This window comes from Variovorax sp. 01N425, from assembly GCF_056399465.1.
Window position 1 is genome coordinate 1 of sequence record NZ_JBFTRJ010000011.1, and the last position, 55,659, is coordinate 55,659.

The window sequence follows — 55,659 nt, forward strand, 5'->3', positions numbered from 1 at the left end:
GCCCTTTTTACGCCCGGCAGAAAGAAGTGGATCGTGGCGGCGTTGACCAACGCGGCTTCTCCGGACAGCCGCGCGGCGTGCTTTCGTCTGGACGCCGATGTGGTCGTCGACAAGGCAGCGCAAGTCAATGAGTTCCTCGCCTATTGCGCCGTCGAGCATTGACGGGCGCGCGGACGCCACCCAGTCCCGTGCGACAACTTTTCTGGGGGGGATGTGATCCCATATGCCCCCTAAGGCGAGAGGGGGAGTTCTCATTGGCGTGATGCCTGCAAGCGCAGATGGTTATTTGTATCTCTTCGTACAAGGGCGCACTCCGTCCGCCTACAACCAGTCGCCATGAGCGATGAACAATCCCTCTCCATCATGGAAGTGGAAAACTCAGATCAACATGGATTGGCGATCCAGGCTGCCGAATGGCGCCGACGAGCGCTCCGTGGTGATCGAGATGCCCGAGGCATCGCGCATACGCTCGAAGTAGAAGTCCGACGGCTCCGCGGCAGCGCTCCGGCCATCAATCACGAACTCGACACCCGCCCTCTCGCTGTTTGGGCCGCTGCACGGCCCTGGTGGAAGCGTTGGTAAGGCAGTCTAAGCGGCCATTGCACGACCTTGTTTTAGAAAGAAGGCGTCGCGTTGCGCGACCACGGGTGTTCGGCGGGTCGACCGCCAAGCTCTCGCCGGGAATCCGCAAGCCGACCGCTTCGACTTCATCGTGCTGAGCGAGCTGGGCTGCTTCCTCGGCCGCAATGACGTGCGCCTGCTGGCTGGCTGCTGCCAAGACACGCTGGAAGCCGGCGGCACCTTGGTGGCCCGCGACTGGTGGCCCGATTTCGCACAGCACAGACTCCCCACGCAGAAAGTACATTGCGCGCCGGCTTCGCTCGGCTTGGCACGCCTGGCGTCCACGAGGAAGACGATTTCGTGCTCCAGGTCTGGACACGCGATGGCCGCTCGGTGGCCGAACGCGAGGGCATCCGGTGACCGGCGTCGTCGTTTCCCGCGCGAAACAGTGCGCGCATCGGTGCGGTGCTCAAGGCCATCCGCCGATGAATTTCGCCGATCATGATAACGACATTGACCCGAGATCAAGGCGCCGGCGCTCAAAGATGCGAACTCGAGGGAAGGCCGGAAAGAACAGCGCGTTCATCAAAGCACCTCTTCCAAGTGCGCGCGACGCTTCGCACTTGCCTTTTCGCCGACTTTGTACATGGGCCGCGATTGCGAGTGAGGTCGGAAAAAGACGCTCACGCCGCGGGAAGCGTCCTCAGGTCTCCGACAGAGCGCGGAGAATTCTCAGGCGTTCCTGTGTGGCTCTCAGGACGGATTCAGAAGACCAGGGGGCGGTGCAGTGGCATGGTCGTCCATCTCAGTGCAGAGGGTTTCGTCCAGTACCGGCATCACCCCCTTCAGCAGCCTTGTCTCGACTGCAAGCACGACAGCGAGATGCAGTGTGCTTGGCAGGACACGTCCATTCAGATAGTCAAGGACCAACGTTTCGGCAGCAAACAAGGAAAGTGACATGGCGCGGGCCTATCGGACATCACGCCACAGTAGCGGTGGCCGCCGTCGAAGTCTGTTCGATACCGCGCCTATGCGCCACAACCCAGGGTCTGGTCCAAACACCGTCCGCACCTACTGCCCAGCGTTGCCTCGGAGCCGTCGGCGAAGACTAGGGGGCCATCCGTTTATGCCGAAGCACGCCTTGATCAAGGCGGGGGCTAAGTCGCAGCGAGCGCACATGTTCGGTATCGCACGGACAAGACGCAGGCGACCTTCTATAAATTGGGAGCTGAAGTGGTCTTGCGCACTTTGCCGGGCGCTTGAGCAAGCGCGCGTACATGCATGGCACCCTCCAATTTCGACCGAAAAGAACGGCTTCGTATGAACACGTTTTTCAATCCCAAGGCTTCGATCCTCGTTGTTCTCATGCTGGTGCTGCCAATGGCACAGGCAGCGACCATGACCAAGGCCGAGTACCGGGCCGGCAAGACCCGCATCAGCGCGGACGTCAAGGTCGGCAAGGCGGCGTGCGCCCCCTTGGCCGGCAACGCCAAGGACATCTGCATCGAAGAAGCAAAGGGCAAGGAGAAAGTTGCACGCGCAGAACTGGAGTACGGCTATACCGCCAAGTCCAGCGACCAGAACAAGATGCTGGTTGTGAAGGCAGAGGCGGCCTATGCAGTCGCCAGGGAAAAGTGCGATGACCAGTCGGGCAATGCCAAGGACGTGTGCGTCCAGGAGGCCAAGGCTCTCAAGTCCAAGGCGCTGGCCAACGCCAAAATGGGCAAGGAGATCGGCGAGGCCAAAGTCGATGCCAGCCAGGCGAAGCGGGATGCCGACTACAAGGTCGCTACCGAGAAGTGCGACAGCATGTCGGGTGACGCCAAGGCAAGTTGCATGGCCGCTGCCAGGACAAAGTTAGGGAAGATCTGAATCTGCGAGGTGCGCAAGGACTACTCATCGTGGAAGCCCGCAAGCTCAATGGTCTCTGGCCGACCACGGATGACTTACCGCGCCGCTGGCTCGAGGCGTCTGCTCCCAGCCTGTCCCTCCAGGATCAACCACTCCGGTTTTCATGCCCACGGCAGCGAACGATACAGCGCCAGCACTCTGCCCATGGCATCTTCGAACGCGGGGAGGTCACCTTACATCGGACCGCAGATCTTCGTAGCCCTTCCGAGCCATTTCCATCACTTGGACAGCCTCCATGGCCCTTGCGTCAGGAATGACGCCCTTGGAGGCACAGGAAGCCAACAAGATGTTGTGGATCTTGCTCAGATCCGCGGAAGAGATCGCCTCGCCCGATTCCAACAACAACCAGATGTCATAGACGTCCTGGCGCCGGTTTCGCCTTCGGATCGGCTGCTGAAGCAAGGAGCGCATCTTTTCAGCCAGCACATTGTGTAGCGTGTACGAGCGAATGGTGGCTCCCCCATCCAGCTCCAACATCTCCACGTCGAAGACGGCCTCGTTGAAGCTGTAGTCGATCTCGACCACTTGGGCGGATTTGCCGGCGTTCAGCCGGGCCATGGCGGTCGCATTGGTTTTGTCTGCGAATCCGATCTTCAACGCCAGGTTGTGGTGGGTGCGATTCTCCCCTTTGGGCTCGAGCCTGTGTGACTGTAAGCGGCACGCCGTACTGTAAGGCAGCCTCTCCTCTGCCGCGAGCAAGCCTTCGCGAATCTCCGACAGAACGGCCTCCACACTCTCGGGCGCGTACTTGTCGCTTGTGGAAAAATCCAGGTCCCGCGTATATCGCGAGCTGTCATAACGAATGGCCAGCAACAAGCCGCCTTTCATGACCATCTTGGCCTGCAGGTTCTGAGAATGGCCAATGCTGTCCAAGATCGTATGGACGGCCTCGCGGAAACCCTGCTGGCCATTGGGCGCATTCGTCACCCATGCGGCGATATCGACTTCGTTCACGGTGACTCCGGGACGGAATCCGGTGGCGCCAAAGACGGCACGTTCAACGACAACATCCATCTCTCCGAAAAGACCGGGGCGTACTCCTCCTGTGGATCCAGCTTGCGCGATCCGCCGCGCTGGACGCTCGATGCCCAGTCGTCGATGCGAGAGTCCTTCAATCCACACACTTCTTCCAACAGATAGCCCGCCCGGGCTTGCTCGATCGATTTGCCATGCCTCGACACCTCATCCACGATGAGGCTCAAGTACTTGGCGGCGTATTCACGGTAGGTATCCACGACATGCTGCATTCCTCCGCAATACTCGGGCTCCCGCAGCATGTCCAGAAAAGTACGGCCGACCATCGCCACGCGGATGGCTGGCGACTTGATGATCTTGAAGGCCCCTCGATGCGACCGGCGCATCAACTCGACCCTCATGCCATCGATCCGCTCGAACTTTTGGTACCGCAAGGTGGGCAATCCTGCAGAAAGATGGGCCTCCGCTCTCTTTTTTCGATCCTTGTCCATGCGGGCCGCAGCCTGCTCCTTCCACTCCTTGTCCGGGGGCGTAGAGAGGTAGAGGATTTTGGAGAACCGATCCGTGATGCCGTGGTATTCCATCGCGCTCAGATGGCTGACATAGGCAAAGGGATCGACAGCACAGGCGATCTCCATGGGCAACGGCTTGACGTGGCCGAAAAGATGAAAAACCGTTCCCGCCTTAAAATCCTTGCTGGGGGAGATGAGCCCGAAAGAGGCTAGGCGCTGAACGATCTCTGTATAAATCTCCGCCGATATCTCGACCTGCAATGCCGAAGCTTGGTCGGCGGCCAGCGAGCCCAGTTCATAGTCCGTGATGACCGGCCGCTCCCACTTGCCCAGCCACTCCTGAAGCAAGCGCGTCAAGACCGTTGCGGCGTGCGAAATCTGCTTGACCTTCATGGCAACATAAAATCTGCGTCCTTAGGACGCAGATTTTATGTTGCCAGCAGATCGGTGTCAAGCGGGAATGATGCGTCGCGATAACATGTATATAAAATACGTCCTAAGGACGTATTTTATATACATGTTCTTTCCTCGCAACCAAGAGAATCGCGCAACGGTTTCGCCTTGGCGTCGCGTCCGGTTTGAAGCGCTGCCCATGCAGCTGCTCGACCTTCAATGAGCCGAACAGCGTCTCGCTGCAGGCGTTGTCCAGCCATTGACGACTCGACTATGCTTCGCCCGCCGCGCATGCGGCGCCCCTCGTTCCGCCGCGCTCATCGACGGACGCCGGACCGACCCACCTTTTCGCAGAGAGAAAGAGTTCGCCCTATGTTCCGCACCCTGCTCAAGTCCAAGATCCACCGTGTCGCCGTCACCGACTGCGAACTGCACTACGAGGGCTCCTGCGCCATCGACGAAGACCTGCTCGATGCCGCCAACCTGGCGGAGAACGAGCAGGTGCACATCTGGAACATCAACAACGGCCAGCGCTTCGTCACTTACGCGATCCGCGGCGAGCGCGGCACCGGCATCATCTCGGTCAACGGCTCGGCCGCACGCCGGGCCTCAGTGGGCGACCTGATCATCATCGCGGCCTTCGGCCTGGTGCCCGAAGACCAGGTGGCCGGCTACAAGCCCAAGCTGGTGTTCGTGGACGAGGCCAACCGCATCAAGGAAGCGCGCGCACACATTCCGGTGCAGGCGGCTTCGGGCGAGGCCATCGCGGCGTAACAGAGCACGGCGTCCGAAGAAGAACCGAGAATTTCGGACATTTCATCTCCCGCTTCTCCGAAGACATCGACATCACGGTCTTTCGAGATGACCTGGTCAGGGCGTAGAGGCGGCAGACCTGGACGGGCTCAGCGTTAAAAGGCGCCGGGCTCGCCTCGACGCCATCCGCGATGCATGCCAAAGCTACATCGCAGGCCAGTTGACCGCCCCGTTCACCGAAGTCGCGGCCGCTGCGATTCCCGGAGGCCGACCCCGACGACAAGGACGGGCAAATCCTGCTGTTCTGGTATCCCGCGGTCACGGCGGCCGAAGGCGACTACATCCGCGCTGCCGTCAAGATCGAAGCTGCTGCCAAATCCGCCCTGGACCCACATATCGCCGCAACAGTAATGCCCTACGTAGCGGCCGATTTGCCCGATCTGAACCTCGCTGTTGGCAACGTCACCACGGTGCAGCCCGAGCGAACATTCTGGGACAAGGTCATCATCCTCCTCGGTCTGCGCCAATGGTACGACCGCCGCCAGGAACTGCGGCCCGAAGGCCAGCGGATATCGCGTCACTGTTACGACGTCCACCGGCTCGCGCAGGCAGTCGGAACACAAGCTTGGCAGAAGCTCGCCGCCGACTGCGCCACGCACGCCAGGCTGTTCTTCGGCAGCCCCGACTTGGGCCCGGATACCGCGGTTGCAGGCACATTCACGCTGACCCCAATGCGGCAATGCAAGACGCGCTCGTGCGGGACTACGCCGCGATGTCGGGCATGATCTTCGGCGACATCCCACCTCTGAATGCAGTGCTGGCCAGCGTTGCCGCCTCGCAGGAGGCAATCAACGCCGCAGTCCGCAGACCGTTGCAATCAGGGAAGCCAACCTGAAGCGTCGCTCAAATTGGATGCGGGTGGCCTCATCCAGCGGGTTCATGGAATGCACATGGAGCACCGCGACTTCGACGTTGTCGGCGCGCAGTTGCTCGGCCACCTCATTCGGACTTTGCGAGTGGACAGGTCGACCTCGACATCCGCTACGGATGCGCCTCCTCCACCGGTCCATCCCGAGCGATCGACTTACAGTGCATCCAGCGGGTAGATCGGACGCCGCACGCGCTCGAAGCGCAACTTCGAATAATCCGACGTCGTCACACCGACGCTGTCGCATTCGATCACGTCGGCCGCCAGGCTGCCGAAGCCGGCTCGCCAATGCACCCGGCTCTTCAAGACGAGGTACCTGACGCGATCCAGATCGATGCCGAGCGACATGAGGTACGCCAGGTCATGCGGCTCGGTCGCCACGGAAGTCACCACGACCTGGACGCCGCCGGCCTGAAGCACGACGGTCTTGCCTGCGCTGATCGCTACCCCAGCCATCATGGGACCGCGCAGCCGGAATGCGCCATCGTTGATGGTGCGAACGCGCGCCGAAAGGGTGAGCGGCGGGTTGGCATCACCGGTGGTGGTCAGCTCGCTCAGGCCACCGAGCGACAGCGTGACTTCGTTGCCGATGCCTGCTGCAATGGCCTCCTCCACCGCCTGCGGATCGCGAATGGCGTAGAACACCGCGTCCTGAAGGTCCTGGCGCAGCACCTCGGCCAGCACGCCTGTCGTGTCCATCGTGCCACCGGACGCGCTGTTGTCGCAGTGATCGAGCAGGACGACCACCCGCCCGGCGGCCGACTTGGCCTGTGCGACCGATTTCGCCAGGGGCTGTCCCTTGTACACGAAGGCCGAGCGGTTCTCCCAGGCCTGATCCAGCAATTCATCGCGCACTTGCCTGGCCTGTTCTTCATTCGCGTCCGTGCACACCACGGCCGACAGGCCGGCGTTGCGGATGTCCGCATGCGGAAAGCCGGTGAACACGGAGGCGGCGAGCACCGTCCCGGCTTGCTCGAGTTCGATACACCGCGCCTGCAGCGACCGGTTGGGCTGCGCATGCGTGCCCTGGCGCATGACGTGCGGCAGCATGGGCCGGTTGTCCCACGCGAGCACGGGACGAATTTCTCCACGAATCGTGCGCACCAGGAGTTCCGCGGCCCGCCGGCCCGCGGCGGCCATGTCGACGTGCGGATAGGTGTGGTAGCCGCTGAGAACCGTCAGGCGCGCGACCATCTCGGGATAGAGATTGGCGTGCATGTCGAACGCCGCACCGATCGGGACTGTCGGCTGCAGCTCGCGAAGCCGGCGCAGGAGTTCGCCTTCGCCATCTTCATGCGCGGGCGTGACCATTGCCCCATGCAGATCGAGCAGGATGCCGTCGAAGACCTTGCCACGGGCTGCGTCGAGGATCAGTCCGACGATCCGCTCGTAGGCTTCGGTGTCGACCAGCCCGCTCGGGCTCGCTTCGGCGACCACGGCCACCGTGATCTCGCAGCCTTCGCGATCGGTCACTTCAAGGAAGCCGCCCATTCCCGTGCCCGTGCCACGCCGGGCTGCCGCCGCGGCATCACCGACGAGTGGGGTGTCGCCGTCGCGGAAAAATCGCTGCAGCGGCGTTGGCGCGGGCGAGAAGGTGTTCGTTTCGTGCTTGAAACAAGCCAGGAGCAGGCGAAGGGGGGCTTTGTGGTTCATTGATTTCCTTGGAGTCGTCGATGGATGATTCGCAGCGGTCAGGCGTCCACCGCCTGAAGAACCGCATCCCACGCAAGGTCCGATGCGGCTTCGGCAAGCACGAAAGGGTCGACCGTTGCAGTTCCTGTTCCCGTGGAGAGCGCAAAGAGGATGTCGCCGTCGTGCGGCGTGTGGAACGGCTGGATGGCGCGAGCCATCGAGGAGTGGACCTGCCTGCCGAGTTGCCGCAGCAGCAACGAGGGCATGGGCTGGTCGATCACGAGCACGGTGAGCGTGGTGTTCTCGGTGGTGGCAACGGTGCCCACCGGTTCGGCGGGCGCGCCGGCTGCGGCCGGGGCGGTGGGCACAAGCACCTCGCGCGGATGATGGCGCACGCCCGTGCGCCGATGACGCAGGCCGCGCACCACTCGACCTTGGCGGTCGACGATCACGCCCAGCGCATTGACCACGGTGGCAATGAAAACGCGCGTTCCGCCGATCATCGCGAAGGCGGCGCCCTGTCCGCCGGGCTCGCGCTCGTAGTCCGGATAGGCCGCGAACTTGCCCACCGCGGCCGAGCGCCCCGCGCCGCGCGCGCCCTGCGGAAATGCCCCTGCCTGCGCCGACCGGTAGGCTGCCGCGCCGAGCGCCTTGTCCGGATAGATCGAATTGGTGCGCCCGCCGAAGTCATAGATGATGGCGCCGGAGACCAGCGCGATCTTTCCCCAGCCCACGGCACCGCCGCGCTCGGCCAGCATGCTCGATGCCACGCCGGTGGCCGCCTCCAGCCCGTACAGGGAGCCGCCCGCAAGGCTGACCGCATCCACGCGCGGGTAGCCGCCAAGGAGGCCCGGCGCGCCGCCGCGCACGTCGACCTCGCAGTCGGCGCCGCCCTTGACATGAAGGACCGTGCAACCGGTGGGCCCCTCCTCGTACTCCGCAATGCCGATCCTCAGTTGGGGAAAGTCAAAGGACAGCGTTCGGCCGTCCGACGGACCGTGCCACAGCCGCGGGACCAGGCCTTGCCTGGCATTCACATCGTTCTTCATCATTTCTCGATTCTTTCCTGTTCAGGCTGCAGCCTGCCAAAGGGCCTGGCTGTATGCGTGGTGCGGTTTCTCGTAGAAGCGTGCGGCATCGCCGATCTCGACCACTTCTCCCGAGCGCATCACCGCGATCCGGCTGCACACGTAGCGCGTGGCTGCCAGGTCGTGGGAGATGAAGAGGGCGGCAAAGCCGTGGCGCTGCTGCAGGTCACGAATCAGATTGAGGATCTGCACCTGCACGGAAACATCGAGCGCGCTGACCGCTTCATCGAACACCAGGAACCGGGGCTGCGTGATCAACGCCCGCGCGATCGCGACCCGCTGGCGCTGGCCACCGGAAAGCTCGTGCGGGAAGCGCTCGGCGAACCCTGGGTTGAGGCCCACCAGCGCGAGCGTCTGCACGACGCGGTCGCGGCGCTCCCGGGGCGTTCCCGCACCGCTCACCGCCAGCGGCTCCGCCACCGACACGCCGAGGCGCAGCCGGGGATTGAGCGCCCATTCCGGCTGCTGCAACACCACCGACATGCGGCCCGCGAGCAGGAGTTGCCGGGCTCGGCGCGAGGCCGGGACGACATCGCCGAGGAAACGCACCGCGCCCTGCGTGGGGGCCTGCAGCCCGAGCAGAAGCCGGCCCATCGTCGTTTTTCCGGAGCCGCTTTCTCCGACCAGGCCGAGCGTTTCACCGGCTCGGATGCACAGGCTCACATCGCGCACCGCGTCGACGCAGCGCCGGTTCCAGACCGGGCCCGCCGTGAACGTCACGCCCACGCTCTCGAGCGACACCACAGGCTCCGTCATGCGGCCTCCTTGAATTGAACCCGCTCGCCGGCGTGGTGGCATGCGACCGAACGCCCCTCGATCTCGCGCAGCTCGGGCCGCACGGAGCGGCAGTCGGCGTTGGCATGGCCGCAGCGGTCGGCAAAGGCGCAACGTTCACTGCGGCCGCCGAGCGCCGGCGGAGCGCCGGGAATCGATGCCAGGACCTCGCCGAGTCTTTCCCTGCCGGGCGCCACGGCAAGCAGCGCCTGCGTGTAGGGATGCGCAGGCCGTGCGAACACCACCGATGCCGGGCCGTACTCGACCACACGGCCCGCATACATGACGGCCACCGTGTCGCAATGGCGGGCCACGGCGCGCAGCTCATGGCTCAGCAGCACGACGCCGGTTCTCATCGAATCGCGCAGCGACACGAGCAGCGCAAAGATCTGCTCGCGCAGGGTCGCGTCCAGGGAGGCCGTCGGCTCGTCGGCCACCAGCAGCATCGGCCCGCGCGCGATGGCCATCGCAATCACGACGCGCTGCGCCATGCCGCCCGACAGCTGGTGCGGAAAACTGCGTTCGACACGCTCGATGTCGCGCAACCCGACGCGCGCCAGCAGGTCGCGCACCGCCGCCTTGCTGCCAGATGCCAGCGCAATCTGCTTGCCGACGCGCATGGTCGGGTCCAGCGCGACCATGGGGTTCTGGAAAATGAAGCCGAGCGTGCGGCGCCGCAGCTCGCGCAGCGCCGCGTCATTCAATTCGAAGACCGGCTGCCCGTTCACCTTCAGTTCGCCGCCGGGCCGGCGGGCGTTGTCCGCCAGCAGGCGTCCCACAGCCAGGCCCAGGGTGCTTTTTCCCGAGCCGCTTTCCCCGACCAGTCCCAGTACTTCGCCGGCGCGCACCGAGAGTGTCGCACCGTCCAGCGCGCGGTGCGTGGCACCGGGTGCATCGCCGAACTCGATGACGAGATCCGTCACCTCCAGCAACGGGGGTTTTGTTGCTTCATTCATCAAAGCCGCCTTCCGCGCAAAGGTTCAAGGGCGTCGCGCAGGCCGTCGCCCAGAAGGTTCACGGCCACGATCGACAGGGCCAGCACCACGCCGGCCGAAAGAGCCAGCCAGGGCGCGATCGTCAGATACACCGAGCCAAGGCGCAGCAAGGCGCCGAGCGAGGACTCCGGCGGCTGCGAGCCGAGCCCCAGAAAACTCAGTCCGCTCTCGATCAGGATGCCGATCGACACCGCGTAGGTGAACTGCACCAGCACCGCGCCCAGCACATTGGGCAGCAGATGGACCAACATCACGCGCAGGCGCGAGGCGCCCGCCACCTCGGCCGCCGTCACGAAGCCGCGGCCCACCATGCCGAGCGTGACCGAACGCACCACCCGCACGAAGAGGGGCAGCGTGGCGAACAGGATCACGGCGAGCGCGGAAATGCTCCCGGGACCGACCACTGCGGCCACCAGCAGCCCCAGCATCAGCGCCGGAAAGGCGAACATGATGTCCATCGCCCGAGCGATGACCGTGTCGAGCCAGCGCCCTACGTACGCGGCGTACAACCCGATCAGCGTGCCGAGAATGGCGGTGCCGCAGACCGATGCCAGCGCAAGAACGAAGGTCGCACGGATTCCGCGCACGACGCGCGGCAGCAGGTCGCGGCCCAGTTCGTCCGTTCCGAAGGGCATGGCCCAGGAAGGCGCGGCGAAGCGCGGACCCGCGCCGATCTGGTCCGGGTCGCCCAGCGGCAGCCAGGGGCCGAGGGCTCCGAGCAACAGCAGCGCGAGAAGGACCAGCCCTCCGGCGGCGGCCAGATGATCGCGGCGCGCGAAGCGCAGGACGGTTTTCATGAGTTGCATCGTTCGCGTCCTCACCCGTGGCGCCTGGCGTCGATGCGGGGATCGAGCACGGCATACCCCAGGTCTGCCACCGTATTCACGGCGATGAAGACAGCGGCGGCAAGCAGCACACCGGCCTGCACGACCGCGTAGTCGCGGTTGCCCAGCGCGCTGTACACGTAGAGCCCGATCCCGGGCACGGAGAACAGGATCTCGGCAATCAATGCGCCGCCGAGCAGGTAGCCGATGTAGGTGGCCGTCACCGTCAGCACCGGGATCGACGCGTTGCGCAGCACATGGTGGCGCACGATCTGCCAACGAGTCCGGCCCTGCGAGACGGCGGTGAGCACATGGCCATCGGTCAGCACGCGCTGGACCGAATCGCGCGTGGTGCGGACCAGCAGCGCAATACCGAAGATGCCAAGGCTCATGCCCGGCAAGAGCGTGGCGCGCAGGCTCACACCCGGGTCTTCGGTGAGCGGCACGTAGCCGCCGACCGTCGCACCGAGGCTCCATCTGGAAAATATGTACACGAGCACGCTGCCGAGCACGACCTCGGGCACGCTGGCCCCCAGTGCGCCCACCACGCGGCCGACGGAGCGCCACCTGCCTACGCCCAGGCCCGCCAGCAGGCCCAACGGCAACCCGACGGCCAGTGCGGTGGCTGTCGCGATCAGGGCGACCTGGACCGTGGCGGGCGCGCGGCGCAGCATTTCGTCGGCCACCGGCTTGCTGGTTGCCATCGAGACCCCGAGGTCGCCGGCCGCAGCCGCAGCCAGCCATTTCACGTACTGCGCCGGACCCGACTGGTCGAGCCCGAACTTCGCGACCAGTTCGGCGCGCGCCTCCACGGAGGCATCCGGGCCCAGCACCATCTGCTCGAAACCTCCCGGCAGCAGGCGCAGGCCGGCGAAGACCAGGATCGACACCCCCACGAGGGTCAACGCCGCGATCGCGAGGCGCAAGGCAAGGTAATAGACGATTCGCATCTTGGGGCCCTGCGACTCAGCGGCGCTTGAAATCGGCGACGTACTTGAAGACGTCGAAGTTGCCTTCGAGCGGGACGAAGCGCGCATCGAGCTGGTCGCGCCGGAAGCCGATATAGTCCGGCTTGCCGACCAGCGGAATCATGTTGGCCGAGCTCTCGATCAATCCGCAGGCACGCGTCATCAGCTTGTCGCGCTCGGGCCCGTTGGGTGTCTGCCGGACCTGCGCCATCAGGTCGCCGTATTCGGCCACGGGCTCCAGGAATGTCGTGAAGACCGGCGAGAAGCCGGAGGTCCACCAGTTCAGGACGATGCCGGGGTCCGAGAAGCCCGCGAACCAGGTCAGCGACGCATCGAAGTCCGAGTCCTTCGGGTTCGTCGTCAGGACGCGCTTGTACCACTCGGCCACGGGCACTTGCTGCACCTGGACGCTGAAACCGGCTTCCTGCAGCTGCGGCTGCAGCACCTGGGCGATCAGCGGATAGGTCACCAGCACGGACGAGGCAATGAGGCTGATGCGCGGATTGGGATGGCCTGCTTCCTTGAGCAGCGCCTTGGCCCTGGCCACCCGCTCCTTGCGCGGCAGCGTGTAGCTCGGCAGTCCGTCGCAGAGCTTCTTGCCGAAGGCACTGGGCACGGCGTATTCGACGGCCGATTCGCCGCCGAAGACCGCGTTCGCGATCGCGGGCCGGTCCACGACCAGCGCCGCCGCCTGGCGCACGCGGCGATCCTTGAAGACCGAGTTGCCGTTCAGGCCGCTCAGGTCCAGGTGGAAATAGTTGGGCGTTTTCTGCACCACCGACTGCACGCTCGGGATCGCACCCAGCAGGCGCGGCGTGTCCGGGTTCTCGAAGGTCGCCACATCGATGCTGCCGTCACGCAAGCCGGCCAGACGCGCCGCATCGTCGGGCATGACCCGGATCGTCATCTTGTCCATGAGCGGCTTGCCGCTTTGCCAATAGTGCGGATTGCGCTCCAGCAGCCAGGCTTCGTCCTGGCGGTGCTGCGCCACCTTGTAGGGCCCCGAGCCGAGCATTCCCTTGGCGGGGTCGAAGCTGCCGGCTTCGATCTCCTTCATCGGCAGGATCGAGGTGGTCGCCACCGAAAGTATGGAAAGCAGCGCGGTGTTCGGCTTGGCCAGGTCGATGCGCACGGTGTGCGCATCGATGGCGACTACATCGTTCACGCCGCCGATCTGCTTGCCCCAGCCGCGCGCCTTCTGCGGATCCGTCAGGCGCTTGAGGCTGCCCACCACGTCGGCGGAGGTCAGCGGCCGGCCATTGGAGAACGCCGCATTCTTGCGCAGCCTGAAGACATAGGACGTGGGCGAGACCTGCTCCCAGGATTCGGCCAGCTTGGGCGTGATGTTGAGCTTGTCATCGGTGCTCAGCAGCTGGTCGTAGATCAGGTAGAAGACCGTCCACGACGAGCCATCGCCCGACGAATGCGGATCGGTGGAAAGCACCTCCGACGGCTTGCCCCAGATGACGGGCTTCTGGCCCTGCGCGAGCGCAAGGCCGGGCAGCACAAGAAGAGATGCGGCCGCCACTGCTGCGGGCAGCCAGGCCCGGCCACGCCTGAGCGCACACGAGATTCCAGTCATTTGAACTATCCGTCCTTCCGATTGATGACACACAAATGTTATTCGACTAACATTCAATAGGTCAATGCAATATTAATACCAGCACATAGGAGTAATCCCTTGCCCCCTCCCACCGCACAGACGAGAGCGAGAGATCTGGGCTTGCGCTTCCCTGGCAAGACCGGCCCCGCCAACGCCATCACGGACATCCCGGGCGTCGAAGTCGGGCAGACGACGCTCATCCATGGGGACGGCGCGCTGCATGTTGGTGCGGGGCCCGTGCGCACCGGCGTGACGATCGTCCTGCCGCGAGGCCGCTCAGGCGTGCTGCAGCCGGTCAAGTCCGGTGTGTATGCCCTCAACGGCAATGGAGAGATGACCGGGACGCACTGGATCGAAGAGGCCGGCATCTTTCGAGGCCCCATCGGGCTCACGAACACGCACAGCATCGGCATGGTCCATCACGCGCTGGTGCGATGGCTCACCCGGGTCGATGGCGACCGCGGTGCCTACCCGTGGCTGATGCCGGTGGTCGCGGAGACCTGCGATGCCATGCTCAACGACATGGACGGGTTGCACGTGGAGGAATCCCACGTCCTGGAGGCCATCGCCGCTGCAGCGCCCGGTGCCGTCGCCGAAGGCAGCGTCGGCGGCGGCACCGGCATGGTCTGCTATGGCTTCAAGGGCGGAACGGGCACGGCATCGCGCATCGTGGGCGTGGCGGGCCAGGACTACCGCGTGGGCGTGCTGGTCCAGGCCAACATGGGCATCCGCCCATGGCTGAGCGTTCTGGGCGTGCCGGTCGGCGAATGCATGCCGGGCCCGGGCGGCCAACACAACGAGCCGGCCGCGCGCGAGCAAGGCTCGATCATCGTCGTCGTGGCGACCGATGCACCGCTTCTGTCCAGCCAACTCAAGCGGCTTGCACGGCGTGCCGCGCTTGGCGTGGGCAGAACCGGCACGCCGGGGGGGGACGGCTCGGGCGACATCATGCTGGCATTCAGCACCCACTCGGACCAGGCGCCCGGCGATCATGGCGTCTGCCGGACCGAGTACCTGGCCCAGCACACGCTCGATCCGCTCTTCCTGGGCGTGGTGGAAGCCGTGGAGGAAAGCATCCTGAACGCGCTGGTTGCCGCCCGGACCATGGTGGGGCGAAACAACACGCGCGTGGAGGCGCTGGATCACAGTATGCTGGTCGACCTGATGCGGCGCCATGGCCGCCTCGCCGAGACCCGATGAAATCCCCTCCTTCCCTTTTTGAACGCATCGAAGCGGCGTCCTCCGAGATGACACGCTCGGAGCGGCTCCTGGCCGCCTACCTGACCGCGAACGCGCGCGAGCTGACCCTGGAGAACGCTGCATCGGTGGCGCGAAAATCCGGCGTGAGCCCGATGACCGTCGGGCGCTTTCTGCGCACGCTCGGCTACGACAGCTTCGACGAGGTTCGTCGCGAAACCAGTCGCCTGAGCGCACCTGCGGAGCTTCGCATTGCCGGGCGCTTCGAGCAATTCAGCCGCAGCCAAGGTCCTGTGTCCGACGCGCGCAGTGCGCAACTCACGCAGCAAATCGACGCGCTGGTGGCCGCGCACGATCTGGCGACCGGAGAGCACTGGAACGCCATGGTGCGGCAGGTTGCGACATCCCAACGTGTTTTTGTCGCGGGCTACCAAACCGTGCGCGGTGTTGCCTCCGACTTTGCAGCGCGCCTCGAGTACGTGCGCGAGGGCGTGAAGTTTCTCGACGGTGCGGACGGCACCTACGCCGAACTTCTAGGCGCCCTGAAGAGCCAGACACGCTGTCTGGTTCTTGTCGACATTCGTCGCTATGCGAAGCAAGCCGAAGCGCTGGCTTCGGCGGCCACGGAAGCCGGCATTCCGGTCTTTGTCATCACCGATGCCTACTGCCACTGGGCTCGAACCTACACCCCCCATGTCTTTCATGTGCAGACGGATGTCGGATTTTTCTGGGACTCCACCGTTGCGATCGTGGGCTTCATCAATCTCCTGATGAACGGCGTGATCGAGCAACTCGGGAAGAAGGTGGGTGAACGTGTCAGCCGGCTCGAGAAGCTGCAGGACCGATTTGGCGCGTTCCTCGATTGACCGGTTCGAGGTCCATTCCAAAGGGCAATCCGGCAAGAACCCTGAGGACATTGCTTGCCCCGCCGCGGCGCGCTGAATAGACTAGGCGCCATGTCGACCCCTCTCGTCTTCACCCACACCGCTGCAGCGCTGCTTGCTGCAGCAGAGTGCGCGCGTGCACGCGTGGCGTTGAAGTCGGGTCGCAGGCAACCGCCCGCACATTTCTAGGCCCGGCGGTCGCTCTCTTTCTTCCTTCCTCTTCAGCGCAACCATCCACCGCCGGGCACAAGTTCCGCGCGTCCGCGGCCATCGTCGTTCGTCGACGGGTCCGCATGAATGGAGTGCGTCAATGCATGCAACGATCCACGGCGAGCGCACGCTCACCGAACTTGATTTCGCCCGCCTGAACAAGCTGCCCAGGCTCAACCTGCCGCCCAGCCTGGCGGATCTTCTGGACTGCGCCGAGGTGACCAGTTCGAGGGCTGTGCCCGGCAACATCGTGACGATGTGCTCGCGCGTCGAGATCGTCGACGCGCACACGCGCCGGCGGCAGACGCTGACCATCTGCTACCCCGAAGAGGCCAAGCCCGCGGCGGGCCTCATCTCGGTGCTGTCGCCGGTGGGAACCGGCCTGCTCGGCCTGAAGGTCGGAGACACCGCCAGGTGGCAAGCCCCGAACGGAGAGGCATGCGCTGCGGAAGTCGCGGCGATTCTCTTTCAGCCCGAGGCGACCGGCGACTACACCACGTAGGCGGCTCAGGAGGACGGCCGCGACAGCGTTGCCAGTTTCTTCTTCGCGCTTTGCAGGAGCCCGATCCGCTCGGCGGGCGGCTGGGCCTTGGTGTCCCCGAGCGCGACGATCTCGAGCGCGCAGGCCGCTGCCAGCTTGGATGCGAGCGGGTCGCGCACCGCCAGGCCGTTGAACCTGGCGTTCGAAATGACATGCACCTTCAGGTGGCGGTGGATGGTCTTCGACAGCTTCTGGCAGGCGGCTGCCATGGCCCCTTCATCGGGTATGGACTGGCCGTGCACGACCAGGAGCTCCAGGGTGCCGTCCTTGTCCTCTCCCAGCAGGAAGGCACGCAAGACCGAGTCCTTGAACTTGCTGCGCAGCATCGAGCGAAGCGGTTCCGCGGCGGCGAACGACTTCAGCGCGATGCTGCGCAGTTCCTCGTGGAAGACGAACGAACGGTCGAGCGTCACGGTGTCGGGCTCGTCCGCCTTCGGCTTTTGCCTCTTCAGGATGCCGCTGCCGACAAGGTGCTCCAGCGTGCGCGCCACATCGGCGGGATCGAGCTTCGAGCGCCGGGCAAGCTCGCTTGCTGCAAACGGTTGGTCGGGAGCCGCATAGACGACCTTCAAGAGCTTTTGCACCTCAGGGGCAAAAAGAAAATCTGCGGCACTCATTTTTTCTGGATCCGGATAAAAGGATCGCATTATCGGGACGAATATCGTCCGCCATGGCGGTCTAGAAGAGCCCGCGCTGCGAAGTCGTCAAGGCCATGAAGCTCTCTCCGATGGGCTGAAGAATGGCGTCGGCGATCGGCTGGAGCTGCCGTGTGAGGTAGTGCTCGTAGTCGATGCGCGAATGGCGGGTTTCCAGCGGCTCCGGCCCGTTCTGCGTCATGACGTACTGGATCCAGCCGCCTTTCTGATACTGCCTGGGCCGACCGATGCGGGCGTTGTGTTCGTCCGCGATGCGCGCGGCGCGGACCTGCGGCGGCACGTTGACCAGGTAGGCGTCGAGCCGATGGCGCAGGCGCTTGCGGTAGATGAGCAGGTCGTCCTTGGCGCCCGCCAGCGTCGACCTCGCATAGTCGGTCACGAACTCCTTGTAGGGCTCGCCCTGGAAGATGCGTGACAGCAGGCCCTGCTGGAACTGCCGCGCGAGCGGGGTCCAGTCGCTGCGCGCCATCTCCAGGCCGCGGTACACCATCTCCTCCTTGCCCGCGGCATCTGCACTGAGGCCGGCGTAGCGCTTCTTGCTGCCGACCTCCGAGCCGCGGATGGTGGGCATGAAGAACTTCTTGTAGTGGGTGTCGACCTCGATCTCGAGAAAGCTCTCCAGGCCCTGCTCCTCCCGCATCGTGCGGGTCCACCAGGCATTGATGTCGGCGGCCAGGCTGGCCGCGACGGCGTGCGCCTCTTCGTTGCCGTGGGTGCGCTTGAGCCAGACGAAGATGGAGTCGGTATCGCCATAGATGGCCTCGTAGCCCCGCTGCTCCACGAATTCGCGCGTGAGCTTCATCATCTCGTGCCCGCGAAGGGTCACGGCGGAGACCAGCTTGGGGTTGAAGAACCGGCACTCGGCCGCGCCCAGCACGCCGGCGAAGGAGTTCATGAGCAGCTTCAGCGCTTGCGACAGCGGCTCGTTCTTCGCCCGCTTGGCCTCGTCCCGGGCGCGCCAGAGCGTGGTCACGATTTCGGGCAGGCAGTGCCGGTCGCGCGAAAAGACAGTTCCCTGGGGTCCCTGGACGCGCGCGGCCGGTTGTTCGCTGGCGTTCGAGCCCTCGACGAGGCCCACCGGATCGACCAGGAAGGTCCGGATGATCGAAGGGTAGAGGCTCTTGTAGTCCAGCACCACGACGGAGTCGTAGAAGCCCGGCTTCGAATCCATCACGTAACCGCCGGGATAGGCCTTGCTCGGGATCTCGCCCACATTCGGCGCCACGTAGCCCAGGCGATGCATCCGCGGCATGTAGTGGTGGCTGAACGCGGCAATGGAGCCGCCGAAGTGGTCGGCCTGCAGGCCCGTGGTCTGGGCCCGTTCCATCACGAACTGCAGCAGCTTGGCCTTGTCGAAGATGCGCAGGACCAGCTCGCAGTCCCGGATGTTGTAGAGCGCGAGCGCGGGCTTGTCTTGCTGGTAGCGCCGCTCGATCTCGGCCATCTTGTCGTACTCGTCGCCGATGGCCTTGCCTTCGCCGAGCAGCGCCTGCGAGACGGTCTCGAGGCTGAAGGACGGGAAGCTCCACACCGCGGCCTTGAGTGCGTCAATGCCGTCGATGACGACCCGGCCCGGCGTGGGCGCGAACAGGTAGCCCTGCTTGCCCGGATGGGTGCGCCATTCGATGGGACGGCGCTCCCGCCCGAGGAGGAGCTGCACGCCGCACTCGTCGGCTGTCTTCTGCAGCACGCGCAGGTCGAACTGGATGACGTTCCAGCCGATGATGACGTCGGGGTCGTTGCGCTCGAACCAGTCGTTGAGCTGCTCGAGCATGGCCCGGCGCGACGGGCAATAGACGAGCGAGAAGGCCATGGGCTCGCTCGATTCAGGGGGCAGGTCCGATGGCGGCTCGCCGAGCATGAAGACGACGCGCTCCGGCGTGCCGTCCAGCGCAATGGAATAGAGCGCTTCGTGCTGGCTCGTCTCGATGTCCAGCGACACGAGCTTCAGCACCGGCCGGAATTCGGGCGCGGGCTTGAGTTTGCAGTCGACGATGGTCGCGCGCTCCGCCCGCCCACCTTCCACCCGCACGCCGGCGGTGATGAAGCGTTCCATCAGGTAGCGGTCGTGCGGGCGCACGTCGGCTTCGAGCAGGGGAATGTCCTGCGCCTGGAGGGCGCGTGCCAACCGGCCGAGCTGGCGGAAGTGCGTCGCATAGACACCGAGGACCGCTTCCTGCTGGAAGGTCTTGAGGGCAAGTTCGCGCAGCTGCATGCCCGGCATGGCCGCGAGGTGGGCTTCGACCGCCGCGCGGTGCCGGGCGGCGACGAAGGCGACGCTGCGCCGGGAGGTCAGCACCACTTTCCTCGGCCCCGCGTCGGTGGCCAGCCAGTACTCGATCTCCGTGCCGGCGGACGCGTCGCGCCAGTGGCGCGTGAGGATGAAGCCCTGGAGGTCGGTGGATGTCACGAGAGCGCTTGAAAATTCGGGCAAGGCGGGAGGGCGGACGGGGGGCACGGGCGATTTTCGCCCGGCAGCGGGACTGGTTTGGCAGAATCCAGGCAACTTCACTTCCTCCACGAACATGCTGCGCCTCGTCCTCATGACTGCGTTGAGCCTCGCCACCGTGGAGGGAGCGGCTGCTCAATCGGCCGAGCCGCGGCCGGCCGAAGCCGCTGCAGAAGCAGCGCCGGTGACGACGTATGCACGCCTCGTCTCCGCCAGCCAGGAGGACGACGGCAAGCTGTATGTCCGACTGAAGCTGCTTCCGAGGGCGAAGCTGCCTTTCACGGTCCAGAGATTCAGGGTGACGGACCGGACGCTGCTGGCCGGCATCGCGGAGGGTTCGTGGGTGAGGTTCACCGCAAAGCACATCGATGGCGAGAACACATTGACCTCCATCCAGGCCACCGCCGAATGCAAGCGCTTCCAGAAATGCGGTTGAGGCTTCGGCCTGCCGGGGAGTGCATCATTGCGGGCACCATCCCGCGCACGAAGGAAAACCCATGCCCTCCTCCTCCACCGACTACGAATCGCTGTTCGAGTTTGCGCCGATGTCGCTCTGGCTCGAGGACTACAGCGGGCTGCGCCGGCTGTTCGACGGGTGGCGCAGCGCCGGCGTGGTGGATCTGGTGGCGCACCTGAATGCCGAGCCGCAGCGCGTGCGCGATTGCATGGCGCAGCTGAAGGTGCTGAGCGTCAACCAGAGCACGCTCACCCTCTTCGGTGCGCAAAGCCAGGCCGAGCTGCTCTCGAAGCTGGGCAGCATCTTCCGGGACGACATGACCGCGCCGGTGATCTACGAGCTCGACCAGCTCTGGCGCGGAAATCTCTGCTTCGACAACCAGACGGTCAACTACGCGCTCGACGGCCGCCGGCTCGACGTGCACGTGCGCGTGCAGGTGCTGCCCGGACACGAGGCCACATGGGATCGCGTGCTGGTGTCGCTGGACGACATCACCGAGCGCGTGCAGGCCGAGCGGCTGCGCCTGGAGAGCGAGCGCTATGCGCGCGAGCTGTTCGAACGTTCGCCGGTGTCGCTCTGGGTGGAAGACTTCAGCGCCGTGAAGATCCTGCTCGACGATGTCCGCAAGCGCGGCATCAGCGACTTCACCACCTTCATCAAGGTGCACCCGGAGTTCATCACGCGCTGCATGCGCGAGATCCGCGTGATCGACGTCAACCGCGAGACCCTGCGCATGTTCGGCGCGGTCGACAAGAACGAACTGCTGGAGAACATCTCGGACATCTTTCGCGACGAGATGCACGACTCCTTTGCCGAGCAGCTGCTGGACCTGTGGAACGGCAAGATGCTGCAGCAGCGGGAAGTGATCAATTACGCGCTGACGGGCGACATGGTGAACATCCACATGCAGTTCGCGGTGCTCGAAGACCGGCTCGCCACCTGGGACCTGGTGCTGGTGTCGCTGATCGACATCACGGCCCGCAAGAAGGCCGAGGCCTACCTCGAATACCTGGGCAAGCACGACGTGCTGACGCAGCTGCGCAACCGCGCCTTCTTCTCGGAAGAACTGAACCGGCTGTCGCGCAAGGGCCCGTGGCCGGTGTCGGTGCTCGTGATCGACATGAACGGCCTGAAGCCCGTCAACGACGAGGAAGGCCACGCCGCCGGCGACGCGCTGCTGCGGCGCGTGGGCGAGGTGCTGAGCAAGGCGGTCGACGAGCCCGGCTGGCCCGCACGCATCGGCGGCGACGAGTTTGCCGTGGTGCTGCCCAAGACCGACGAGCGCGGGGCGGAGGCGATCCGCGACCGCATCGCCTCGATGCTCGAGCTGAACAACCAGTTCTACGCGGGGCAGAGCGGGCGGGTGCTGAACCTCGCGATCGGCCTGGCGACCTGCGAGGCCGGCGACCAGCTCGATGCGGCGCTGCAGCGTGCGGACCGCGCGATGTACGAGGACAAGGCCCGCCACTACCGCGAAACCGGGGCCGAGCGCCGCCGCGAGTAGGACGCGTCGGCGGCAGCGCCGGCTTTCACTCCGCGTCGAGCCGGTCCCGCTTCATCGCGCGCCAGAGCGCGAGGTCGTAGCCGATCTTGAGCAGCCCGCAGGCTATGAGCGGCAGCGAGATCCATCCGGCCGCAAACAGCGCGCCGCTGAGCGTCGGGCTGATGGCCGCGGCCAGGCTGCGCGGCACGGCGGTGAAGCTGGCCGCGGCGCTGCGTTCGGGCGGCGTCACGACCGCCATCACGTAGGCCGTGCGCGTGGGCACGTCCATCGACGACAGCGCGCTGCGCACCATCAGCAGGCCGAGCGCGATCGGCAGGCTCGGTGCCAGCGCAGCCAGCACCAGGCAGACGTTGGCGGGCAGGTGCGTGAAGACCATGGTGTTGAGCAGGCCGATGCGCCGGGCCACCACGGGGGCGGCAAGCTGCGACGCCGCGCCCAGCAGACCGGTCCAGAAGAAGAACACGCCGGCCTGGGTCAGCGAGAAGCCGAACCGCTCCAGCAGCCACAGCGACATCAACGCGTTGACCATCAGGCCGCCCGCAAAGGCATCGACGCTGAAGAGCGCCGCCAGCCGCACCACCACGCGGCGCGACGGCCCGAGGGGTGCCGGTGCCACGGGTGCGCTGCCCGCCTCGTGGGCGCCGGCGTGGTCAGGCAGCTTCCGGTAGAGCCAGAAGACACCGAGTCCGATGGCGGCATAGACCGCGAACATGCCGCGCAGCGCGTCGGGCCGCGCGAAGTGGCTGTGCCGAACCAGCCAGTCGGGCACGGCGGCCGCGAGTGCCCCCATGGCCGCGCACAACGCACCCAGCAGGCTGTAGCGCGCGAACAGCGAGGTGCGGGCATGGCCCTGCGCCGCTGCAGCCAGGCGCGCGTGCTCGAGCGGAAGGAACACGCTGACGTCGCCGGAACTCGGATTGAGCGTGCCGACCAGCGCGACCACCAGCAGCGGCCAGAACGAGGACAGGCCCGCAAAACCCAGTCCGGTGGCGGCCATCAGCAGGGCGGCGCCGCGCAGCAGCCGCCCGCCCGCGAAGCGGTAGCCCCAGGCGCCCACCGCGAGCGTGGCCAGCGCCGAGCCCAGCATGGTTGCGGTGCTGACGATGCCGACTTCCAGCGTGCCCAGTCCGATCGACAGCAGGTAGGCCGGCAGCAGCACCGCCATGTAGCCGTCGCCGAAGGCGCGCAGGCCTCGGGCGGCGAGCAGGGGCAGTGCGTCGGCGCTGACGCCCGCGGGCAGCAGGCGCGCCAGTCCGGTGCGCGGCGAAGGCGATGGCGCCGCGCTCATGGGCTGGGCTCCACGGCGTGTGCGGGGGGTGTATCAGGCAGGGCGGTGTCCACGGATGGCTCCATCACGGGGTGCCAGCGCTTGGACGGGACACCGTCTGGTTGTGCAGGCCGGGAGGCTGTTTTCCCGGTGAAAGCATGCTAGCAGACCATCGCGGTACGTAGTTCCCCTCAGCTTCTCGTCAGATTGCGATCAGCTCGGCAAAAGACCATTCGACCGTCCGGACTTCCATCCGGATGGAGACAAGCCCGGGCGGAGTTCACCTGCGCCGGTGGCGTTCGACAACCCCCAATACATCGGGAACGTATGAGAAACAGAAATCTTGTCAGGGGACTCTTCCTCATGGCAATTGCGCTGGCCTTCGGCCTCACGGCGCTTCGCTACCCCATCGGAGACCTGGGCCGCGCCGGCGCGGGTCTTTTCCCCGCCATGGTGAGCGGCCTGCTGCTGCTGATCGGCGTGGCGACGGTCGTGCGTTCGTTCTTCGTGGAGCCGGTGAAGCTGGACCTGCACTTCAAGAACATCGCGCTCATCCTCACGAGCCTGTGCGGCTTCGCGCTGATCTCGATGTACCTGAACATGATCGCGGGCATCGTCTTCATGGTGTTCTGCTCGGCCTTCGCCGGCAGCTCGAACTCCTGGGTGCGCAACCTCAAGATCTCGGCCGGCCTGATCGCCATGGCGCTGGCGCTTCAAAAGCTCCTCGGCCTCAACCTGCCGCTCTTCTGAGGACACGAACATGGAAGTCCTGAACAACCTCGCGTTCGGTTTCTCGCACGCCCTGACCTGGCACAACCTGATGTACTGCGCCATCGGCTGCACCGTGGGAACACTGGTGGGCCTGCTGCCGGGCCTCGGGCCGCTGGCCACCATCAGCCTGCTGCTGCCGCTGACCTATTCCATTCCGACCACCGGCGCGCTGATCATGCTGGCCGGCATCTACTACGGTGCGCAGTACGGCGACAGCGTGAGCGCGATCACGATGAAGATCCCGCATGCGAGCAGCATCGTGGCCTGCATCGACGGCTACGCGATGACGCTCAAGGGGCAGACCGGCCTGGCGCTGTTCACGGCCGGCTTCTCCAGCTTCATCGGCGGCACGGTCTCGATCCTGGTGCTGTCGTTCCTCGCGCCCGTGCTGGGCGAGGTCGCCTTCCTGTTCGGGCCGGCGGACTATGTCGCGATGATGCTGGTGGGCTTCGTTTGCGTGAGCTTCGTCACCACCGGCAGCCTGCTGAACGGCCTGGCGATGTGCATGATCGGCGTGCTGCTCGGCACCATCGGCACCGACGTGAACAGCGGCATGGCGCGCTTCACCATGGACATGCCCTTCCTGACCGACGGCGTGGGCATCGTGAGCATCGCGCTCGGCTGCTTCGGCATCGCCGAGATCACCAAGAACCTCGACTCCCGCGAGGAACGCTCGCCCTTCAACGGCAAGATCAACCTCATTCCGACCTGGGCCGAATTCAAGCGGATCATCCCGAGCGCGCTGCGCGGCAGCGTGATCGGCTCGTTCCTGGGCATCCTGCCCGGCGGCGGCCCCACCATCGCGCAGTTCGCCGCCTACGCGCTCGACAAGAAGGTCAGCAAGTACAAGCACGAGATCGGCACCGGCTGCATCGAAGGCGTGGCCGGCCAGGCCGCGGCCGACGAAGCGGCGGCGCGCACGAGCTTCATCCCGCTGATGAGCATCGGCATTCCCGAGAACGCCGTGATGGCGCTGATGCTGGCGGCCTTCATCATCAAGGGCATCCAGCCCGGGCCGAACATGATCGCGAGCCACCCCGAGCTGTTCTGGGGCCTGGTGGCCAGCATGTGGATCGGCAACGTATTCCTGCTGGTGCTGAACGTGCCGCTGGTGCGCTACTGGCTCTCGGTGTTCAAGATTCCGTACAGCGTGCTGTTCCCGTCGATCCTGTTCTTCTGCTGCATCGGCACCTACAGCGTCAACAACAACCTGGACGACGTGTTCATCACCGCCGCCTTCGGTTTCATGGGCTACATGTTCATGCGGCTCGAGCTCGACGCCGCGCCGCTGATGCTCGGCTTCATCCTCGGGCCGATGCTCGAAGAGAACTTCCGCCGCGCGATGCTGCTGAGCCGCGGAAGCTTCGGCACCTTCGTGTCGCGCCCCATCAGCGGCACCTTGCTCAGCCTGATCGGCGTCTTCGTCGTGTGGCAGGTGGTTTCGTTCGTGCTGCAGGCCCGAAAGAAAATCGTCATTGCGCCGCCCGTGGCACTGGAACCGCAGGAGTAGCAGCGAAAAAAAAGCGGGGCAATCTGGCAAGGACCCTGAGGCCTTTGCTTGCCCCGGCACGGCGCGTTGAATAGACTGAGCGCCATGTCGACCACCCTCGCCGCCTTCACCCACGCCCTTGCTGCGGCGCTGCTCATTGCAGCGGCGTGCGCGCGTGCGCGCGTGGCCTTGAAGGCGGGCCGCAGGCAACTGCCCGCACATCCCTAGGCCCGGCGGTCGCTTCCTTCTTCCTTCTTCTTCAGCGCAACCATCCACCGCCGGGCACCCGTCCCGCGCGGCCGCGGCCGCCGTCGTCCACCGACGGGTCCGCACGAATGGAGTGCGTCAATGCATGCAGCAACGATCCACGGCGAGCGCACGCTCACCGACCTTGACTTCGCCCGCCTGAACAAGCGGCCCGGGACCAACCACCTGCCGAGCCTCGCGGACCTCCGGGACTCGGCCGAAGCGAGCGGCGACTGCACCACCATTCTTGCCGTGACCGACCTCGCTGCGCGTTCGGAGCCTGCCCTCTCGCGCGCCGCCTGCCTGGCTGCCGAGCACCATGCCAGCCTGGAACTGCTCTATGCGGCCGCGCCCGGCGAGCCTCCCTGCGCCCGCGCCGCGTCGCGGCTGGCGCACCAGGCATTGCAGCTCGGCCAGCGCCATGGGCTGCGCGTGCGCACGACGAACCCGATGGCCAGCACACCGGAGCACGTGGCAAGCGCAGCGCGTGGCGCGGATCTGCTGGTCATGGGTGCCATGCCCCGGGAGCGGAGCTTGCTGGCCTTTGTGCGCGGCCAATGGACCGAGCGCCTCTTGCGGAGGGTCCAGCGTCCCATGCTCGTGGTGCGGCAGCAGGCCGAGGGGCCTTACCAGCGCCTGCTCGTCGCCATCGATTTCACGCGGGCTTCGCGCATCCTGGTGGAGCGCGCGTTCGCACTCAACGGATCGGCGCGAATCGACCTGTTCCACGCCATCAGCACGATCAACGAGCGCAAGCTGCGCAGCGCCGACGTTCCCGAGCACGTGGTCAGGGCCTACAGACAGGAGTGCACGCGGTACGCACGGGACCAGATCGTGCGGTTCACGGATTCCACCGATGCCCGCAGAAACCGCGTGTCCTGGGCCATCGGCCGCGGCGATCCGGCCCGGCAGGCCGTGGTCCAGCAGCAGCACAGCGGCGCCGAGCTGCTCGTTGTCGGCAAGCATCCAGCCTCGGCGATGTCCGACTTCGTCTTCGGCAGCGTGGCACAGCGCGTGCTGCGCCATGCCGCCGGCGATGTCCTGATCGTTCCTCACAACCCCCAGGCGGCGACGAAGTCAGCGGCCCTCGAGCGGCTCGGCGGTGGACAGCGGATGACCCGGCGCGTGCGCGCGGGTGCGTCTTGCTCGAACGGGGGATGAATATCATCGGATGAAACCGCCTCACCGCCGAGAGCCCGCTTGCCTCCGCATCGGCATGAAGTCCTTGCCGCGCCGGTTCTGCGCGCGGAAAAATTCCGTTCTTGGACGAAAATGACGATGTACCGGATCGAACACCACCTGAGCGCCGACGAGCACGAGGATCTGTATGTCGACTGCCTCAAGCGGCTTCGCGGCGACATTCGACAGTGGCTGTAACTCGGCGGGTGACGCGCCCACGCAGGATGCGGACACCGCTCGGGCGGTGGGTTATTGGCAGGACTGGCCGCAGAGAGCAGATGATGAAAAGTAACGCCCATGACAACGCGATGGCCGAGCTGTACCGGGACGATTGTTCATTGCCATTAATGTCTGAGACACAGTTACCTATTAAGGCCTCCGCCTCTCCCCTTCGTCCTGCACCTTGAAGTCTGAGACACATCCAGCCACACACGAGCTCACCCCATCAACCTGAGCACTGAAGTCGGAGACAGACGCGGCTGCGGCATTTATGAACCCATTCTTGTCATAGCGCCCCATCGAGAAACAGCAGGAAGTCAGCTTGCTGTTGCGAGTTGCACGGGCACGTGATCGCGCTGCTTTTTGATGCGGTTGGCTTCGTCGACGAAGACAAGCTTGGGAAGATGGTCAGTCACCTTCTCCTCTGCCACCGTCCCGAAGGCGGCGATTGATGATCAAGTCACCAACGGATGCCCGTCTGGCCGCCGATCCGTTGACTGAAATGATCCCGCTGCCGCGCTGGCCGCGGATCGCATACGTGACGAAACGCTCGCCATTATTGATGTTCCAGACATGCACCTGTTCGTTTTCCACCATGTTGGCCGCGTCAAGAAGATCCTCATCGATTGCGCATGCCGGCCTTCCTCACGGGGCCGAGGTGCGCGGCGGACCGTCCGACGCGCGAAGTATCAACTCCGGGTTCCATAGTTCCTGAAGCTCTTCGGCAGGCGTCCCGTTCAGGCGCGCAAGGAGCATCTCCACCATCCGTTTTCCGGCGCGGTGGGTTTCTGCGCTGAACGTCGTCAGCGCAGGGGACAGCAGGCGACCGATCGGATGGTCGTCTCCCCCGATCACCCCGATGTCTTTCCCCGGAACCCTGCCAGTCTCTGAAATAGCGCGCATGACGCCCATGGCCACGATGTCATGTCCGCACACGATGGCGGTGGGCGGATCGGGCAGTTCGAAGAGACGACGGGCCGCATCGACTCCGCCCTCTTCGGAAGGCGCGGCTTCAAGGCAAAGCGCCGGATCGATGGGGATTCCCGCCGCGCGAAGCGCTGCCTCGTAACCCACTCGCTGGTGGTGGCTGAACATCAGGAACTCGGGCGCGTGCACCAACGCAATCCGGCGATGGCCCAGCGCAATAAATCGCGCGCAACCAGCACGCCCGACGACGGTGTGGTCGATGTCCAGGTACGGAAAACCCTTCTGTGTGTCGCTCCGGCCGAACGCCACAAAAGGAATATCGCGCTTCTGGAGATACGCGATCCGCTCATCGTCCCGCCGAGTGCGGCCAAACAGCAATGCGTCCACGCGCTGGCGCTCGACCAGGCGCTTGAACACGTCGATCTCCGTCTCGATGCTTCGTGCCGAGGCGATGATGACCTGGTAATTCGACCCGTCGAGTTGCTCGTCCACGCCCATCAACATGTTCAGGAAGAACGGGTGCACGAACGAGGCCTGCGGGGCCGAGAGCACGAAGCCGATGGTGTCTGACGACTGGCGCCTCAACCTCCGCCCGGCCGGATCCGGTGAAAAGCCAAGACGGGCCGCAGCCGCAAGCACTCGCTCTCGTGTTGCCTGGCTCACGTCTTCCCGTCCGTTCATGGCCTTGGACACGGTGCTGACCGAGAGCTTCAGCTTCGCTGCAAATTCATGAATGTTCAATCGATGGTCCCTTGATTCAGGGCGTCATTGTCGCTGATAAGAGCAAGTTGCGAAACCGATTTCAGAGGCCTCCTCTTCCCATTCTTGACATTTTCTCGAAGGGTTTTTAACATTCACCGAAATCGTTTTCGAGATTTATTTTCCGGCCTGATAAGGCTTCCAAGGACTGCGCATATGGAGTTTCATTTCTACGAGCCCTCTGCAGGGCACGGGCTTCGGCACAACCCGCTGAACTCCATCATCGCGCCGCGGCCCATTGGGTGGATCTCTACGAGGAGCAAGGAGGGAGGTTTCAACCTCGCGCCCTACAGCTTCTTCAACACGTTCCACTACGACCCACCCATCCTCGGCTTTGCCAGCACCGGCTGGAAGGACACCGCGCAGAACGCGGTGGAGACGGGCGAGTTCGTCTGGAACCTGGTATCCGAAGACCTCGGAGAGCAGATGAACATGACCTCCCAACCGGTGGCCCGGGGAGTCGACGAGTTCAAGCTGGCTGGCCTGACAGCCATTGCCGCGAACAAGGTGAGCGCGCCGCGCGTCGCTGAAAGCCGAGCCTCGATGGAGTGCAAGGTGGTGGATGTGGTGCAGTTCCGAAACACGCGCGGAGAGCAGTTGCCTGGATGGCTGGTCCTCGGGGAGGTTGTCGGCGTCCACATCGACCACGATCTGCTCAAGGATGGCGTCTACCAGACCGCGTTGGCTCGCCCGCTCATGCGATGCGGTGGGTTGAGTGACTACGCATTGCTGTCGCAGGAGTGGATGGTCGAGATCCACCGCGCGCCCGACGAAGCCCTTCGCGACTCGCACGGCAGTTAGCGGACGGGCCGTCCGTTCGCAGCAATCGCTGGAGACGACGCGACGGAAGCGCGCGTCTCCACGACTCGTACATACAGCCTTCGCCATGACCGATCTGATGGCATCGGCTGCGCTGAACCGCGCCATTTGCGGTAAGGCCCGATCGGCCAGCGTGCGTCTTCTTGCCGCTGGTACTGGACCAACTCATTCACATAAAGGAGACCCCATGCAATCCGTTTTTCGCCTGCTCGCTCCATTGCTGATCTGGGCTTCGTTTGCCACGCCCCTGGAAGCCGTGGCACAAACAACCGCCAAGACCAAGATGCGGGTCGCATCCGTCGTTTCGGCTGCATGGCTGCCGCTGTGGGTCGCCAAGGACAAAGGTCTGTTCGAGGCCCATGGCCTGGACGTCGAGATCACGACGGTGCAGAACGTCTCGACCGTCGTGGGCGCACTGGGCCGGCAGTTCGAGGTATCGGGCTGCACGCCCATCGACATCATCAAGGCGCGGCTCAAGAAGCTGGACGTCGTCGGCATCGCGGGCAACACCCAGGAGATGTCGAGCAACCAGCAGATGCGCCTGCTGACCCGCGCAGACGGACCGGTCAAGCGCATGGCCGACCTCAAGGGGCAGGTCGTCGCCACGCCTTCGCTCAACGGCGTGATCCACATTGCAACGCTGAACGCACTGCGCCAACAGGGCATCGACACCAACGACATCCGCTTCCAGGAGATGGCCTTCGCCAACATGGGCGACCAACTGGCGGTCGGGCGCGTCGCGGCGGCCGAGATCGTCGAGCCCTTTGCCTCCGCGCCGGGCAAGGTCGCCACGACCAGCCTGGGCAATCCGATGCTCTCGGTGGCGGACCCGGTGGTGCTGACCTGCTGGATGGCCAACGGCCAGTGGGCCAAAGACAACCGCGCGGCGGTGCTCGCCTGGCGCGCGGCACTCGACGAGGCGAATCAATACATCCAGAAGAACGACAAGGCATCGCGCGCGGTGCTCACAAAGTGGACACGCCTGCCCGACGAGATCGCCAACGCGGTGCGCCTGCCCGCCTACAGCACCCGGCTGGACGACGCGGCGATCGACACCTGGATCAAGGCGTCTCTGGCTGTAGGCGCCATCAACGAGAAGCTGACCGCGGCGGGCGCCAGCTTCGAGTGACGCAACGCAAAGAGACAACCCGAAGAGACAACGGCCCTCGGGCCAGAGAAACATGAATTCACCCGTATTCAGCTGCGAACGCGCAGAAGTCAGATTGGCATCGGCCATCGGCGACAAGACGATCCTCCAGGGCATCGACCTGCAAGTGGGCCGGCAGGAGTTTCTGTGCCTGGTGGGCGGATCGGGCACCGGAAAGACCACCCTGCTGCGCGCATTGGGCGGCTTCTGCGCGCCGACAAGCGGCGCCGTCCTATACGAAGGCAAGGCGTTCCGCAGCCCGCCCGAAGGCGTCGTGACCGTGTTCCAGGACTACGGCAATGCCCTGCTGCCGTGGCGAACCGTGCGCGCTAACGTCGCGCTCGGCATCGAGGAAAAAATCTCCGGCGCAGAGCTCGACCGGCGCATCGACACGGCGCTCGCGCTGGTGGGCCTGCAGAAGGCCGAACGGGAATACCCCGCCAAGCTTTCCGGCGGCATGCAACAGCGGCTACAGATTGCGCGCGCCCTGGCATTGCAACCCAAGGTCCTGCTGATGGACGAGCCCTTCGGTGCGCTCGATGCCATGACGAAAGCAAAGCTGCAGGACGAGCTGCGCAACATTCAGGCGAGCACCGGTGCCACCATCGTCTTCATCACGCACGACGTGGACGAGGCCGTCTATCTCGGCGATCGCGTCGTCCTGCTCGCAGGATCGCCGGGAACGATCGCTTCGGAAATACGCCCGCCTCTCCCCGCGCGCCGCGACCAGATTTCCACCAAGGAGATGCCGGAATACCTGCACGCGCGGCACGAGTTGCTGGAGCGCTTGCACGGAGCCGCCCGATGACCGGCCACTCGCGCAGGGCCCGCCAATGGCTGTTGCCCGTCGCGCTCCTCGGCGCCTGGCAACTCGCCGTCATGGTCAACGACGGTTTCAACGTGCTGCCCACGCCCACCGAGATCGGTCGCGCGCTCACCGAGAGTCTCATCGACGGGCGCCTGGTCGCGGACGCCGCGCACACCTTCGCCGCGGCCCTCGCGAGTTGGGCGATCTGCCTGCTCATAGGCATACCGCTCGGCATGGCGCTGGGCACCTTCAGCACGCTTCGCACCATGCTGTCGCTCTTCATCGAACTGCTCAGGCCGTTGCCGGCGGTGGCGCTCATTCCACCCGCGGTGCTGGTCTTCGGTTTTTCATGGAAGACCGAGATCACCGTGACGGTGTTCGCCAGTATCTGGCCGCTCATCTCCAGCAGCAGGGCCGGCATCGAAGGGCTTCACGCAAGAATCTTCGAGACGGCCGCCACGCTGCACTTGAGCAAGTGGCACACGTTGCGCAGCGTCGTCACACCCGCAGCCTTCAGCCAGATTCTCGTGGGGGCGCGCCTCAGCTTCAGCCTCTGCCTGGTCGTCAGCGTGGTCGCTGAAATGGTCGGCAATCCTGCCGGCCTCGGCTGGGGACTGGTTAGCGCGCAGGAAGCGATGCGGGCGAGCGAGACCTTCGCGTACCTCTTCGCCATCGGCGTGCTGGGCGTCTGCGCTAATTTCGCCCTGGGCTTCGCCGTCCGGCGCCTGCTGCCCGGCCTGGCCCAGGCGAGCTGAAAGGAGCGAGCCCATGAACAAGATGTCTCGCATCCTCCTGAGCCTTGCCACGCCCGTCGCATTGCTGTGCCTTTGGCAAGCCGTGGGCGACCCCGCCTCGCCCATCGCACCGCCGCCTCAGACTTGGCTCTCGAGCGCGCAGGCGATGCTCGCAGCCGGCGAGCTTCAACTCGCCGTGCTGGCCACGCTGAAGACCGTCGTACTGTCCACCTTTATCGCCGGCGTGGTGGGCACAGCCATGGGCGCGATCCTCGGCGCCCGGCCTGCCGTTTCCGAAGCGGTGGCGCCCACGCTCGAGTTCCTGCGGTCCGTGCCGCCGCCCACCATCGTCCCTGTGGCCATGCTGCTGATCGGCAGCGGCGCCGTGCTCGGAGCCACCGTGGTTTCGCTCGCCGCGCTCTGGCCCATCCTGTTGAATGTGCTGCAGGCCACGCGGGCCATCCATCCGACCCTCGTCAACACCGGCCATACGCTGCGGATCTCGACCCGCAGCAAGGTGATGAACATCTACGTACCCAGCATCCTGCCCAGCGTGATCGCAGGGCTTCGCGTGGCGGTGCCGCTGGCCATCATCGTCGCGCTTCTCGTGGAGATGCTGGCCACGCGCCCGGGCGTCGGACGCATGTTGCTTTCCGCCCAGCGCGACTTCGACGCGCCCGCCGTCTTCGCTCTGTTGTCCACCGTGGGCCTCATCGGCGTCGGCGTGAACTGGGCGCTCGAGTGGCTGGAGCGCTGCGTCTCGAGGAAGTTGCCGGGCATCGGGCGCTGACGCCTCCTCACTCTTCCCTTCTTTTTTCGCCCAACGAACCATCCAGATGTCCATCGATTTCCAGATCATCGACAACGCCATTGCCCGCATCGTCATCAACCGTCCCCAGCAGCACAACGCGCTGGACGTCGAGCACGACCGTGCGCTTGCGGACGCCTGGCAGCGCTTCAACGACGACCCGCAACTGAAGGTCGCGATCCTGTCCGGCCAGGGAGGCCGTGCGTTCTGCACCGGCGCCGACATTCGCGACTACCTGCCCTACCGGCGTGGCCGCGCGGCCAGCCAGGAACCCACGTCGATCATCAGCTTCGGCGGACTGACTGGCGCTCAGGACGTCGCCAAGCCGACGATCGCGGCCATCGACGGATTCTGCGTGGCTGGCGGGCTGGAGCTGGCGCTTGCCTGCGACATCCGCATCGCGACGCACACATCGAGCTTCGGCCTTCCCGAAGCCAGGCTAGGCATTCTTCCTGGTGGTGGAGGCACGCAGCGGCTCGCCAAGGTGACGGGACTGGGTGTTGCGATGCGGATGATCCTCACGGGCGACACGTTCGACGCGGCCTTCGCGCTCAACCACGGCCTCGTGACCGAGCTGGTGTCCAGCGAGGCGCTCGAAGAAGCCGCGCTGGCCATCGCCCGGCAGCTCGCCAAGAATGGACCGCTCGCGGTCGTTGCCGCGCGTCGTTCGGTACTTGCCAGCTATGGACTCTCCGTCGAGGAAGGCCTGCTCCAGGAATCGGCGCTGCAACGGCAACTGCTCCTGACCCGCGATGCACACGAGGGCGTCGCGGCCTTTTCCGAACGGCGGCCGGCGGCATACACGGGCAGCTGACGCGAGCAACTGACATCTCGCCCCGCTTCCAGCCGGCGGGGTGCTTCGTCGCCGGAGCCGATCCATCCTGACCTCCAATGGAATGTTAGGAAGGATGAAGTCAGGAGCCGCCTCTCAACTTCGCGACCTCCTTCGGGCTGACTGCCCCCGCGCTGTTGTTCCAGCCTGCACGAATGAAGGTCAGCACGTCGGCAATGTCCCGATCGCTTAGCACGGCGGCGTACTTGGGCATCGGGTACGCCGCCGGAATACCTCGAACGACGAGATCCCCGGTGCCGTTCAGCGTCACGTTGATGAGTGACGACGGATTGCGCTCCAACACATTGGGATTGCCGGCGAGCGGCGCGAGCATGGGCGCGAAACCGCGCCCATCGGCGCCGTGGCACTGCAGGCAATGCGTCGTGTAGATGCGGGCGCCTGCATTGCCGGCCGGCCGGCTCAGCGACACCTTCGTCTTTTGCGCGTCGTAGGCATAGGGTGGTGCGCCATTGCCGCCCTGCGCCGGAAGCGTTTTCAGATAGGCGGCCATCGCGCCGAGGTCGGTATCGGTCATCGCCTGCGTGCTGTTGTTGACGACCTCCGTCATGGAGCCGAACGCGGTGGCATGCCGGTTCGCGCCGGTCTTCAGGAAGCTCACGAGTTCCGGTCCACTCCAGCGGCCCAGGCCGACGTTGTGCTCACCCGTCAGGTTCGAGGCAAACCAGCCTTCTATCAACGCGCCGGAGAGAAACGTGCTGCCGCCTTCGTCGACTGCCTTTTCCTGGAACGCGACACCGCGCGGTGTGTGGCACGAGCCGCAATGCCCCAGCCCCTGCACCAGGTAGGCGCCGCGATTCCACTCAGCATCCCTGCCGGGCTTGTCCTGGTACACGCCCTTGTCGAGGAACATGAAGTTCCATACTTTCAGCGGCCAGCGGATGCCCAATGGCCACCGAATCTCGGACTTCTGATTCTCCCGGTTCACGGGTTCCACACCATGCATGAAGTAGGCGTAGAGCGCCTGCATGTCGCCATCGTTGACTTTGGCGTACGACGGATACGGCATGGCCGGATACAGGTTGTGGCCATCTCTTGCGATGCCTTCGCGCATCGCGCGAATGAATTCTTCCTGGGTGTAGCGGCCGATGCCGGTGTCCGGATCGGGCGTGATCTTGGTCGAGTAGATGCGCCCAACCGGCGTTGTCATAGGCAGGCCGCCGGCGAACGGTTTGCCGCGCGGTGCTGAGTGGCAGGCGATGCAATCGCCCGCCTTCGCAAGATAGGCTCCGCGCGAAACCAGCGCCTGGTCGGGCGCGGTAGCGGCATGCGCGTTCGTGGCGGGGCCGCCCGATGCCAGTGAGAGCGCAAATCCCAGCGTGGCAAACGTCTTCGGTGCGTGGATCATCGACGGCCTCCACTCGCGTTTGATTTCAGTTGGTCGCCGATTGGCAAGGCGTGCAACCGCTTGCCGGTGGCCGCAAAGATCGCATTGGCGAGCGCCGGTTGCAACGCCGAGGTGCCCGGCTCGCCGATGCCGCCAGGCGCTTCGCTGCTCTTCACGAGATGCACGTCGATGTCTGGCGTTTCATTGATGCGCAAGACCCGATAGTCGTTGAAGTTGCTCTGCTCGACGCGTCCATTCTTGAAGGTGATCTCGCCGTACAGCGCCGCCGTGAGGCCAAAGACGATGCCACCTTGCATCTGGGCCTCGATCGTGTCGGGATTGACCGCCATGCCGCAATCGACTGCGCAGGTCACGTGATCCACGCTCACCTCACCATCGTCCACGGTCACGTCGACAACCATCGCGAAGAAACTGCCGAATGCGTGCATAAGGGACACGCCCCGACCTTTGCCCTTAACTTGTGGTGCACCAGCCGCCCATCTGGCCGCCCGCACGGCTTCGTTGAGCACGTTCAGCGCGCGCGGCGACTTCCCGAGCAAGGCTTGCCTGTACTTCACCGGATCTACCTTCGCGTGCGTCGCGAGTTCGTCGATGAAGGTCTCAACGACAAACGCGCTGCGCGTCGGACCCACGCCGCGCCAGAACGCCGTGGGTATGCCCCGCGGCTCCTGGCGAACGTAGTCGACGAGCTGGTTGGGAAGGTCGTAGGGCAACTCGGCCGCCACGGCCACGGCATCGGGGTCGACACCGTTCTTCATCATCGCGGCCGGTGCGTACCGCGCCAGGATCGAAGAACCGACGATGCGATGCTGCCAAGCCACTGGCATGCCGTTCGCGTCGAGGCCGGCGGAAATGCGGTCGTAGTAGTACGGCCGATACATGTCGTGCTGGATGTCTTCCTCGCGCGTCCACACGACCTTCACCGGCACATTCAACTGCCTTGCCACTTTCGCGGCCTGCGTGACCATGTCGATTTCCAGGCGCCTGCCGAACCCGCCGCCCAGCAGATGGTTGTGGACGATGATCTTCTCCGGCGGCAGCCCAGTGACCTTCGCCGCCGCATCGGCCACGCGGCCTGGCACCTGCGTGCCCACCCACACCTCGCAGCCGTCCGGCCGGACGTGCACCGTGCAGTTCACCGGCTCCATCGTCGCGTGCGCCAGAAACGGCTGGTGGTAGATCGCATCGATACGCGTCTTCGCGTTGGCAAAGGCTTTCTCGACATCGCCTTCCTTGCGCGCCACCGCGCCGCTGCGCTGCGACGCCTTCACGAGGTCGGTGACGATCGTCTCGGTCGAAACGTCGGCGCCTGCGCCCTCGTCCCATTGGATCTCGAGCGCCTGCAGACCGCGCCTCGCGGCCCACGTGTGCGCCCCGATCACGGCGACCCCGTTGTCGAAGCTGACGACCTGCTGCACGTCGGGAATTTTTCTCGTGTGCGTGTCGTCGAATTTCGCCAGCCTGCCGCCGAACACCGGACAGGTCGCAATCGCCGCATACACCATGCCGGGCACACGCACATCCAGACCGAAGACCGCGGCACCATTCACCTTCTCCGGCGAGTCGAGGCGTTTCACGCGGGTGCCGATCAACTTGAAGTCCTTGGGCTCCTTTAGCCTGACATTCTGCGGTGGCTGCAGTCTGGCTGCGACATCGACCAGCTCACCGTAACCAATGCTGCGACTGGTCTGCGGATGCAAGACCCGCCCTTCCCGCGCCACGCAGCCCGAGGGATCGACCTTCCAGCGCTGTGCAGCGGCCATGACAAGCAAGGTGCGCGTGCTCGCGCCGGCCTTTCGCATCGGCTCCCATGCGTAGCGAATCGAAGTCGAAGCGCCGGTCAGCTGTTCGGCCAGCATCGGATCGGCAAAGAGCTTCTCGTTCGGCGGCGCATGAGCGAGCGTGACGCTCGCAAGCGGCACCTCGAGCTCCTCGGCAAGCAGCATCGGAATGGACGTGTACACGCCTTGCCCCATCTCGACCTTCGGCATGACCAGCGTGACCTTGCCGCGGCGATCAATCTGGATGAAGGCGTTGGGGGCGAATACGCCCTCGCGCGGCATCTCGACGCCGTCGCCGTCGATCACCGACGTGCGCGCCCCGCCCTGGCTGCGTGCCGGCACGCTGAAGCCGAACAACAAACCGCCACCGGCGGCCGTGCCTACCGTGGCGACCAACCCGAGCAGACTGCGGCGCGACAGGCCCACGCTCTGCCGCGCACCAGACGATTCGTGTGACGTGCTCATGTGCTCTTCGCGGCCTGCTTGATCGCGGCACGAATCCGGTTGTAGGTGCCGCATCGGCAGATGTTGCCGGCCATGGCAGCATCGATATCGGCGTCGCTCGGTGCCGGATTGCTGGCGATCAGCGCTGTCGCCGACATCACCTGGCCTGACTGGCAGTAGCCGCATTGCACGACGTCCAGTGCGCGCCATGCGTCCTGGACTTTTTTGCCGATGGGCGTTGCGCCAACGCCTTCGATCGTGGTGATCTTTCGATCTGCGACTGCCGCCAGAGGCATCACGCAGGAGCGAGTCGCGACGCCGTCGAGATGCACGGTACAGGCACCGCATTGCGCGATGCCGCACCCGAACTTGGTGCCAGGTCTTCGTGATGGCGAACGTGTGGCCGTTCATGGGCTGAGCGCAAAACGATTCGCGCCGGTGAACGGCGCGAGCCATTCCACCGCGCGGTCGGTATAGATCTCGACCTGCGGGGACGGCAGTCCCTCCAGGCTGTCGAGCGTGCCGGCCTTCACCAGGACCTGACCGGGCATCATCGCCACCTTGGTAATCACCGGCGAGCCGCAGCTCCCGCAGAAATGCCGGTAAGAGAGCTGTCCGCTGTCGCCCCTGTCCTCGAAGAACTTGGTCTCGCCGCGTTGCTCATAGTCGGCTTCGGCGATGAAGAGGTTGAAGGAGAAGAGGCTGCCGCTTTGTCTCTGGCAGTGCCTGCAATGACATATGGCTGCGGCCTGCGGTTCGCCCTTCAGCACGTAGCGCACGGCGCCGCAGAGGCATCCGCCTTCGCGATGGTTCATGATTTTTCTTTCTCTATCGAAAGCCGGGATACCGGGTTCCTTCTTGATGGGCTGCTCTGTCCGTGTTGCGATGTTCAAGCCGCGCTGGCAACCCGGATCAGTTTGCGGTTCAGGAATTCACCGATACCCACTTCCGCCAACTCGCGCCCGAAGCCGGCGTTCTTGACGCCGCCGAAAGGCAGCCCCGGCGAGTCGACGAAACAGGAGTTGATGTAGACCATGCCGGACTCGATGCGCGACGCCACCTGCTTGGCATGCTCGATGTCTGCGTCGAAGACGTAGCCGCCGAGCCCGTAGCGAGTGGCATTGGCCAGCTCGATCGCTTCTTCCTCGGTGTCCACGACATAGAAGGACAGCACCGGGCCAAAGGCCTCCTGCTGGTAGAGCGGGTTGTCAACGTCGATGTCCGTGATGATGGTCGGCTCGAGATAGAAGCCGGGGCGTTCGACGCGCTTGCCGCCGTAGACGATGCGCGCGCCCGAAGCCTTCGCCTCCTCGATCTGCTTGAGCAATCCGTTCAGCGCGGTCTCGCTGACCAGCGGGCCGAGCACCGTCGCTTCGTCCGCCGGGTCGCCCACCTTGATCGCTGCGAACCGCTCCTTCAGCGCCGCCAGCATCTGCGCACCGCGCTCCTTGCCCACGACGATGACGCGCTTGATGTTGACGCAGCCCTGACCCGAGTTGAACGTGCGACCCATCACGCACTGCTCGACCGCGTGATCGAGCGGCGCGCCCTTCAGGATGAGCGCCGGGTCGCTGCCGCCCAGCTCGAGCACCACCTTCTTGAGATTACGCCCGGCCCGTTCGCCAACGGAGGCGCCCGCCCGTTCGCTGCCGGTCAGGGCGACGCCGCGCACGCGGAAGTCGTCGATCAGCTTCGCGGCCTGCTCGACGCTGCAAAAGAGGTTGGTGTAGACGCCTTCCGGCGCGCCTGCTTCCTCGAAGAGCCGCGCGAAGGCAAGTGCGCAATGAGGCACGTTAGGCGCATGCTTCATGAGCACCACGTTGCCCGCGACGAGCTGCGGCGCGGCGACGCGGGCCAGCTGGTAGTAGGGAAAGTTCCACGGCTCAATGGCGAAGAGCACGCCGATCGGCTCGGCCACCACCGTGGCGCCGGGCTCGTCAGGCAGCGGCTGCGGCGCAAGAAAACGCTCCGCGTTCTTCGCGTAGTAGTCGAGGATGTCGGCGACCAGGTCGACCTCCATGTAGCCGAAGCGGGTGACCTTGCCCATCTCGAGGGTGAGATACTCGACGTATTCGTCGCGCTTCTCGCGCAGGATCTGCGCAGCGCGGGCGACGATCTTGGCGCGCTCGGCCACCGGCCTGAATTTCCAGTCTTCGCGATAGCGCCTGTCGGCGGTCTCCAGCGCGGCGAACACCTGTTCGTCGGATTGCAGCGGGAATTCCTTGACGAACTCGCCCGTGGCCGGGTTGATGGTGCGAAAGCTCATTTCTGTTCCTTGTTCTTTGCGCTTGAAGCGCGGAGGGAGGGCTCCAGGGAGCCGAGGTGTTTGGGAAACCGGAGAAGCCGGTATGCCGCGTCTTACCAGTCCGGCCGCAGCCAAGGATGGCGAATGTCCGCGACCGGGACTTTTCAGGAACCCTGCAGCGCCACGGCTTCGACTTCCACCTTGAGTCCATAGTGGAGTTGGCTGGTCGGTACCACCGCCCGGCTAGGCTGGCTGTTTCCCGCCCACTCGGCGTAGATCCTGTTGAACTCGGGCCAGTTGTCCATGCCGTCGATATAGACACGAACCTGAACCAGATTGGCGATCCCGCTGCCGCAGGCTTTCAGGACGGCCCCGACGTTCTCCAGGACCTGCCGAGCCTGTGCCGCAAAACTCGCATCGACGAGCTTTTCTCCTGCCGACGTGATGGGGAGTTGGCCGGAAACAAAGACGAATCCGTTGGCGACGGTTCCATGCGAGTAATGACCGCCCGGTTGCGCAAGGTCAGCAGGGTTGATCGGGGTTACCTTGTTGGCGCACATCTCCGAATTCCTACAGCGCCTTGGTCAGTTCCGGCACGGCCGTGAACAGATCCGCTTCCAGTCCGTAGTCGGCGACGGAGAAAATCGGGGCCTCCGGGTCTTTGTTGATCGCCACGATCACCTTGGAATCCTTCATGCCCGCCAGATGCTGGATCGCGCCGGAAATCCCTGCTGCGATGTAAAGCTGCGGTGCCACGATCTTGCCGGTCTGGCCCACCTGCAGGTCGTTCGCAGCGTAGCCCGCGTCCACCGCAGCACGGCTCGCGCCAATGGCCGCGCCCAGCTTGTCGGCCAGTGGCGTCATGATCGCGATGAACTTCTCGCTGCTGCCCAGTGCTCTTCCGCCGGACACGATGATCTTGGCCGCAGTCAACTCCGGCCGGTCACTCTTGACGAGTTCGGCGCTCACGAAGGTGCTTTTGCTGCTGGCGGGTACGGTAGCGATCTGCTCGATGGCTGCACTGCCGCCGGTGGCCGCTGCCGGATCGAAGCCGGTGGTGCGCACGGTGATCACGTTCTTCTCGGTCAGGCTCTGCACTGTCGCAATGGCGTTGCCCGCGTAGATCGGGCGTTCGAAGGTGTCGGCGCCGTGGATCTTGGTCACCTCCGAGATCTGACCCGCATCCAGCACCGCTGCGACCCGAGGCGCGATGTTCTTCCCGCTGGCCGTCGCCGGAAACAGGATATGGCTGTAGTCGCCGGCCAGCGCCACAACTTGCGCGGCGACATTCTCGGCCAGGCCATGCGCGAAGGCCTCACTGTCGGCGCGGATCACCTTGGCCACGCCCACGATGCCTGCCGCGGCCTCGGCGGCATCGCTCGCGTTGTGCCCCGCGACGAGGATGTGCACATCGCTGCCGCAGGCGAGCGCCGCGGTCACGGTATTGAGGGTCGTCCCCTTGAGGCGGGCGTTGTCGTGCTCGGCAATGACGAGAGCGGTCATGTTTAGATCACCTTGGCTTCGGTCTTGAGTTTTTGCACCAGCGCGGCAACGTCGGGCACTTTGATACCAGCCGAGCGCTTCGCGGGTTCGGTGACCTTGAGGGTCGTCAGGTACGACGTGAGTGCGACGCCAAGGTCCTCGGGCTTCACGGTCTCGAGCGGCTTCTTCTTGGCCTTCATGATGTTGGGCAGCGTCACGTAGCGCGGCTCGTTCAGGCGAAGGTCGGTGGTGACGACGGCGGGCAAGCTGACCGAGATGGTTTCCAGGCCGCCGTCGACTTCGCGCGTGACCGTGGCCTTGCCTTCGGCGACTTCGACCTTGGAGGCGAAAGTGGCCTGCGGCAGGTCCGCCAGCGCGGCGAGCATCTGGCCGGTCTGATTGCAGTCATCGTCAATCGCCTGCTTGCCCAGAATCACAAGACCGGGCTGCTCTCTGTCCACCAGGGCCTTGAGCAGCTTGGCTACCGCCAGAGGCTGAAGCTCTTCGGTCGTTTCGACAAGGATGCCGCGATCCGCACCGATGGCCATGGCCGTGCGCAGCGTTTCCTCGCACCGCGCCGGCCCGCAGGAGACGGCAACGATCTCGGTAGCCGCACCCTTTTCCTTCAAGCGCACAGCCTCTTCGACCGCGATTTCGTCGAAGGGGTTCATGCTCATCTTCACGTTGGCGATGTCCACGCCCGTGTGGTCCGATTTCACCCGGACCTTCACGTTGTAGTCGACCACGCGTTTGACGGCGACAAGGATCTTCATGAAGCTCGCCTTTCCGTCAATCGAACTTGGCGCCGGACATTTCGATCCTCACCTTCTGGCGAGGCTTGTCCTTTGCGATGAAGGCGGCGAATTCTTCGGGCGTGCTTGCAGCCACCTCGAACGCGACGTCATCGATGTAGGTCTTTCTGAACGCCGGCTCCAGGAGAATCTTTCGCACCGATCCCGCGATGGCATTGACCACTTCGGCATTGGTGCCGCGCGGCGCGAACAGGCCCATGTTCAAGTTCGACTCGATGTCTGGATACCCGCTCTCGGTGAACGTCGGGACCGTGGGCAGCAGCTTGGCCCGCTGCGCGCCCGAGATGCCCAGCGCTTTCAGCTTGCCGGACCGCAGGAATGGCTCCACCGCGGAAGGGACACCGAACGCGACCTGCACCTGCGAAGCCAGCATGTCCTGGATGACCGGCGCCAGTCCCTTGTACGGCACGTGCGTCATCTTCAATCCGTAGGTCTTCTCGACGTAGGCCATGGAAAGGTGCGTGATGTTGCCGATACCCGCCGAGCCATAGTTGACGCGCTGCGGATTCGCACGCGCGTAGGCGATGAACTCGCGCATGTTCGAGGCTGGGAAGTCGCTCGGCACGAACAGCACAAGGTTCGCCAGTGCGAGGCGGGTGACGGGGACCATCGCATCCGGGTCGTAGGACAGCTTCTTATAGAGATACTGGTTCTGAGAAAAGGCCGAGTCGGTCGCCATCAGCAGGGTGTAGCCGTCGGGCGTTGCGTGAGAGAGCTCCGTAGCCCCGATGATCTCGTTGGCACCGGGCCTGTTGTCGACGATGGTGGCGACCTTCCACACGTCGTTGAGTCGGGCGCCCAAGCCACGCGTGATGATGTCGACCGGGCCGCCGGCAGAGTACGGCACGATGATGCGAACGGGCTTCGAAGGGAAGCTGTCCGCCGAGTGCGTAGGAAGAGAGAAAAACGAAACTGCCAGCGCGATAGCAAGGGAAATGAATTGCTTCATGACTGTTCCTTTGATTGATGAGATTGACTAATTCCAGAAGCGTTCGAACGAAGCTGCGCGACGCTCGGTAAACGCATCCAGCCCTTCTTGCCACTCGCTCTTCGGCACATCCTTTGGCGAGGAAAGCACCCTGTCCCATGCAATGGGCGCATGCGCGCGAAGGTTGGCCTTGACGGCCGCAAGGGCGCCGGGAGGCGATGTCTCCACGACGGCCCGCACGAGTTCCAGGGCTTCTTCGGCTACATCGCCAGAGGACACCAAGCGATTGACCAGGCCAAGGCTCAAAGCCTCAGCGGCCGGAATGCGCCTGCGGGAAAGGATCAGGTCCAGCGCCCGCCGCTGGCCCACCACGCGCGGCAGGAGCGCCAGCGCGGTGTTCGGAATCACACCGTGCCCAAGCTCGGGCATCGCAAACCACGCGGCGTCGCTCGCCACGGCCAGGTCGCAGGCGAGCACGAGCTCCATGCCGCCGCCGAGCGCGGGGCCTTGGATGGCGGCAATCACGGGACGATCAAGTTCCGAGAGCCGCTTGAACATCAGCGCCGGGTCTTCGCTCGGATCCTTGCCTTCCATCCAGCCATCGCGCAGATCGTCGATGTTCGCGCCAGCACAGAATGCGGGGCCATTCGCAGCCACGACGATGGCGCGGGCGCGCGCCTCCAGGCTGCGGTCCAGGCCTTGAAAGAAGCCGCGCACGATGTCACGCGACAACGCGTTGCGCCGGCCTGGGTCGTTCAGCGTGAGCAGCGCTGTGTGACCGCGCAACTCGAACAGGACCTTGTCGGTGGGCTTCATGCGCTTGCTCCTTCAGTCGCACCAGCAAGCAGATGTCTTCGCAGCTCAACCCCGATGGGGCAAGGCACGCCTGTCTTCGGGTTCACGATGACGCAGATTGCCTCTGCTGATGCATGGCAGCCTTCTCCGTTCGCAGCGAACAAACCCTGGGCGATACGTACTGAGGTCTTGCCAACGGCTACCACGGTGCTGCCGATGTCCACGTGTCCAGGAAAGTGAACCTCTTTGCGAAACTCGACCAGCAACCTCGCGATGGCAAGATTGCCGCCGTCCATCAACTCGCGAATCGCAGGGGGTGAGAAGATTTCCATGCGGGCCGCTTCGAAGAGCGTGGAAATCACCGCGTTGTTCACGTGGCGGAACTGGTCGGTGTCCGCGTTGCGCAGCTTCTCGTGCGTCCAGAAGCGGAAGTCGCCGCGCACCGGCGCAGCCATTCTTCGGGGCGCTTCTGTGATGGCCTGGGCAGTCATCTGCTGCTTCTCAGGCGTTCGAGGGATGCATGTGCGCCGTCGCCTCGTGCTCGACGCGCAGGTAGAGCGTTTCCGCCATCGGCTGGCGCATCTCCTCGAGGATGTGACCGACCAGGCCGACAGCGCGCGCTGACACCGCGAGGCCGCGGCAGATCTTCCATGGGATGCCCATCTCGGAGGCGACCGCCGCCATCGCGCCGGTCACGTTGACCGGAAGCGGGCGATTGGCCTGACGCGTGGCTTCGATGCCAAGCGCTTCCATGAGCCGCACATACGGGCCGTAGTACCCGGTCTCCTTCGCGACCTTGAAGAGCGCCGGCGTGCGCGGATCGATTGGCTTGTGGAACGGATGGCCAATGCCCGGCAAGATTTCCTTGCGAGCCCGATAACCCGTGACGATTTCACGGGCCTTGGCTTCCACGTCGATTTCATCGCCGCCCTTGCCGCCATCTGGCAGGGACTCCTGCAGCAGTCGGGCAGCGTTATCGAGCGAGCCCACGAATACCGAGCCCAGGCCAAGCAAGCCTGCCGCGACTGCGGCCTGCACCGACTCCGGTGCGCCGCAATAAGTCATGCGAGTGGCGAGCGACGAAGGCGTGATGCCATGCTCGACCAGGATCACCATCATCGCGTTGAACATGCGAAGTTCGCGCTCGTCTGGAAGTCGCGCGAACAGCTGCAGGAACGCCATCTGTCCGAAGTCCACCTTGCCGACGATCTCTTCGCACAGGTCCAGGCCGTGCACCACCACCTGGGTCGGGCTGGCCCATGCGATGTCCGATTTCACTTCACCATTTTTCATGGACGTCTTTCTATTGAGCTGTTGAGGAGGGCGAGGATTCGAGATGTGGCTTCGCCATCTCGCGCAGGACGTTCTTCAAAATCTTGACCCCGTTGGGCCCGCTCGATTGCGGGAACTCGTCGATCGGCACGATGCGCCGCGGGACCTTGAAGCCCGCGATGCCGCCCTTGCAGTAGGCGAGCAATTCCGACTCCGCAGCGGGCTGCGCCGACGGTCGCACAAAAGCCACGGCCACGTCTCCCTCGCCGTCCTGGTGGACGCCCACGACCTGCGCGGCCTCGACGCCGGGGTGGCTGCAGAGAAAGTCCTCGACCTCCGTGGGATCGACCAGGTAGCCCTTCAGGCGGAGGCTGTCCTTGAGCCGCGCGAGGTAGAAGAACTCGTTGCCCTTCGCATAGGCGAGATCGCCGGTCTTGAGCCAGCCGTCGGAAGTGAACGCATCGGCCGTGGAAGCGGCGTTGTTCAGGTAGCCCTTCATGACGTTGTAGCCACGCAGTTGCAGCTCGCCCTGCTCGCCGTCTTCCTTGGGCAGGCCGGTGCCCGGATCGACGATGCGAAAGCGCATCTCCGGCGAGATCGGCGTGCCGCCGGCCATACCGCGCTCGCGAGCGTCGCCGGTCGTGTCCCGAATGGCCATCAAGGCCAGGCATTCCGACATGCCGTAGATGCCGCTCAACCGCAGACCCCAACGGCCCCAGGCCCCATCGATGACTTTGGCGCCGAGGCCGGCGAACTCGGCGAAGCCGCCGCGGCGCCAGGTCGCAAATGAGTGGCCCTGCGCGCCGAAGACCATGTCGAACATGCCGTCGGATGCGTAGAAGTGCGTTACCCCGTGACGCTCGATGGCCGCCGCGGCGGCGTCCGCCTTGAAGACCGGAAGGAACACGCAGGTGCCTCCGGCCGCGAGCGCCGCCACGGCCGAGACGAAACCGAGCACGCCATACAGCGGCAGCGCGCAGAGCATCGCGTCGCCGGGACGGATCTCCGTCACCTGGCCTGCGTTGCGAGCATGCGCGGCGAGGCCGCCCTGGGTATGCACCGCCAATTTGGGCTTGCCCGTGGTGCCGGAGGTGCTGAAGGTGCACAGCGCATCGGCATCCCGGCCGGCAAATTCGCGATGCGGCTCGCAAGCCAGCCATTGGAAGCCGCCTTCCGCAGGCACCTCGATCACATGAGCGAGTGCGGTAAGCGAAGCCTGCATAGCCCGTCCTGCACCCGCGTAGTCGAAGTCCAGAAACTTCTCGGGAACGACGAGTACGCGCGCCGCGGCAGTGCCGACAATGTGCTGCGCCTCCGACAGCTTGAGCCGCGTGCTGACCGGAACCATCAGCACCCCGAGCTGCGCAGCGCCAAACAGCAGCTGCAGCCAGATCGCGCCATCGGGAATCCAGACGGCCACAGTGTCGCCGCGACGTAGCCCCAACTGCTGCAGGAACGTGGCGGCGCACTGCCCCGCCATCTTCAGTTCGGCCCGCGTGGCCGTCTGCCCGGCGGCGTGGAACGCGGGCAATTCCGTGGAGTGTTGGTCGAGAATGTCAAAGGCCATGACCGCTCCTCATCCAGCCAGCGCCGCGCGGGCAATCTGCAGGCGCTGCATCTCGGAGGTACCTTCGCCGATGCGGAAAGCGCGCGCGTCGCGGTAGAAGCGTTCGACGGGCAGTTCGCACATGTAGCCCATGGCGCCGAAAATCTGCAGCACCCGGTCGGTGACGCGGCAACCCATCTCGCTCGCATAGAGCTTGGCGCGCGATGCCGCGATGCGCGCCTGCGGGTCCTCCGTCTCGATGGCATCGGCCGCACTGCGGATCAAGAGGCGTGTGGCCTCCAACTCGACGTCGTTGTCCGCGATCATGAATTGGATCGCCTGGTGCTGCGACAGGCTCGCACCGAACGCCTTGCGCTCGACTGCGTATTCGCACGCCATCTGCTGCGCCCGGCTCGACAGCCCGAGCGAGCGGCTCGCCGACAGCAGGCGGTCCTGGTTAATCGACTGCATCATCCCGAGGAAGCCTTCATCGGGCGCGCCGAGCACGTCGGCATCGGGCACGAAGCACTCCTCGAGCGAGAAGCCGTTGAGGTGGTAGCCGCGCCACCCCATCTTTTTGTATCGGGTCATGCCGACCACGCCCGGATTGCCGCTGCGCACGATGAACGTTCCGAGCTTCGACTTCAATGGCGCGTCCGGATTCGTCACCGCCAGGACGATGATGTAGTCCGCGGTTTCGGCGTGGGAGATGAAGTGCTTGCTGCCCGTCAGTACCCAGCCGCCATCAACCTTCACTGCACGGGTCCGCAGTCCCCCGAGGTCAGAGCCGGCATTGGGCTCCGTCAACGCATAGGTGATGGTCTTCTTGCCGGAAAGAACGTCCGGCAGAAACGATTCACGTTGCGCGCTGCTGACCTGACTCAGCTGCAGAGGCAAATGCCCAAAAACCTCGCTGAGCGGAACGGACGTGTAGGTCAACTCCTCCAAGATGGCGACCTTTGCCGCGGCCGGTAATCCAGGCCCACCGACGCTGTCCGGCAAGTTGAACCCATATAAGCCCAATGCCGCGACCTCGCTTCGGAGCTGCGCGAGCAGATCGAGGCTAACATCATCATCGTTTTCGATCTGCTGCTCAAGCGGGACGAGACGCTGTCTCACGAATCGTCTAGCTGTCTCACGAATCAAGGAGAGTTCGGTGTCAGAGGTTTGTTCCATGGCTTTCTCGAAAACGATTTCGAAGAAGTTTAGGAGGTTTTTTCGAGGAATGCAAGAAGCTCGAATCAGGGGCGCCGCAATCCCGACTGCGCACGGCTGCGGGACCTGCGATTGCCCCCTTGGACCGCCGAGGGAGCTGCCGCCTGGGCAGGCCCGCGTCCTCGGAAAGTCAGGCGGCGTTGTGCAATGCGTAGTGGCTAACCACCATCGGGGCGGCAAGCCACGCCGACGACCCTGCCAGCCAGTTCGAAACATGCGCCGAGTTCAAGTGCTGTTCGAATGCCGTTTAGTTTTATTCCTGCTCGAACCGGCTGGCGGCTATGAAACCTGCGCTCGCGTGCACGTCGAGAACAACGACTGTCCCGCATGTGAAGCACACAAGCAAATTCCGCCCCGACGCGGATCGCTATAGCCGAGCGGCGGCGCAAGGCTTAACAAGAGGAATCTCGCCCCATTGGTTCTTTGGTTAAGCCATCAGGGACGGTGAACGACCGCTCCCAGCGCGAACTTCTTTTTCCGTGTTCGCCGACGCGCTTTGCGCGGAAGCCCCATCCCCGACGCGGAACTAGCATCCGCTTCCGATCAGTGGCGTGCTTGTCTCAGACAACGATGCGCCGTCTCTGACTTTAATGCGCTGTCTCGGACATTAATGGCAAAGAACAACGATCCTGCGTTCGCGCTCGAAGTCATCAACGCAATCCTCGAAGACGGCGACCCGGCCGAGTTGCTGATCATGTTGCGGCAGAAGGCGCAAGCTTTGGGTGGGGTTCAGGCTGTTCCGAGCAGGCCCACCTGAACCCGACACAGCTTTATCGGACGCTTGCTCCGAAGGGGAATCCGGCGCTCAGCAGCTCGTCGGCCATTCTGAAGGCAATGGGGTTGCGGCTGGCAGTCCAGCCGCTGGCTGCGTCGGCACACGCCACCTGAGCGCGTCTTGTCGCCCCAAGGTGGACGGGGTCGGCGAACCGTCTTGGCAAAATCGCAGGCTGCCTCATTTCCTTCACGACGCGGAGAACACATTGACATCCCGACGGCCGCCGAATGCAGGCGCTTCCAAAAATGCGGCTGAGACACGGCCGGGACGAGGCGGCACCAAAATGACCCACGCATGCGAATCCACGAACTGAAACAACGACTGCGGGAAGCCGGTGCAGGCCCCAGCCACGAGCAGCGCATCCTGCGGCTGTGGTCCCACGCACTGCCCCGCAACAGCGGCCGACGCCTGCCGGCGAGCTTCTTTCCGTCGTCGCTGCTGGCGGCCCTGCCCGCCATCGAAGCGGAGCTTGCAGGCCTGGCGCGCATCCACGCGGTGCATCCCGGCGCCGATGGTTCCGAGCGGCTGCTGGTCGCGCTGGCGGACGGCCAGACGGTGGAGAGCGTGCTGCTGCCGCGGGATGGCCTGTGCGTCTCGTCGCAGGTGGGCTGCGCGGTCGAGTGCCAGTTCTGCATGACGGGGCGCGACGGGTTGCTGCGCCAGGTCGGCAGCGCCGAGATCATTGCGCAGGTCGCCCTCGCGCGCATGCGCCGGCCGGTGCGCAAGGTGGTGTTCATGGGCATGGGCGAACCGGCCCACAACCTGGACAACGTGATGGAGGCGATCGAGCTGCTCGGCACGGTGGGCAACATCGGCCACAAGAACCTGGTGTTCTCGACCGTGGGCGATCCGCGCGCGTTCGAAAGGCTGCAGCAGGCGCGTGTCAGGCCCGCGCTCGCGCTCTCCTTGCACACCACCAAGGCCGACCTGCGCAAGAAGCTGCTGCCGCGCGCGCCGAACATGACGCCCGAGGAACTGGTCGACGCAGGCGAGCGCTACGCCCGGACCACCGGCTACCCGATCCAGTACCAGTGGACGCTGCTGGAAGGCATCAATGACGGGCCGGAGGAGATCGAAGGCATCGTGAGGCTGCTCTCCGGCAAGTTCGGCGTGCTGAACATGATCCCCTTCAACGCCGTGGAGGGCGTGGCCTTCAGCCGCCCCTCGCTGGGGCGCTGCGAACAGATGGCGCGCACGCTGCACCAGCGCGGCATCCTGACCAAGCTGCGCCATTCGGCCGGGCAGGATGTCGACGGCGGCTGCGGCCAGCTGCGGGCGCGCGCGGCCGAAGCAAGGGTGGTGCCGATTCGCTTCGCTCAGCTGAGCGAGGCCACCCAATCCCAGACCTGAGCGGGGGCCTCGACCATCACGTTGTGGCCGTGCGGCCCGAGCTCGCGCGCATCGGGGTCGATCTCGCGGGTCTGCGCCGTCGTGACCAGCGCGTCGTGTTGCCCGCGGGCAAGGTGGACAGGGCAGCGCGCGAGCGCCGCCAGTTCGGGCACCGGCGGCTTGCCCACGGCATGGGCCCGGGGATCCATTGCAAGACGCCAGCCGTCGGCGTCGCGCGCGATGCCCCGCGCAACGACGGCTGCCGCCGCATCGGCGATGCCGGCCAGGCCGCAGACCTTGAGGTACCTGTCCCACGCTTCTTGTTCGGTGGCGAATTTCCTGGCGGGCTGTGACGCCAGCGCCTCCATGCGGCGCAGCTCGTCGTCGCTCCACGCGAGCTTGATGCCGGCCGCGAACACCCAGTGCGGCGCGACGCCGAACCAGCCCGTGGCCAGCGCGAGCGCGATCACTCCGCCGAGCGAATGCCCGAGCACCACGAAGCGGCCCTCGGGACGGATGTGCGGGAGCGCGGCGCGCGCCACGCTGGCGGCGTACTGGCCGATGGCATAGGAGTCCTGCCGGGCCGACTGGCCGTGGCCGGGCAGGTCGGGCACGAGCCAGCGGCCGCTCCAGCGGGCACCGGCCTCGGCGCACATGGGCGACCACACCGCGCCCGTCGCGCCCATTCCGTGCAGCAAGAGGAGCAGGTCCGGGCCTTCGCCGCCTTGTTCGATGTACATGTCCGTTGCCTCCGTCGCATCTGCGACGGCGCAAGAATACTTGCCTCTGCGGGCTTTGGGTGCAGCGCCGGATACCTTCGGCTACTCGAACGCGATCTCTGCAACAAGTGGCGAGTCGGGCTCCTTGCCCAGCGCATTGGCGAACGTACTGCCTTGGCGAAACCAATAGCGGCAGCCGGTTCGAGTGAGCATCGTGACGCACATCAAGCCGTCGGTCTGGACCACCCATGTTCCCGAGGCGCTGCCCGGTCCGCTCTTGTTGGCGAACTCGACACGGCCGTCAGGCCGAAAGATCCAGTGCGACACCATGCCCGTCGACCGGTTCCTCGACTCGATGCCCTTGTCGATGAGCACGCTCTCGATCTCGGCCTTGCCCAGGTAGACGCGTTCCTCGGCTGCGGTCACGTGGGCGATCGGTGGGAAGAGCGCCATCGCGCTGAAGAACATCGAGCAGAAGATTCGCACTTGCATGATTCGCTCCGATCGAGCACATGGGTACCTACGCGATGAGCTCCCCGAACCTGCGGCGAATGCCACCCATCCACGATAGGTGAAGCACGCAGCTTCTTCAGGACCGAACTGCGAAGATGTGGCGATGATTTCGCGAAGAGAAAAGCCTTCATGGCCTTCCGGAGCGAAGCAAACAGGAACAGAATCTCCGAGCGGTTCGCTGTGTTCAATGCCACTGCGGCAATCTCGAGAGATGCGTCCATGTACGAACGGCAACCACCAGCCAATGAGCGAGATCCGCTCGCATCCGCAAGCTTGCGGGGCCGAGCCGGAGTCGCAACAGCGGTTCAGTTCGCGGGCTTCGAGTTCGACTTCGAACGCGGCCAGCTTCGCCAGGGTGGCACGCTGATCCCGCTCAGCCCCAAGCCCGATGCGCTGCTGCGCTTCTTCCTCGCCAATCCCCAGCGCCTCATCGGCAAGACGGAGTTGATGGACAGCCTGTGGCCGGACGTGGTGGTCACGCACGACTCGCTCGTGCATTGCATCGGCGAACTGCGCAGCCGCCTGGGCGATCACGGCGCGACATTGATTGCGACATCGCCGCGGCGCGGCTACATGTTCGACGCCGAGGTGCTGCCCGTGCAGCTCGATCGCGCAGATCCACCCGCGCGCCGGCCGCAAGCAGCGGCGGCGCCGGTGCAGCGGAGCCGATGGCTCTCGGTCGTTGCCCCGCTGTGCGTCAGTGCGATTGGCATTGCCCTCGCGATCTACATGGCGTCGACACCCAGGCCGCGGCGCAGATCGCCGGGCAAGCTTCCATCACGCTGAGGCTTCACGGCGCACGGCGCACGGCGCACTTCAACCAGCGAATGCCGCCTCGGGCAAGCCCCGCGCATCCGGCAGCTGAATGGCGAACAACGAACCGGACAGCGGCGCGGTCGCCAGTTGCTCCTCGCTCAGGCGCAAGGAGGCACTCGTGACAAACAGCGTGTCCAGGTTGTCGCCCCCGAAGCAGCAGCTGGTGGGACGCGGAACCGGCACGCGCAGGCGCTGCATGAGCTGGCCTTCCGGCGAGAAGCGCGCGATCTGCCAGGCGTCCCAGAGGGCGATCCACAGGCAGCCCTGGTCGTCGACCGTCAGGCCGTCGGGCTTGCCGTCGGAGGCCGCGATGGTGATCAGCGGGCGCCGGTTGCCAACGGTTCCGCAGGCGAGGTCGAAGTCGTAGCGGTAGATGGTCTGGCGGTACGTGTCGGTGACGTACATGGTCTTGTTGTCGGGGCTCCAGCCAATGCCGTTGGGCACCGTGAACCCGGTGTCGACCTGCTTCCAGCTGCCGTTCGCCTCGACGCAGAACAGGTGGCCCCGGTTGGCCGCCGCGGCCATGTCCATCGAACCGACCCACAGCCGCCCGCGCCGGTCGCACTTGCCGTCGTTGTAGCGAACATTGGTGCGGCCCGCTTCGGGGTGGCAGAAGGCGGTCAGCCGCCGTGTGGAGAGATCGAGCGCCATGATCCCCCCTGGCGTTGCAACCAGCAGGCCGCCGCTGGCCTTGGGCACGACCAGGCTCGCCATGGTTCCGAGCGGCGTCTCGGTGTCCACGCCCGTCGCGGCGTCGTAGCGGTGCACCGAGGGCGTGAGGATGTCGACCCAGTAGAGCGCATTGTCGCGAGGCGACCACATCGGTCCTTCGCCCAGCAGCGAACGCACTTCGCTCACGCAGCGCACTTCGACGGACGAGGTGGTTTCGGGCGGCGACTGGGTGGCAATGGACATGGCCTTGCCCGCCGCGCTGTGGGTGATGCTGCGGGCGGCGCCCATCAGCGCGGACGACAGGGTGTGGGCGCGCGCCGCGTCCAGCCGGCTCGCATCGGTGCTGATGGCGACGGCACCGATCGGACGGCCCTCGTAGTCGAAGATCGGCGCGGCCACTGCCGCGCGATCCGGCGCGCGCTCGCCCTGCTCGATCGCATAGCCGCGTGCGCGCACCAGGTCGAATTCGGCATGCAGCTCGGTCGGCGTCACGATCGTGCGCGGCGTGAAGCGCTCCAGGTCGAGCGCCTGGATCAGCCGCCGCTGGCCCGAGGAATCGAGGTTCGCTGCAATCGCCTTGCCCGCCGCGGACGCATGCACCGGCAAGCGCTGCCCGACCGCGGAGCGTGCGCCCGACGCCTCGTCCCCCGGCTCGCTGGCCAGGATGACCACGCACCGGCCATCGAGCACCGTGAGTTCCACGGTCTCGCCCAGCGCATCGCGCAGCCGCGCGAGCTCGTCCTGGGCCGCGACGCGCAGATCGAACTCGCTCCATACGTCGTGTGCCAGCTCGAGCAGGCGCAGCCCGAGCTGGAAAGTCTTATCGTAGGCGTTGTGCCGCAGCAGCCCTTCGCGCACCAGCGTCGCGAGGATGCGGTGCAGCGTGGCCTTGGGCAGGTCGCAGGCGCGCAGCAGTTCGGTGAAGGTCATCGGCGTGCGGCGTGCCGACACGATGTTCAGCAGGTTCATCGCCTTTTCCAGCACGCCGAGACCTGGTGTCGACGGCCGCGCGGAATCGGATGCCTGGTCGTGCGTTTCAGCCGCCGGACGTTGGGATGTGCTGTCTCCCTTGGAGATCGCTCCGGTGGTGCGTGTCATGAATACGTGGGAAGGAGTTCCGAAGAGCGGAACATGGGCAGCCGAATTCTAGTTGGAGCCTTCCTGCAGGCCGGCGCCCGCGCGCCTCACTCGAGCTTGATGCCGCGGCTGCGCACCACGTCTCCCCACCGCGCGGTTTCGTTGCGGACGTACTCGCGCAGCTGCGATGGTGTCGAAGCCGACGGCGTCACGCCGAAGCTGGCGAAGCGCTCGCGCACGGCCGGCGTGTCCATGGCTTCGCGCAGCAGCTTCTCGAGCCGCGCCACGCCCGCCGCGGGCACCTTGCGGCCCGCAAAGAGTGCGGCCCAGCCGGAGATGACGAACTCCTGGCCGAGCGAGCGCAGCACCGGCACACCGGGCAGGCCCGCGAGGGGCTGCGCCGAGGTGACGGCCACCGCGCGCAGGCGGCCGGCCTGGACCAGCGGCAGCGCGACCGGAAGATTCATCACGCCCACGGAGACGGTGCCCGCCGCGACATCGGGGATCAGCACGCTGTCGCCCTTGTAGGGCACCGGCAGCAGGCGCGTGCCGAGCTTGCGGTTGAGCAGCTCGGTGGCCAGGTGAGAGAGCGTGCCGACGCCGCTGTTGCCGGCGCTCAGCTCGCCCGCGCGGCCGCGCGCCACGAGATCGTCGAGGCTGCGCACCGGCGAACCAGCGCCCACGGCCAGCACCAGCGGCTGCGTCGAGATCATGCCCACCGGCTGCAGGTCGCGCTGCACGTCGTAGCCGAGGTCGCTGCGCAGCGCCGGCAGGATGGTCATGGTGGTGCTGCCCATCAGCAGCATGTGGTCGTCATTGCTCGAGGCCACCATCGCGGTGCCGGTGATGCCGCCCGCACCCGGCCGGTTGTCGACCACCAGCGGCTGGCCGATGCGCGGCCCGATCAGCTCGGCCAGGATGCGCACGGACCCATTGCCCGCGCCGCCCGGCGCGAAGGGAACGATCACGGTGAGGGGCCGCGTGGGCCACGCCTCCTGCGCGCGGGCAGGCACGGGCCAGAGCGACGGCGCCGCCGAGGCGGCCAGCAGGCCGAGCATGGCGCGGCGCGGAAGCGGGAAAGCAGTTGCCGAAGCTCGCATGGCGCGGTCCCGGGTCCGGCGGCTCATTCGGCCTTGATGCCCGCGTCGGCTGCGAGCTTCTTGTAGAAGGCCGCTTCATCGCGCAGGCTCTTCGCGAACTCCGCGGGACTCGAGCCCACGCGCACCACGCCGCGCTCGCGCAGCTTGGCTTCGGTGTCGGGCAGGCGCAGGAACGCCTGGATCTCGGCCGCGAGCTTGTCGACGATGGCGGGCGGCGTGCCGGCCGGCGCCATGACGCCGTGCCAGGGATTCATCTCGAAGCCCTTCACGGACTCGGCGATGGGCGGCAGCTCGGGCGCGAAGAACACCCGCTGCGCCGTCGAGACGCCCAGCGCGCGCAGCTTGCCCGATTGCACCTGCGGCCAGGAGGTGGCGGCCGCATCCATGGCGGCATCGACCTGTCCGCCGAGCAGGTCGGTCAGCATGGGCGCCGAGCCCTTGTAGCCGACATGGACCATCGAGGTGCCGGTTTTCTGCAGGAAGAGTTCCATGCCCACGTGCAGCGCCGAGCCTGCGCCGGAAGAGCCATAGCTGAGCTGCCCCGGGTGCGCCTTGAGGTACGCGAGGAACTCGGGCAGCGTGCGCGCCGGCACCTTCTGCGGATTCACCACCAGGATCAGCGGCGTGATGCCCACCATGGTGACCGCGGCGAAGTCCTTCACCGGATCGTAGGGGAAGGCCTCGGGCCGCACGGCGGGGTTGATGGCGTTGGCCGCGACATTGCCCATGCCGATGGTGTAGCCGTCCGGCGCGGCCTTGGCAACCACCGCCATCCCCACGCTCGAACCGGCGCCGGGCTTGTTGTCGACCACCACGGCCTGGCCCCACGCGGTCTGCAGGTGCGTGGCGATCATGCGGGCCATGGCGTCGGCGGCGCCGCCGGCCGGCACCGGCACGATGAACTTGATCGGCTTGGACGGATACGCAGCCGCCGGCGCAGACTGCGCCTGCG

General features: G+C 65.3%; 52 protein-coding genes and 3 pseudogenes (1 of these 55 only partly in view). 21 read left to right on the forward strand and 34 right to left on the reverse strand.

The genetic code is table 11. The annotated features are described in order from the left end of the window. The first annotated feature begins 1,881 nt into the window (after positions 1-1,881). Positions 1,882-2,433, forward strand: coding sequence for a hypothetical protein (locus AC1DSC_RS20150; protein ID WP_015866030.1), 552 nt, complete (start codon positions 1,882-1,884; stop codon positions 2,431-2,433). Positions 2,434-2,640: 207 nt separating this feature from the next. On the opposite strand, the gene AC1DSC_RS20155 is transcribed toward AC1DSC_RS20150, so the two are convergent. Together AC1DSC_RS20155 and AC1DSC_RS20160 are read right to left on the reverse strand one after the other, a co-directional pair. Further along, positions 2,641-3,426 carry a nucleotidyl transferase AbiEii/AbiGii toxin family protein gene (locus AC1DSC_RS20155; RefSeq protein WP_015866031.1) on the reverse strand — a complete coding sequence of 262 codons (786 nt, stop codon included), beginning with the start codon at positions 3,424-3,426 and terminating at the stop codon, positions 2,641-2,643. Next, the gene (locus AC1DSC_RS20160) at positions 3,423-4,352 is read right to left on the reverse strand and encodes a type IV toxin-antitoxin system AbiEi family antitoxin domain-containing protein (protein ID WP_015866032.1); all 930 of its coding nucleotides are present in this window, start codon (positions 4,350-4,352) and stop codon (positions 3,423-3,425) included. The genes AC1DSC_RS20155 and AC1DSC_RS20160 overlap by 4 nt, the downstream gene beginning before the upstream one ends. A gap of 372 nt (positions 4,353-4,724) precedes the next feature. Between AC1DSC_RS20160 and panD (AC1DSC_RS20165) the strand changes: the two genes are divergently transcribed. Together panD (AC1DSC_RS20165) and AC1DSC_RS20170 are read left to right on the forward strand one after the other, a co-directional pair. Further along, complete coding sequence (gene panD, locus AC1DSC_RS20165) at positions 4,725-5,126, forward strand: aspartate 1-decarboxylase (RefSeq protein WP_015866033.1); 402 nt, start codon at positions 4,725-4,727, stop codon at positions 5,124-5,126. Between the two features lie 278 nt (positions 5,127-5,404). Beyond that, positions 5,405-5,890, forward strand: coding sequence for a nucleotidyl transferase AbiEii/AbiGii toxin family protein (locus tag AC1DSC_RS20170; RefSeq protein WP_230537884.1), 486 nt, complete (start codon positions 5,405-5,407; stop codon positions 5,888-5,890). Positions 5,891-5,953: 63 nt separating this feature from the next. Here AC1DSC_RS20170 and AC1DSC_RS20175 read toward each other — a convergent pair whose 3' ends face one another. The 8 genes from AC1DSC_RS20175 to AC1DSC_RS20210 form a co-directional block, all read right to left on the reverse strand. Further along, positions 5,954-6,103 (reverse strand): hypothetical protein, encoded by a 150-nt coding sequence (locus AC1DSC_RS20175; protein ID WP_167313249.1) that lies wholly within the window; start codon positions 6,101-6,103, stop codon positions 5,954-5,956. An 86-nt stretch (positions 6,104-6,189) separates the two neighbouring features. Beyond that, the gene (locus AC1DSC_RS20180; protein ID WP_015866034.1) at positions 6,190-7,686 is read right to left on the reverse strand and encodes a M81 family metallopeptidase; all 1,497 of its coding nucleotides are present in this window, start codon (positions 7,684-7,686) and stop codon (positions 6,190-6,192) included. A gap of 38 nt (positions 7,687-7,724) precedes the next feature. Next, on the reverse strand, positions 7,725-8,717 hold the full coding sequence (locus AC1DSC_RS20185; RefSeq protein WP_015866035.1) for a P1 family peptidase: 993 nt from the start codon (positions 8,715-8,717) through the stop codon (positions 7,725-7,727). Between the two features lie 18 nt (positions 8,718-8,735). Continuing rightward, positions 8,736-9,509, reverse strand: a complete 774-nt coding sequence (locus tag AC1DSC_RS20190) for an ATP-binding cassette domain-containing protein (RefSeq protein ID WP_015866036.1) — start codon at positions 9,507-9,509, stop codon at positions 8,736-8,738. Further along, the gene (locus AC1DSC_RS20195; RefSeq protein WP_015866037.1) at positions 9,506-10,483 is read right to left on the reverse strand and encodes an ABC transporter ATP-binding protein; all 978 of its coding nucleotides are present in this window, start codon (positions 10,481-10,483) and stop codon (positions 9,506-9,508) included. Before AC1DSC_RS20195 ends, AC1DSC_RS20190 begins: the two co-directional genes overlap by 4 nt. Then, on the reverse strand, positions 10,483-11,319 hold the full coding sequence (locus tag AC1DSC_RS20200) for an ABC transporter permease (protein ID WP_041945808.1): 837 nt from the start codon (positions 11,317-11,319) through the stop codon (positions 10,483-10,485). Before AC1DSC_RS20200 ends, AC1DSC_RS20195 begins: the two co-directional genes overlap by 1 nt. Positions 11,320-11,339: 20 nt before the next feature. Continuing rightward, positions 11,340-12,296: an ABC transporter permease gene (locus AC1DSC_RS20205; protein ID WP_015866039.1), complete on the reverse strand. Its 957-nt coding sequence runs from the start codon at positions 12,294-12,296 to the stop codon at positions 11,340-11,342. Positions 12,297-12,312: 16 nt separating this feature from the next. Further along, the gene (locus AC1DSC_RS20210; RefSeq protein WP_015866040.1) at positions 12,313-13,896 is read right to left on the reverse strand and encodes an ABC transporter substrate-binding protein; all 1,584 of its coding nucleotides are present in this window, start codon (positions 13,894-13,896) and stop codon (positions 12,313-12,315) included. A 99-nt stretch (positions 13,897-13,995) separates the two neighbouring features. Between AC1DSC_RS20210 and AC1DSC_RS20215 the strand changes: the two genes are divergently transcribed. The 3 genes from AC1DSC_RS20215 (at position 13,996) to AC1DSC_RS20225 (ending at position 16,710) form a co-directional block, all read left to right on the forward strand. Beyond that, a complete protein-coding gene (locus AC1DSC_RS20215) occupies positions 13,996-15,117 on the forward strand; it encodes a DmpA family aminopeptidase (RefSeq protein ID WP_015866041.1) in 1,122 nt (373 codons plus the stop codon). Then, a complete protein-coding gene (locus tag AC1DSC_RS20220) occupies positions 15,114-15,980 on the forward strand; it encodes a MurR/RpiR family transcriptional regulator (protein ID WP_015866042.1) in 867 nt (288 codons plus the stop codon). Before AC1DSC_RS20215 ends, AC1DSC_RS20220 begins: the two co-directional genes overlap by 4 nt. 328 nt (positions 15,981-16,308) lie before the next feature. Beyond that, positions 16,309-16,710 carry a GreA/GreB family elongation factor gene (locus AC1DSC_RS20225; protein WP_015866043.1) on the forward strand — a complete coding sequence of 134 codons (402 nt, stop codon included), beginning with the start codon at positions 16,309-16,311 and terminating at the stop codon, positions 16,708-16,710. Between the two features lie 5 nt (positions 16,711-16,715). On the opposite strand, the gene AC1DSC_RS20230 is transcribed toward AC1DSC_RS20225, so the two are convergent. After that, positions 16,716-17,321 carry a hypothetical protein gene (locus tag AC1DSC_RS20230; RefSeq protein ID WP_412512280.1) on the reverse strand — a complete coding sequence of 202 codons (606 nt, stop codon included), beginning with the start codon at positions 17,319-17,321 and terminating at the stop codon, positions 16,716-16,718. A 106-nt stretch (positions 17,322-17,427) separates the two neighbouring features. Then, positions 17,428-19,815: a DNA polymerase II gene (locus AC1DSC_RS20235; RefSeq protein ID WP_015866045.1), complete on the reverse strand. Its 2,388-nt coding sequence runs from the start codon at positions 19,813-19,815 to the stop codon at positions 17,428-17,430. Between the two features lie 115 nt (positions 19,816-19,930). Here AC1DSC_RS20235 and AC1DSC_RS20240 point away from each other — a divergent pair, with 115 nt between their 5' ends. Both AC1DSC_RS20240 and AC1DSC_RS20245 read left to right on the forward strand, forming a co-directional pair. Further along, on the forward strand, positions 19,931-20,290 hold the full coding sequence (locus tag AC1DSC_RS20240; RefSeq protein ID WP_018905815.1) for a copper-binding protein: 360 nt from the start codon (positions 19,931-19,933) through the stop codon (positions 20,288-20,290). A gap of 61 nt (positions 20,291-20,351) precedes the next feature. After that, a complete protein-coding gene (locus AC1DSC_RS20245; protein WP_015866047.1) occupies positions 20,352-21,815 on the forward strand; it encodes a sensor domain-containing diguanylate cyclase in 1,464 nt (487 codons plus the stop codon). Between the two features lie 25 nt (positions 21,816-21,840). Here AC1DSC_RS20245 and AC1DSC_RS20250 read toward each other — a convergent pair whose 3' ends face one another. Beyond that, positions 21,841-23,103, reverse strand: coding sequence for an MFS transporter (locus tag AC1DSC_RS20250; protein ID WP_018905814.1), 1,263 nt, complete (start codon positions 23,101-23,103; stop codon positions 21,841-21,843). Between the two features lie 306 nt (positions 23,104-23,409). On the opposite strand from AC1DSC_RS20250, the gene AC1DSC_RS20255 reads away from it, so the two are divergent. The 4 genes from AC1DSC_RS20255 (at position 23,410) to AC1DSC_RS20270 (ending at position 26,749) form a co-directional block, all read left to right on the forward strand. Then, on the forward strand, positions 23,410-23,832 hold the full coding sequence (locus AC1DSC_RS20255; protein WP_026284154.1) for a tripartite tricarboxylate transporter TctB family protein: 423 nt from the start codon (positions 23,410-23,412) through the stop codon (positions 23,830-23,832). A gap of 10 nt (positions 23,833-23,842) precedes the next feature. After that, complete coding sequence (locus tag AC1DSC_RS20260; protein ID WP_018905813.1) at positions 23,843-25,363, forward strand: tripartite tricarboxylate transporter permease; 1,521 nt, start codon at positions 23,843-23,845, stop codon at positions 25,361-25,363. An 84-nt stretch (positions 25,364-25,447) separates the two neighbouring features. Continuing rightward, positions 25,448-25,570 (forward strand): hypothetical protein, encoded by a 123-nt coding sequence (locus tag AC1DSC_RS20265; RefSeq protein WP_018905812.1) that lies wholly within the window; start codon positions 25,448-25,450, stop codon positions 25,568-25,570. 120 nt (positions 25,571-25,690) lie between these two features. After that, the gene (locus tag AC1DSC_RS20270) at positions 25,691-26,749 is read left to right on the forward strand and encodes a universal stress protein (RefSeq protein WP_478131914.1); all 1,059 of its coding nucleotides are present in this window, start codon (positions 25,691-25,693) and stop codon (positions 26,747-26,749) included. A gap of 554 nt (positions 26,750-27,303) precedes the next feature. On the opposite strand, the pseudogene panD (AC1DSC_RS20275) reads toward AC1DSC_RS20270, so the two are convergent. After that, positions 27,304-27,622: pseudogene (gene panD, locus AC1DSC_RS20275) on the reverse strand (aspartate 1-decarboxylase); the annotation flags it as partial. A 9-nt stretch (positions 27,623-27,631) separates the two neighbouring features. Next, the gene (locus AC1DSC_RS20280; RefSeq protein ID WP_018905809.1) at positions 27,632-28,654 is read right to left on the reverse strand and encodes a LacI family DNA-binding transcriptional regulator; all 1,023 of its coding nucleotides are present in this window, start codon (positions 28,652-28,654) and stop codon (positions 27,632-27,634) included. A gap of 174 nt (positions 28,655-28,828) precedes the next feature. Between AC1DSC_RS20280 and AC1DSC_RS20285 the strand changes: the two genes are divergently transcribed. From AC1DSC_RS20285 to AC1DSC_RS20310, 6 genes are all read left to right on the forward strand, one after another. Beyond that, positions 28,829-29,473, forward strand: coding sequence for a flavin reductase family protein (locus tag AC1DSC_RS20285; protein WP_018905808.1), 645 nt, complete (start codon positions 28,829-28,831; stop codon positions 29,471-29,473). Between the two features lie 205 nt (positions 29,474-29,678). Next, positions 29,679-30,620, forward strand: coding sequence for an ABC transporter substrate-binding protein (locus AC1DSC_RS20290; protein ID WP_018905807.1), 942 nt, complete (start codon positions 29,679-29,681; stop codon positions 30,618-30,620). Positions 30,621-30,714: 94 nt separating this feature from the next. Then, on the forward strand, positions 30,715-31,446 hold the full coding sequence (locus AC1DSC_RS20295; RefSeq protein WP_018905806.1) for an ABC transporter ATP-binding protein: 732 nt from the start codon (positions 30,715-30,717) through the stop codon (positions 31,444-31,446). Then, complete coding sequence (locus tag AC1DSC_RS20300) at positions 31,443-32,201, forward strand: ABC transporter permease (RefSeq protein ID WP_027729474.1); 759 nt, start codon at positions 31,443-31,445, stop codon at positions 32,199-32,201. The genes AC1DSC_RS20295 and AC1DSC_RS20300 overlap by 4 nt, the downstream gene beginning before the upstream one ends. 13 nt (positions 32,202-32,214) lie before the next feature. Continuing rightward, positions 32,215-32,970, forward strand: a complete 756-nt coding sequence (locus AC1DSC_RS20305; RefSeq protein ID WP_018905804.1) for an ABC transporter permease — start codon at positions 32,215-32,217, stop codon at positions 32,968-32,970. Positions 32,971-33,016: 46 nt separating this feature from the next. Continuing rightward, complete coding sequence (locus AC1DSC_RS20310) at positions 33,017-33,802, forward strand: enoyl-CoA hydratase/isomerase family protein (protein ID WP_018905803.1); 786 nt, start codon at positions 33,017-33,019, stop codon at positions 33,800-33,802. A gap of 100 nt (positions 33,803-33,902) precedes the next feature. Here the strand turns inward: AC1DSC_RS20310 and AC1DSC_RS20315 are convergent, their stop codons facing one another. From AC1DSC_RS20315 to AC1DSC_RS20380, 14 genes and pseudogenes are all read right to left on the reverse strand, one after another. Then, on the reverse strand, positions 33,903-35,186 hold the full coding sequence (locus tag AC1DSC_RS20315; RefSeq protein WP_478080275.1) for a c-type cytochrome: 1,284 nt from the start codon (positions 35,184-35,186) through the stop codon (positions 33,903-33,905). Beyond that, complete coding sequence (locus tag AC1DSC_RS20320) at positions 35,183-37,432, reverse strand: xanthine dehydrogenase family protein molybdopterin-binding subunit (protein ID WP_478080276.1); 2,250 nt, start codon at positions 37,430-37,432, stop codon at positions 35,183-35,185. The genes AC1DSC_RS20315 and AC1DSC_RS20320 overlap by 4 nt, the downstream gene beginning before the upstream one ends. Next, positions 37,429-37,788 (reverse strand): annotated as a pseudogene (locus AC1DSC_RS20325) ((2Fe-2S)-binding protein); the annotation flags it as partial. The gene AC1DSC_RS20320 and the pseudogene AC1DSC_RS20325, both read right to left, overlap by 4 nt. Positions 37,789-37,818: 30 nt before the next feature. After that, positions 37,819-38,226 carry a GFA family protein gene (locus AC1DSC_RS20330; protein ID WP_018905799.1) on the reverse strand — a complete coding sequence of 136 codons (408 nt, stop codon included), beginning with the start codon at positions 38,224-38,226 and terminating at the stop codon, positions 37,819-37,821. Positions 38,227-38,300: 74 nt separating this feature from the next. Further along, the gene (locus tag AC1DSC_RS20335) at positions 38,301-39,677 is read right to left on the reverse strand and encodes an NAD-dependent succinate-semialdehyde dehydrogenase (RefSeq protein WP_018905798.1); all 1,377 of its coding nucleotides are present in this window, start codon (positions 39,675-39,677) and stop codon (positions 38,301-38,303) included. Between the two features lie 143 nt (positions 39,678-39,820). After that, complete coding sequence (locus AC1DSC_RS20340; protein WP_018905797.1) at positions 39,821-40,216, reverse strand: RidA family protein; 396 nt, start codon at positions 40,214-40,216, stop codon at positions 39,821-39,823. Between the two features lie 10 nt (positions 40,217-40,226). Next, positions 40,227-41,159, reverse strand: coding sequence for an electron transfer flavoprotein subunit alpha/FixB family protein (locus AC1DSC_RS20345; RefSeq protein ID WP_018905796.1), 933 nt, complete (start codon positions 41,157-41,159; stop codon positions 40,227-40,229). 2 nt (positions 41,160-41,161) lie between these two features. Next, complete coding sequence (locus tag AC1DSC_RS20350; RefSeq protein WP_018905795.1) at positions 41,162-41,911, reverse strand: electron transfer flavoprotein subunit beta/FixA family protein; 750 nt, start codon at positions 41,909-41,911, stop codon at positions 41,162-41,164. 16 nt (positions 41,912-41,927) lie between these two features. After that, complete coding sequence (locus AC1DSC_RS20355) at positions 41,928-42,899, reverse strand: Bug family tripartite tricarboxylate transporter substrate binding protein (protein ID WP_018905794.1); 972 nt, start codon at positions 42,897-42,899, stop codon at positions 41,928-41,930. 27 nt (positions 42,900-42,926) lie between these two features. Further along, positions 42,927-43,694 carry an enoyl-CoA hydratase/isomerase family protein gene (locus AC1DSC_RS20360; RefSeq protein WP_018905793.1) on the reverse strand — a complete coding sequence of 256 codons (768 nt, stop codon included), beginning with the start codon at positions 43,692-43,694 and terminating at the stop codon, positions 42,927-42,929. After that, the gene (locus AC1DSC_RS20365; RefSeq protein WP_018905792.1) at positions 43,691-44,164 is read right to left on the reverse strand and encodes an acyl-CoA thioesterase; all 474 of its coding nucleotides are present in this window, start codon (positions 44,162-44,164) and stop codon (positions 43,691-43,693) included. The genes AC1DSC_RS20360 and AC1DSC_RS20365 overlap by 4 nt, the downstream gene beginning before the upstream one ends. A gap of 10 nt (positions 44,165-44,174) precedes the next feature. After that, entirely contained in the window at positions 44,175-44,966 is a 792-nt protein-coding gene (locus AC1DSC_RS20370) for a citryl-CoA lyase (protein WP_026284151.1), read from the reverse strand. Positions 44,967-44,976: 10 nt separating this feature from the next. After that, a complete protein-coding gene (locus AC1DSC_RS20375) occupies positions 44,977-46,512 on the reverse strand; it encodes an AMP-binding protein (protein WP_436046310.1) in 1,536 nt (511 codons plus the stop codon). Positions 46,513-46,521: 9 nt separating this feature from the next. Further along, positions 46,522-47,667, reverse strand: coding sequence for an acyl-CoA dehydrogenase family protein (locus tag AC1DSC_RS20380; protein WP_026284150.1), 1,146 nt, complete (start codon positions 47,665-47,667; stop codon positions 46,522-46,524). A 649-nt stretch (positions 47,668-48,316) separates the two neighbouring features. Between AC1DSC_RS20380 and AC1DSC_RS20385 the strand changes: the two are divergent. Together AC1DSC_RS20385 and AC1DSC_RS20390 are read left to right on the forward strand one after the other, a co-directional pair. Then, positions 48,317-48,594, forward strand: a pseudogene (locus tag AC1DSC_RS20385) (helix-turn-helix domain-containing transcriptional regulator). Between the two features lie 181 nt (positions 48,595-48,775). Further along, on the forward strand, positions 48,776-49,831 hold the full coding sequence (locus AC1DSC_RS20390) for an RNA methyltransferase (RefSeq protein WP_018905788.1): 1,056 nt from the start codon (positions 48,776-48,778) through the stop codon (positions 49,829-49,831). Here the strand turns inward: AC1DSC_RS20390 and AC1DSC_RS20395 are convergent. Further along, positions 49,798-50,550: an alpha/beta fold hydrolase gene (locus tag AC1DSC_RS20395; RefSeq protein ID WP_018905787.1), complete on the reverse strand. Its 753-nt coding sequence runs from the start codon at positions 50,548-50,550 to the stop codon at positions 49,798-49,800. The genes AC1DSC_RS20390 and AC1DSC_RS20395 overlap by 34 nt on opposite strands. Positions 50,551-50,631: 81 nt before the next feature. After that, complete coding sequence (locus AC1DSC_RS20400) at positions 50,632-51,021, reverse strand: hypothetical protein (RefSeq protein ID WP_018905786.1); 390 nt, start codon at positions 51,019-51,021, stop codon at positions 50,632-50,634. Positions 51,022-51,171: 150 nt separating this feature from the next. Between AC1DSC_RS20400 and AC1DSC_RS20405 the strand changes: the two genes are divergently transcribed. Further along, positions 51,172-51,828, forward strand: a complete 657-nt coding sequence (locus AC1DSC_RS20405) for a winged helix-turn-helix domain-containing protein (RefSeq protein ID WP_230537876.1) — start codon at positions 51,172-51,174, stop codon at positions 51,826-51,828. A 30-nt stretch (positions 51,829-51,858) separates the two neighbouring features. Here AC1DSC_RS20405 and AC1DSC_RS20410 read toward each other — a convergent pair whose 3' ends face one another. From AC1DSC_RS20410 to AC1DSC_RS20420, 3 genes are all read right to left on the reverse strand, one after another. Then, positions 51,859-53,499, reverse strand: a complete 1,641-nt coding sequence (locus tag AC1DSC_RS20410; RefSeq protein ID WP_018905784.1) for an SMP-30/gluconolactonase/LRE family protein — start codon at positions 53,497-53,499, stop codon at positions 51,859-51,861. Between the two features lie 215 nt (positions 53,500-53,714). Then, a complete protein-coding gene (locus AC1DSC_RS20415; RefSeq protein ID WP_041945812.1) occupies positions 53,715-54,707 on the reverse strand; it encodes a tripartite tricarboxylate transporter substrate binding protein in 993 nt (330 codons plus the stop codon). A gap of 23 nt (positions 54,708-54,730) precedes the next feature. Further along, a protein-coding gene (locus AC1DSC_RS20420; protein ID WP_015866059.1) for a tripartite tricarboxylate transporter substrate binding protein crosses the window boundary here: on the reverse strand, positions 54,731-55,659 show its 3' portion. 127 nt of this gene lie beyond the right edge of the window; the window shows 929 of its 1,056 coding nt (coding positions 128-1,056); its start codon lies off the right edge, out of view; its stop codon occupies positions 54,731-54,733.

What these genes read in the sequence shown, in the direction of transcription:
- AC1DSC_RS20370 (WP_026284151.1), bottom strand. Translation starts at nt 44,966, where the DNA reads ATGAAAAATGGTGAAGTGAAATCGGACATCGCATGGGCCAGCCCGACC.
- AC1DSC_RS20380 (WP_026284150.1), bottom strand. Translation starts at nt 47,667, where the DNA reads ATGGAACAAACCTCTGACACCGAACTCTCCTTGATTCGTGAGACAGCT.
- AC1DSC_RS20220 (WP_015866042.1), top strand. Translation starts at nt 15,114, where the DNA reads ATGAAATCCCCTCCTTCCCTTTTTGAACGCATCGAAGCGGCGTCCTCC.
- AC1DSC_RS20160 (WP_015866032.1), bottom strand. Translation starts at nt 4,352, where the DNA reads ATGAAGGTCAAGCAGATTTCGCACGCCGCAACGGTCTTGACGCGCTTG.
- panD (WP_015866033.1), top strand. Translation starts at nt 4,725, where the DNA reads ATGTTCCGCACCCTGCTCAAGTCCAAGATCCACCGTGTCGCCGTCACC.
- AC1DSC_RS20415 (WP_041945812.1), bottom strand. Translation starts at nt 54,707, where the DNA reads ATGCGAGCTTCGGCAACTGCTTTCCCGCTTCCGCGCCGCGCCATGCTC.
- AC1DSC_RS20400 (WP_018905786.1), bottom strand. Translation starts at nt 51,021, where the DNA reads ATGCAAGTGCGAATCTTCTGCTCGATGTTCTTCAGCGCGATGGCGCTC.
- AC1DSC_RS20265 (WP_018905812.1), top strand. Translation starts at nt 25,448, where the DNA reads ATGTCGACCACCCTCGCCGCCTTCACCCACGCCCTTGCTGCGGCGCTG.
- AC1DSC_RS20150 (WP_015866030.1), top strand. Translation starts at nt 1,882, where the DNA reads ATGAACACGTTTTTCAATCCCAAGGCTTCGATCCTCGTTGTTCTCATG.
- AC1DSC_RS20320 (WP_478080276.1), bottom strand. Translation starts at nt 37,432, where the DNA reads ATGAGCACGTCACACGAATCGTCTGGTGCGCGGCAGAGCGTGGGCCTG.
- AC1DSC_RS20315 (WP_478080275.1), bottom strand. Translation starts at nt 35,186, where the DNA reads ATGATCCACGCACCGAAGACGTTTGCCACGCTGGGATTTGCGCTCTCA.
- AC1DSC_RS20260 (WP_018905813.1), top strand. Translation starts at nt 23,843, where the DNA reads ATGGAAGTCCTGAACAACCTCGCGTTCGGTTTCTCGCACGCCCTGACC.
- AC1DSC_RS20195 (WP_015866037.1), bottom strand. Translation starts at nt 10,483, where the DNA reads ATGAATGAAGCAACAAAACCCCCGTTGCTGGAGGTGACGGATCTCGTC.
- AC1DSC_RS20240 (WP_018905815.1), top strand. Translation starts at nt 19,931, where the DNA reads ATGCTGCGCCTCGTCCTCATGACTGCGTTGAGCCTCGCCACCGTGGAG.
- AC1DSC_RS20290 (WP_018905807.1), top strand. Translation starts at nt 29,679, where the DNA reads ATGCAATCCGTTTTTCGCCTGCTCGCTCCATTGCTGATCTGGGCTTCG.
- AC1DSC_RS20200 (WP_041945808.1), bottom strand. Translation starts at nt 11,319, where the DNA reads ATGAAAACCGTCCTGCGCTTCGCGCGCCGCGATCATCTGGCCGCCGCC.
- AC1DSC_RS20345 (WP_018905796.1), bottom strand. Translation starts at nt 41,159, where the DNA reads ATGACCGCTCTCGTCATTGCCGAGCACGACAACGCCCGCCTCAAGGGG.
- AC1DSC_RS20310 (WP_018905803.1), top strand. Translation starts at nt 33,017, where the DNA reads ATGTCCATCGATTTCCAGATCATCGACAACGCCATTGCCCGCATCGTC.
- AC1DSC_RS20365 (WP_018905792.1), bottom strand. Translation starts at nt 44,164, where the DNA reads ATGACTGCCCAGGCCATCACAGAAGCGCCCCGAAGAATGGCTGCGCCG.
- AC1DSC_RS20395 (WP_018905787.1), bottom strand. Translation starts at nt 50,550, where the DNA reads ATGTACATCGAACAAGGCGGCGAAGGCCCGGACCTGCTCCTCTTGCTG.
- AC1DSC_RS20255 (WP_026284154.1), top strand. Translation starts at nt 23,410, where the DNA reads ATGAGAAACAGAAATCTTGTCAGGGGACTCTTCCTCATGGCAATTGCG.
- AC1DSC_RS20190 (WP_015866036.1), bottom strand. Translation starts at nt 9,509, where the DNA reads ATGACGGAGCCTGTGGTGTCGCTCGAGAGCGTGGGCGTGACGTTCACG.
- AC1DSC_RS20405 (WP_230537876.1), top strand. Translation starts at nt 51,172, where the DNA reads ATGGCCTTCCGGAGCGAAGCAAACAGGAACAGAATCTCCGAGCGGTTC.
- AC1DSC_RS20375 (WP_436046310.1), bottom strand. Translation starts at nt 46,512, where the DNA reads ATGGCCTTTGACATTCTCGACCAACACTCCACGGAATTGCCCGCGTTC.
- AC1DSC_RS20355 (WP_018905794.1), bottom strand. Translation starts at nt 42,899, where the DNA reads ATGAAGCAATTCATTTCCCTTGCTATCGCGCTGGCAGTTTCGTTTTTC.
- AC1DSC_RS20245 (WP_015866047.1), top strand. Translation starts at nt 20,352, where the DNA reads ATGCCCTCCTCCTCCACCGACTACGAATCGCTGTTCGAGTTTGCGCCG.
- AC1DSC_RS20250 (WP_018905814.1), bottom strand. Translation starts at nt 23,103, where the DNA reads ATGAGCGCGGCGCCATCGCCTTCGCCGCGCACCGGACTGGCGCGCCTG.
- AC1DSC_RS20300 (WP_027729474.1), top strand. Translation starts at nt 31,443, where the DNA reads ATGACCGGCCACTCGCGCAGGGCCCGCCAATGGCTGTTGCCCGTCGCG.
- AC1DSC_RS20350 (WP_018905795.1), bottom strand. Translation starts at nt 41,911, where the DNA reads ATGAAGATCCTTGTCGCCGTCAAACGCGTGGTCGACTACAACGTGAAG.
- AC1DSC_RS20360 (WP_018905793.1), bottom strand. Translation starts at nt 43,694, where the DNA reads ATGAAGCCCACCGACAAGGTCCTGTTCGAGTTGCGCGGTCACACAGCG.
- AC1DSC_RS20410 (WP_018905784.1), bottom strand. Translation starts at nt 53,499, where the DNA reads ATGAACCTGCTGAACATCGTGTCGGCACGCCGCACGCCGATGACCTTC.
- AC1DSC_RS20205 (WP_015866039.1), bottom strand. Translation starts at nt 12,296, where the DNA reads ATGCGAATCGTCTATTACCTTGCCTTGCGCCTCGCGATCGCGGCGTTG.
- AC1DSC_RS20285 (WP_018905808.1), top strand. Translation starts at nt 28,829, where the DNA reads ATGGAGTTTCATTTCTACGAGCCCTCTGCAGGGCACGGGCTTCGGCAC.
- AC1DSC_RS20340 (WP_018905797.1), bottom strand. Translation starts at nt 40,216, where the DNA reads ATGTGCGCCAACAAGGTAACCCCGATCAACCCTGCTGACCTTGCGCAA.
- AC1DSC_RS20225 (WP_015866043.1), top strand. Translation starts at nt 16,309, where the DNA reads ATGCATGCAACGATCCACGGCGAGCGCACGCTCACCGAACTTGATTTC.
- AC1DSC_RS20180 (WP_015866034.1), bottom strand. Translation starts at nt 7,686, where the DNA reads ATGAACCACAAAGCCCCCCTTCGCCTGCTCCTGGCTTGTTTCAAGCAC.
- AC1DSC_RS20335 (WP_018905798.1), bottom strand. Translation starts at nt 39,677, where the DNA reads ATGAGCTTTCGCACCATCAACCCGGCCACGGGCGAGTTCGTCAAGGAA.
- AC1DSC_RS20210 (WP_015866040.1), bottom strand. Translation starts at nt 13,896, where the DNA reads ATGACTGGAATCTCGTGTGCGCTCAGGCGTGGCCGGGCCTGGCTGCCC.
- AC1DSC_RS20185 (WP_015866035.1), bottom strand. Translation starts at nt 8,717, where the DNA reads ATGATGAAGAACGATGTGAATGCCAGGCAAGGCCTGGTCCCGCGGCTG.
- AC1DSC_RS20305 (WP_018905804.1), top strand. Translation starts at nt 32,215, where the DNA reads ATGAACAAGATGTCTCGCATCCTCCTGAGCCTTGCCACGCCCGTCGCA.
- AC1DSC_RS20270 (WP_478131914.1), top strand. Translation starts at nt 25,691, where the DNA reads ATGCATGCAGCAACGATCCACGGCGAGCGCACGCTCACCGACCTTGAC.
- AC1DSC_RS20330 (WP_018905799.1), bottom strand. Translation starts at nt 38,226, where the DNA reads ATGAACCATCGCGAAGGCGGATGCCTCTGCGGCGCCGTGCGCTACGTG.
- AC1DSC_RS20390 (WP_018905788.1), top strand. Translation starts at nt 48,776, where the DNA reads ATGCGAATCCACGAACTGAAACAACGACTGCGGGAAGCCGGTGCAGGC.